Origin of the sequence: Brevibacterium gallinarum (assembly GCF_014836885.1) — a bacterium.
In the GTDB taxonomy this organism is placed as follows: Bacteria; Actinomycetota; Actinomycetes; order Actinomycetales; family Brevibacteriaceae; genus Brevibacterium; species Brevibacterium gallinarum.
In genome coordinates this window covers 172,803-230,473 of sequence record NZ_JACSPY010000003.1, presented here as the reverse complement: position 1 = coordinate 230,473, position 57,671 = coordinate 172,803, and the positions used below count along the sequence as shown (strand labels likewise).

Genomic DNA, 57,671 nt, shown 5'->3' with positions numbered 1-57,671 from the left:
ATGCCGTGCGCAAACGCCCGGGAATGTACATCGGCTCGACTGATTCGCGCGGGCTCATGCACTGCCTGTGGGAGATCATCGACAACTCCGTCGACGAGGCCCTTGGCGGCCACGGCGAGGACATCGACATCACCCTGCACCCGGACGGCTCCGTCACCGTGGCCGACAACGGCCGCGGCATCCCCGTTGACATCGAGCCCAAGACCGGGCTGACCGGCGTTGAGGTCGTCATGACGAAGCTGCATGCCGGCGGCAAGTTCGGCGGCGGATCCTACGCCGCTGTCGGCGGACTGCACGGCGTCGGCGCCTCGGTTGTCAACGCGCTCTCGGCCCGCCTCGACGTCGAGGTGACCCGCGCCTCGAAGGTCTATCGGATGTCCTTCCAGCGCGGCAAGCCCGGCCGCTTCGACGACAGCAGCGGCGAGCCGTCCCCGGACAACCCGTTCACCCCCTTCAAGAAGGCCTCCGAGCTCGACATCGTCGGCAAGGCCAAACGCGGAGTGACCGGCACCCGCGTGCGCTACTGGGCTGATCCGCAGATCTTCCTCAAGGACGCCGATTTCACCTACGGCGCGCTCATCGACCGCGCCCGCCAGACGGCCTTCCTCGTTCCGGGCCTGGCGATCCGGGTGACCGACAACCGGGGGATCGCCCGCGACGAGACCGGCGAGATCATCGAATCCCGGGCCGAGGAGTTCCGCTTCGACGGTGGCATCTCCGAGTTCGTCGATCACCTCGCCCATGACGAAGCTCTGACCGACACGTGGCGGCTGACCGGTTCCGAGACCTTCAAGGAGACGGTGCCCGTCCTCGACGAGCAGGGCCATATGGTCTCGACCGAAGTCGAGCGTGAGGTCGGTGTCGACATCGCGCTGCGCTGGGGCCGGGATTACGAAACCCGGGTCAAGAGCTTCGTCAACATCATCGCCACGCCCAAGGGCGGCACCCACGTCGCCGGTTTCGAAACGGCGCTGCTGCGCACCGTGCGCAAAGCCGTGGAGGCCAACGCTCGCAAGCTCAAGGTCGGCAAGGACAGACTGGAGAAGGACGATGTGCTCGCCGGCCTGACAGCCGTGGTCACGGTGCGGATGGCCGAACCGCAGTTCGAGGGCCAGACGAAGGAGGTGCTCGGCACCTCGGCGGTGCGGCAGATCGTGGCGCGTGCAGTCGACCGGCAGCTCGGGGAGATCCTCTCGTCGACGAAGCGGCCGCACAAGCAGCAGGCCACCCTGCTGCTGGAGAAGGTCGTCTCCGAGATGAAGTCCCGGATCTCGGCGCGGACACACAAGGAGAACCAGCGGCGCAAGACCGCCCTCGAATCCTCGTCCCTGCCGGCCAAACTCTACGACTGCCGCAAGAACGACCTCGACCGCTCCGAGCTGTTCATCGTCGAAGGCGACTCGGCGATGGGCACTGCCAAGCAGGCCCGGGACTCCGAGTTCCAGGCGCTGTTCCCCATCCGCGGCAAGATCCTCAACGTGCAGAAGGCCTCGGTCGGCGACATGCTGGCCAACGCCGAATGCTCGGCCCTCATCCAGGTCATCGGTGCCGGCACCGGCCGCACCTTCGATGTCGATGCCGCCCGCTACGGCAAGATCATCATCATGACCGACGCCGATGTCGACGGCGCCCACATCCGCACGCTGCTGCTGACGCTGTTCTTCCGGTACATGCGCCCGCTCGTCGAGGCGGGCCGTGTCTATGCCGCCGTGCCGCCGCTGCATCGCATCGAGGTGGTCAACCGCGGCAAGGCCAACGACTACATCTACACGTATTCGGAGAAGGAGCTGACCCGCGAGCTGCGCAAGCTCGACCGGTCGAAGAAGGCGTACAAGACACCCCAGCGATACAAGGGCCTGGGCGAGATGGACGCCGACCAGCTGGCCGAGACGACGATGGATCCGCAGCTGCGCTCCCTCAGGCGGGTGACGATGGCCGACGCCGAAGCCGCTGAGACGACGTTCGGCCTGCTGATGGGCTCCGAGGTCGCGCCGCGCAAGCAGTTCATCGTCTCCGGTGCCGCAGTCCTCGACGCCGAGAAGATCGACGCCTGAGCCCGGCGCTCAGACGCTGAGCAGCTCGACCACAGCGACCACCGGCGGACTGACGACGAGCGCTGCCGAGACGATGACGACTGCCGAGCGCAGCGCCCCAGACGGTCGAGGCAGCGGATGCTCCAGCCGGGCGAGCCGCTCAGCACTCAGAGTGCGGCTGTAATGCCCGGCCTGCAGACGGCTCATCTCCCGGACAGCGGCCGCGAGGTCGTCAGCCGGCACCGTGCGGCGGGCCACATCATCGGCCATCACCTCGATGAGCCGGGTCACCTGATCGAGAGCCTGGCGTGCTGCCGGCAGGAAGGGCAGTGCATGCTGCCATGCGGCGAAGGGCAGCACGACGAGTTCGTGCCGGCTGCGCAGGTGGGCGCGCTCATGGGCGACGACGGCATCGCGTTCGGCAGGACTGAGAGCAGCGATCAGTCCCGTTGAGAGCACCGTGGTGCCGTGCTGGCCCTGCGGCAGACAGTAGGCGACGAGCTCATCGACCTTGAGGATCCTCGTATGCGGAAGCTCCTGCGAGGGCTCGGTGAGCACCGCGACAAGCGCGGCGTGCCGGCGTCGCTGACGCTGCACCCTGATCCAGTGGATCACCAGGCTGCTGAGCAGCCGCAGCAGCAGCGCAGCCCCCAGCCCGACGAGCAGCCAGTTCCACCAGCTCAGAGCGCTAAGGCTGCCCCCTTCTGCCGGCCCCGGCGCGCGGGTGAAGGGCATGAACGCGAGGATGAGGACAGCCGAGGTCAGTGAGAGCCCTCCGGCCAAACCGATGGCCTGCCACAGCAGCAGACGCGCCGCCGGATCACGGCTTCCGGGATAACGGGCGAAGAGACGGGGGATCGGCCAGGCAAGGACAACCGCGAGCGCTGTGAGCAGCACTGCGCTGAAGAGCATCAGATGAGGGGACGGTCAGCTGTCGGCGCCGCGGCGCTGGAGGAGCCTGCTGAGGAATGCCGTGTCGGAGTCGGAGACAGTGCCGAGGAAGCGTGCGAGTACGGCCTGGCGGTCCGACGCCTGGTCGAGGACTTCATTCATGAGTTCGGCGACATGCTCCTCGCGCGTGGAGAGCGCAAGATAGCGGTGCGGGCGCTCGGAGCGATCCCGGCGGGCGAAGCCCTTCTTCTCCAAGCGCGTGAGCACCGTATGGACCGTGGTCAGCGCGAGGTCGCGGTCAGCCAGCGCGACCCGAAGATCGGCAGCGGTCATGCCGTCGACTGAGTTCCACAGCGCATTCATGACACTGCGCTCGAGTTCACCCAGAGTTGCCACCTACGTACTCTCCCTGTCGTGGTTTCGCCTGCTTTTAGCAACAGTTTAGTGCTGATAATGATGAGCACCTGGCATGGTCCGAAACGGCGTGTCTGTTTCAGGCCACCTCCCAGTAAAGCCCAGGGGCACAGCAGGGTCAAGGAAAATATGGCCAGCGGGCACTTCGGGCCTGTCTCGTCGCAAGTTCAGCTAATGAGACAGCAGGGCGTGCGATGTGGGCTTTCGAACGCAAGCGCGGTCAAGCCGATACTCTACTTGCAGGTAGATTTCCCAGCCCGCAGGCAGGAATTCCCCAGCCTGCGCGGAGACAGGAGGAGAAGGTGGATCCGGTACTGATCGGCCGATGGCAGTTCGGCATCACCACGGTGTACCACTTCTGGATGGTGCCGCTGACCCTGGGATTGGGTCTGCTCGTCGCCATTCTGCAGACGATGTACCACCGCACCGGCAACGAGATGTGGCTGCGTGCCACCAAGTTCTGGGGCAAGCTGTACCTCATCAACTTCATCATGGGCGTGGCCACCGGCATCGTCCAGGAGTTCCAGTTCGGCATGGCGTGGTCAGAGTACTCGCGCTTCGTCGGCGACGTCTTCGGAGCTCCGCTGGCGATGGAGGCGCTCATCGCCTTCTTCCTCGAATCGACATTCCTCGGCCTGTGGATCTTCGGCTGGGGACGCCTGAATCGCAAGGTCCACCTCGGTGTTCTGTGGGCTGCCGTCATCGGCTCATGGATCTCCGCCTACTTCATCATCGTCGCCAATTCGTGGATGCAGCACCCTGTCGGTGTGGAGATCATCGACGGCCGCCCGCAGATGGTCGACGTCGGGGCGGTGCTGATGAACAACACCGCGTGGGCGGCCTATACCCACACACTGGCCGGTTCGGTCGCCGTCGGCGGCGCCTTCCTCCTCGGCATCGCCTGGTACCACCTGTGGCGCCGCCGGGTCGACGGCATCGACACGATCGACGAGAAGACCGGCAAGGTCATCGTCGGCTCCGCTCCCGAGGTGCCCGGCCGCGACGAGAAGGACCATACCGTGTGGTACAAGTCGCTGCGCATCGGCGCCTGGGCGGCGGTCATCGCCTTCGTCTTCGTCGCCATCACCGGTGACATCCAGGCCAAGCTGATGTACGAGCAGCAGCCGATGAAGATGGCCTCGGCAGAGGGCGCCTGCCACGACGGGCACGAGTTCTCCGTGCTCACGATCGGCAACCTGGCCTCGAACCAGTGTGACGACGTCACTCCGGTCATCGAGATCCCCGGACTGCTGTCCTTCCTGGCCAACGGCGACTTCGACACCGAGGTGCCCGGCGTCAACACCCTCATCCCCGAGTACCAGGAGAAATACGGCACGACGCTGCCGGAAGGTGAGATGTACGGCGCCTACTCCGGGCAGGAAGTCGACTACCAGCCGCTCATGATCGTCACCTACTGGGGCTTCCGCCTCATGATCGGCTTCGGCGTGCTCGGTGCAGCTGCGGCAGTCTACGCGCTCATCGTCACCCGCAAGGGCACCGTGCCGCGCTCGAAGTTCCTCTCACGCCTGGCGCTGTGGGGAATCGCAGCACCGTTCATCGCGAACTCCGCCGGCTGGGTGTTCACCGAGATGGGCCGTCAGCCGTTCGTCGTCGCACCGAACCCCGACCCATCGGGAGTCGACGGGGTGTTCCTCTACACGGCGGCTGCGATCTCACCATCGGTCAGCGCAGCGGAGATGCTCTTCTCCCTTATCGCGCTCACGCTCATCTACGGAGTGCTCATGGTCTTCGAGCTCAAGCTCATCATGGTCTACTCCCGCGGCGGCGTCGTCTCGGCCATGCCGGAGATCGACAGGGCCAACTACAAACCCACAGTCGACAAGAGTGACGACGACGTACTGTCGTTCGCGTACTAAGGGGAGAACATGGATCTTCTGCCGACAATCTGGTTCATTCTCATCGCCGTCCTCTGGCTCGGCTACCTGTTCCTCGAAGGATTCGACCTCGGTGTCGGGATGCTGCTCAAGGGCTTCTCCCGTGACGAGAAGGAGCGCCGCGTGCTGCTCAACACCATCGGCCCCGTCTGGGACGGCAACGAGGTGTGGCTGCTCACCGCCGGCGGTGCGACCTTCGCAGCCTTCCCGATGTGGTACGCCTCGCTGTTCTCAGCGCTGTACCTGCCGCTGACGCTCGCGCTGCTCGCACTCATCCTGCGCGCCGTTGCCATCGAGTACCGCGGCAAGGGCCACACAGAGGCCTGGCGCAACGGCTGGACCTGGTGCCTGGCCGGCGGCTCCGCCCTCGCAGCGTTCTGCGTCGGTGCGATGCTGGCGCTGACCACCACCGGTCTGCCGCTCAACGAGAACGGCGACAACATCGGCGGTGCCTTCGCTTGGGTCAACATCTACGCCATCATCGGCGGACTCGGCGTCGTCGGGTTCTGCCTGCTGCACGGCCTGCTGTTCATCTCACTCAAGACCGATGGCGAGGTCCGGTTCCGGGCCCGCGCGCTGGCCGCCAAGCTGGCGCCGGTGTTCCTGCTGCCGCTCGTCGCCTGGGTCATCATTGTCCAGTTCATGCACGGCGGACTCATCGGCTGGGGACTCATCGTCGTCGCCGCAGTGCTCGCTGTGGTGATGTGGCTGCAGATCCGCAAGGACGCTGAGAAGTCGGCGTTCTTCGCCCAGGCACTGTTCCTCGCCGTCGGCGTGACGGCGGTGTTCCTGGCCATCTACCCGAAGGTGCTGCCCTCGACGGTCGACGACGCATTCTCGCTGACGGTCTCGAACGCCTCGTCCTCGGGATACACGCTCACGGTCATGCTCATCGTCGCCATCGTCTTCGTGCCGATCGTGCTGGCATACCAGATCTGGAGCTACTCGGTATTCGCCAAGCGGCTCAAGACCGAGCACATCCCGCCAGCCCACCAGGTGCCGGTCGCAATCCGCAGCCACCATCAGTGAGCCGGACACAGCGCCGCTCGCCTGTCGCCATAGCGCTCGCGGCCCCACAGGGCCGGCGGGCGCTATGGCTGCTCGGCCTCATCGCCGCAGCCCAGGCCCTCGGCCTCATCCTCGTCGCTGACGGCATCGCCCGCGGCATCGTCGCAGCGATGGAGGGCCGGGCGATCACCACGGCTGCCGCGCTCGGCATCATCGGGGCCCTCATCCGCGGTCTGGCAACCTGGGCGTCGAAGACAGCCGGGGCGCGTGCCGCCGTGGGATTCAAGACGACGCTGCGCTCCCGCCTCGTCGACCGCAGCCTCGCCGGCTCAGGTCGCGACCTGCCGGCCTCAGACGGGGCGCTCGCGCTCACCGCAACCCGCACCCTCGACGATCTCGATGACTACTTCACCGGGGTGCTGCCCGCGCTGCTGGCCAGTGCGCTCATCCCCGGCCTCATCATCGTCCGGGTCCTCTTCACCGACTGGGTCAGCTCGCTGATCCTCATCCTGACCCTGCCGCTCGTGCCGATGTTCATGATCCTCATCGGCCGCTACACCGAGAACCGCGTCGCCGACGCCACGCGCGCGCTCGACCAGCTCTCGACCAACATCGTCGAACTCGCCCGCGGCCTGCCCGTCCTCGTCGGCCTCGGCCGAGTCGCCGCGCAGACCGCCGCACTGCGGCGCATGAGCACCAGCTATCGCGCCACCACCATGCAGACCCTGCGTGTGGCCTTCATCAGCGCTCTGGCATTGGAGCTCATCGCCACCATCTCAGTCGCGGTCGTGGCAGTCTTCATCGGCGTGCGGCTCGTCTACGGTCACATGGGCCTGGAGGCGGGGCTCTTCGCCCTCATCCTCGCCCCGGAGTGCTTCCTCCCGCTGCGCCGTCTGGGGGCGGCATTCCACTCGACCGAGAACGGCGTCGCCGCCTACGACCGTGTCTCGGCCATGACCGAGCACCCTGTCGCCGAGCGCCTCGGACTCACACCGGCACCTGACAGCCCGGAGACGGGCCCTGCCGGCACCCCGGTCACCTTCACCGAGCTCAGCGTCTCCTACGCCTCCCGCCAGCAGCCGGCACTGCCGCCGCTGACCGCCGAGGTGCCGGGCACCGGCCTCACCGCGGTCACCGGCACCTCCGGATCGGGCAAGAGCACGCTGCTCGGCGTGCTCGCAGGCTTGGTCCGCAGCACCGAGACAGCAGAATGCCGCATCACCGGCAGCCTCACCGGCGTCCCCGCCCGCGTCGCCTATGCCGGGCAGGGCCCGCGGATGTTCGCACCGACGGTCATCGAAGAGCTCTCGCTGTACGCCGGCCGTGAGCTCACTACCGAGGAGACCATCGAGATCTCCGCCGCTGCAGCTCTCGACGTCGACCCTGAGATGCCATGCGCTGCGCTGAGCCCGGGGGAGCAGCGCCGGCTGGCCATCGCCCGCGTGTGCGCCCAGCGCGACGCCGAACTTATCCTCGTCGACGAACCGACCGCCCACCTCGACGCCGCTGCCGCAGCCGCGGTGCGGCAGACCCTGCACCGGCTCGCGCGCATTCGCCCGGTCATCGCCGCGACCCACGACGAGACCCTCGTCTCCGAAGCCGACGCACACATCCGTCTGACATCCGCCGCGCGACCGGCGGTCACCGACCGCTCCGTCCCCGCTGCATCCGCAGCCGACACGACGGCGGGCTATCCAGCAGTCCCGGCTGGCAGCCGGGACACAGCTGCAGCCGATGAGCAGACAGCTGCGCCGGCCGTGCCGACGGGCACGCTGCTGCGCCGGCTGGCAACGGCAGTCGACATGCGCTCGGTGAAGTTCTGGCTGGCTGTCTTCTACGGCGTCGCTGCTGTCGCCGCCGGCGCTGCACTCACCGGCGTCTCCGCCTGGCTCATCGTCCGCGCATCTGCCCAGCCGCCGATCATGTACCTGCTCGTCGCGATCGTCGGCGTGCGTTTCTTCGGACTGTCTCGGGCGGTGTTCACCTACCTGCAGCGACTGGCCCTGCACGACGCGGTGCTGCGTGCCCTCATCGACCTGCGGGAGCGGATGTGGATCGGCTTCGCCCGCGCCGGCACCGCCAACCGCACCCTGCTGCGCGGCGACATCGCACTCACGCGCTTCATCGCCGATGTCGACGACATTCGCGACATCGCCCCCCGTGTCGTGCTGCCCCCAGTCGTCGCCCTCGGCGTGACGCTCGCCGCAGTGGGCACGCTGGCCGTCATCGCCTGGGAAGCCGCACTCATCATGCTCGTCGGCGGTCTGCTGTGCCTGGGTGCCGCACCGTGGGCGACGGTGCGGGCAGACCGCGCGGCCAGCAGTGCAGCACTGACGGTTCGGCAGCAGGCACTCGGCGTGCTCTCGCGTCTGCTCTATGCCCGTGAGGACCTCATCGCCGCGAGCCGCACCGCACCGGCCGCGGCACAGTTCACACGCGCTGACGCCTCGGCAGCGGCCTACGAATCAGCAGCGATCCGCGCCACTGGTCTCGGAGAGGGCATCATCACCGCTGTAGGTGTGCTCACCGGCATCATCATGATCCCGGTGCTCGCCGGCCAGGTCTCAGCCGGTGAGCTCAGCGGCGAACTGCTCGCCGTCACCGTGCTGCTGCCGCTGGCGCTCATCGACGCCTTCGCCGACTCGCTGTCCGCTGTCCAGCAGTGGCCGGGACTGGCACGGATCCTCGCCCGCGTCGACGATCTCGATCCGGCAGACGACGCAGGCGGTCTTGCCACCGGGGTGAGCCCCGAACGGATCACCGAGCTGACGCTGTCCGACATCTCGGCGCGCTGGCCGGGCACCCGGACCGACGTCTTCACCGGCCTCAGCGCCGTGCTGCCCCGCGGTGGGGTGGCTGCTGTCACCGGCCCGTCAGGTGCGGGCAAGACGACGCTTGTAAGCGTGCTGCTGCGGTTCCTCGACCCGCGCACCGGCCGCTACCAGCTCAACGACACCGACGCACTCACCTGCCTGCCGATGGACCTGGCCGGCCGGATCTCGTGGTGCCCGCAGGAAGCGCACGTCTTCGACTCGACGCTGCGGGCGAACCTGCTCATCGCCCGTCCGCGCGAGGACAGACCCAGCGACGCTGAGCTGCAGTCGGCGCTCGAACGCGTCGGACTCGGTGCGCTTGCCGCCGACATCGGACTCGACGAGCGGATCGGTGCCGGCGGCGGGCATCTGTCCGGTGGCCAGCGGCAGCGCCTGGCCGTTGCGCGCACCCTGCTGGCCGACGCCGAGGTGGTGGTCCTCGATGAGCCGACCGCCCACCTCGATGAGGAGATGGCAGCCGCGCTCATGGCCGACCTGCGCAGGGGACTGAGCGAGGAACTCGTCGTCCTCGTCACGCACGATCCGACCCTCATCGCCGATTCCGACATCCCCGTCCGGCTGACCGGCCGAATCCCGGCGCATCTGTGAGCCCGGCATGACAAGAGCCGGTTGACCAGGAGGTCTCCTGCTCAACCGGCTCCGCTCAGAAGGTCAGTCGCGTTTGGTGCCGAACATGATCTCGTCCCAGCTGGGAACCGAGGACCGGCCGTTCTTCTTCTTCGGCTCCTCACCGGCCGGCTCTGCGCTCTCACCGGAATCTGCCGCACTGCCCGAGGCGGAACCACCGCTCGTGGGCTCGGCTGCGGCCGGGCTGCCTGCCTGCGGTGCATCCGGCTGCGACGTCATGATCGGCTGTGTCGAGTTGCGGCCATCGCTGACACCGGGCTCATCGAGCAGCGAGGGCTGATCATCGAAGATGTCGAAGGTCGACTGCGCGGCACCACCGGGTGCCGCCGACTGGCTGCTGCCGGGCTGCTCGGCCGGCAGCGGAAGGCGTCCAGCGTCGTCGGCCTCCTCCGGGGCGCTGAGCGCTGTATGCGCACCGTCTGGCCGGGCTGCCGGCGCATCGGCAACAGCGTGCAGGCGTCCGCGGCTCTGCTGCTGCGGAACCGGCTGTACCGGTGCATCTGCAGCGGCTTCGGCCGGATCGACACCAGGAACGGGTCCATCGGTGCGCGGGTTCTGCGAATCGAGCGCGCCGGTCTCAGCGCTGCGGCTGCGCCGGCGGCGGAGGCTTTCGAGGATGCGGCCGGTCTCCGCCTGGTGGTCGCGCAGCGGTGTGGCATCCGATCCCGAGGAATCCTGATGTTCAGCGTTGTAGGCACGTTCGCTGCCGGAGCCGTAGTTCGGGATCGGACCCGAATCCGTCGGGCCGGAATCGGCCAGCCAGCGTGCCTCATCGTCAAGAGGGATCATCGAGCCACGTGAGTACTCCCAGCCCGCGCGGCGCCGGCGATCAGCTGCGATGAAGGACAGCTCGACATACCAGCTTCCGGAATTCTGCTTCCAGGCATCCCAGGACATCGTCTCGATATCGACATCACGCAGCTTCAAACGCTCTTCGCACAGACGGACGAGCGGGGAGGGTGAATCATCGGGAGAACTGTCCGGATAGACGAGGGTCTCCCGCGCCTGCCGGGAGATGTGCCCGCGCTCAGCGAGCACTGGATGCTCGTAGCGGCGGATGTGCTCCAGGGATTCCCCGGTGGCATCGGCGACTTCCTCTGCGGTCATGCCCGAGCGGATCATCGCCTGGATGTCCCGCGGGCGGACCTGCTGGCCGTGACGCTGCTGCTTCTGCGCAGCCGACTCGAGCCGGTGGGCGCGGATGGCAGCGTAGAGGCTTTCGTCGATCAGGAGGAGATAGTCATTGCCGGCGGCGTCGCTCAGCTGCAGGTGCTCGCCGTCGCTGTGCACACCGCGAAACGTCAGCTCCGTCATTGCCTCACCTTCCACATAATCCGGTTGAATCCGATCGTGTCACACCGGCAACGGCAAACCGCGCAGATATGCGGGCGAGTCGTGAGACAGACGCTCCCACCAGCCTGACCGCCGTGGCGAGGGACCGCCGAGGTCCTAGAATGGAGCCCGTGACCACTTCGAATCTCAAACCCTTTGACGCAGTCGTGCTCATGTCCTTCGGCGGGCCGGAACGCCCCGAAGACGTGCTGCCGTTCCTCCAGAACGTCACACGCGGGCGCGGCATCCCAGACGAACGCCTCACCGAAGTCGGCGAGCACTACTACTCCTTCGGCGGCCGCTCACCGATCAACGAACAGAACCGAGCGCTCAAGTCTGCGCTCGAGGATGCCTTCGCCGCACGCGGAATCGACGCCCCAGTGCTGTGGGGCAACCGCAATTGGGACCCATTCCTGGCCGATGTGCTGCGTGAGCGCGCAGCAGCAGGAGCACGCACGTTCCTCGCCATCGACACCTCGGCGTACTCCTCCTACTCCTCGTGCCGCCAGTACCGCGAAGACTTCGCCGGCGTGACGGCTCAGCTTGCTGACGACGGCATCGATGTCGAGATCGACAAGATCCGCCAGTACTACAACCATCCGGGATTCGCCCAAGCCGAACTCGATGCAGTGCGCGCTGCCCTGACTGACTTCCGCGCACAGGTCGGAGAGATCGACCCCGCCAAGCACCGGCTGCTCTACGTCACACACTCGATCCCGAACGCCATGCAGTCGGCATCCGAGGTCCGGACCGCCGGCTACCAGGGCCAGCACCAGCAGCTTATCGACTGGATCGCCGACCAGCTCGGCGGCGAGCTGACGCGCGACGCTGAACTCGTCTACTGCTCCCGCTCCGGCCCGCCGCATGTGCCGTGGCTCGAACCAGACGTCAACGACCGGATGGCAGAGCTGAAGGCCGAGGGCGTCGAAGGCGTCATCCTGGTGCCGATCGGATTTGTCTCCGATCATATGGAGGTCAAGTTCGACCTCGACACCGAGGCCAAGGAGACTGCTGGCGAACTCGGGATGGCCTTCACCCGGGCCGCCACCGTCGGCACGCATGAGGCCTTCGTCTCCGGACTCGTCGATCTCGTCGAAGAGCGGGCCGCCCAGCGCCGCGGTGAGGACGTCGAGGCGCCGGCGGTCACCCCGGAGGGCCCGCTGGTTCCCGGCAGCGGCGCGTGCTCGATCGAATGCTGCCGGGGAATGCGGGACAAGCCCGTTCTCCCGCAGTGGGAATCCGCTGCAGGCTGATGTCTCCTCCCTGCTGCACACTCATGCCCTCACCTGCTGACAGGTGAGGGCATGAGCGTTCAGCGGTGCGAGCGCGGCGCCTGACTCGGCAGAGAACGGGTCTCAGCGCTGGAGCCGAGCTCCGATGCTGGTCGGGGATGAACGGCGGCTCAGGGGAGGGGGACTCAGCTGTCGTTCGGATCCTCGACGATCGGGATCTGCCCGGTCTCGGTGGCCAGGACGCGCTTCATTGCACCGGTGTCGACATCATTGGCATCGGCCAGGTCGACGATTCCTTCGAGCTGGCCGACGAGAGACTCGACGAGATGCTCATTGTCTTCACGGCGTGCCTGCGCGAGCTGCTCCTGCAGTTCGCTGACGCGCTTATCAAGCTCATTCTCGAATTCGCTCATGCAGTTTCCTTCTCGTTCCGACAACGGTGGACAAGGTCTCAGCTTACCCATCGTCATCGCATTTGTGCCGCACGCCGGCATCGTCTGAGCATCGATGTGGTGAATCACAAGTGTCTTTGCCGGCTTCCTGTTGCGAAATGACCCGATGGCGTGCACAATTCCATGAGATACAAAACGGTGTCACGACATAGGCATGAGTGGTACTCTATGGCGACCGTCCACTCCAATTCACATATCAGCGGAGAGTGATCAGGCCAGATGGCGACAGACTACGACGCACCTCGTAAGCAGGAAGACGAACTCAGCAGTGACTCCCTCGAAGAGCTGAAGGCTCAGCGGAATCAGCAGCAGGCCAGCCAAGTCGATGAAGACGAAGCGGTTGCAGCAGAAGGGTTCGAACTCCCAGGTGCCGATCTGTCCAACGAGGAGCTGTCGGTGCGTGTGCTGCCGAAGCAGAACGACGAGTTCACCTGCATGGAGTGCTTCCTTGTGCGGCATCATTCGCAGCTGGCCACCGACGACGGCGGCGTGCCGATCTGCACCGACTGCGCCGGCTGAGCCGCGAGCGAGCTGAGAGAAGACGATAGGAGCACCGGAATCCTGAGGGATTGCCGGTGCTCTTTCGCATCCAGCCTCAGGAGCGGCGCTGCCTCAGCGCTGTGAATTCAGCGCAGCAGCCAGTGCCTGCGGATCCTTCGACGACACCAGCCAGTACGGTGTCGGATCGTCCGGGTCGTCGATGATGACCTTGACCAGCCGCGGCTCCCACGGCCGGAGCATGAGGAAGGCCAGCGCGTCGAGCAGCGGCCCGCGCTCGGCGAAGGACTGCGCCTTGTCACAGGGCTGAGCCTCCGCGATGAAGCTGCGCTCGATATGCGCCGGCCCTGCGATGAACTCGGTGTCGGTGACGATGATGACCGCCGAAGCCGACCGCAGCCACACGGCCACCAGTGCGAAGACGACGATAGGGACCACGATCGCGCCCCAGCTCCAGACGGGGAAGACGATCGCTGCCGTCATCGCGGACAGAAACGCTGCAACGAACCACCAGCCGAAGGTCGGCCAGAGCCGTTCACGGTAGCGCACAGTGTTCGAGGAATCAGTCGTGGCGGGCATGCCTCGAGTATCCCACAGGCCAGCGACCGGCAGCAGCCAGACCAGGTCGGGGAGACCCGGACGTCCTGCGACGGTGGCACTGACTCGGGTACCGGGCTAGAGTGCGTCAATGTGGCATATGAAGAACTGCGGATAGAGATCAGACAGCTCGACCCGGATATCGCCCTGCCCTCCTACGGACACCGCGGCGACGCCGGTGCCGATCTGTGTGCAACCGAAGACGTGGTGCTCGAGCCGAGTCAGCGCCGAACAGTCGGCACCGGCATTGCGATCGCCCTGCCGGAGGGCTACGCGGGGTTCGTGCACCCGCGCTCCGGACTGTCGTCGAAGCACGGGATCACCGTCGTCAACAGCCCCGGCACGATCGACGCCGGGTACCGCGGCGAGATCAGAGTGCCGCTCATCAACGTCGACCTGCACGCCGCCTACACGATCCGCCGCGGCGACCGCATCGCCCAGCTCATCATCCAGCGGGTCATCCACGCCGACTTCTGCCTCGTCGACAGCCTGGAGGACTCCGAGCGCAGCGACCGCGGCTTCGGATCCACCGGAGGGTTCACCGCCGGCGAACACGATCCGCGGCACTGACCCTCGGCCAGAGGACTACACTGACGACCATCCGCTGAGGAAGGAACCATGGGACTGTTCGACATTTTCTCCAAGAAGAAGCGCAGCGACGACATCGACGAGGAACTCGACACAACTACCGACACCGTCGCCGACGACGACGTCGCTGACGACGAGCCCACCGCTGCCGACAGCTCCGATGACAGCGATGAGCCGGCAGGCCCGTTCGCCGCAGCCGAGGCAGCCGACGATGACGACGACGAAGACGAGGAGTTCGCCAAGGCTGCCCCGCTCGACCGCGATGAGAAGGGCCCCTTCGACTCGGAAGAGGAGTTCCCCGACGTCCATCGCATCGACCTCGGTGCCCTCCAGGTGCCGGTGCGCGACGGCATGCAGGTGCGCCTGGACGCCGAAGAGAAGACCAACAAGATCGTCGCGGTGACCATCCAGCACAGCGGCGGTGCACTGCAGCTGCAGGTCTTCGCCGCGCCCACTTCCGAAGGCGTGTGGAACTCCGTGCGCGGCCAGATCGAGCAGAACATCAGCCAGCGCGGCGGGCAGACCGATGAGCTCTACACCGAGCTCGGACGTGAGCTGCTCACCCGCATTCCGGCCACCGCACCCGACGGCCGGAAGGGACTGCGCATCGCCCGGTTCGCCGGCGTTGACGGACCGCGCTGGTTCATCCGCGGCGTGTTCTCCGGCAAGGCGATCGACGATGAGGAGGTGCGTGCACTGTTCGTTGAGCAGTTCCGCAACATCGTCGTCCACCGCGGCACCGAGCCGATGCCGCCGCGCGAGCTGCTGCCGCTGACCGCACCGCAGAAGCAGAAGGCCGACGACTCCGCCGAGGAAGCTGAGAACAAGGACGACATCAATCCCTTCGAGCGCGGCCCCGAGATCACGGAAGTCCGCTGACCCCCACGCCCATGCTGCTCACGCGCTTCCTCGAACGGTTCGGCTCAACGGACTCGACTGACGCCGAGGACGTCCACCGCCGGCTGTCCCACCTGGAGGGCACGACCCCGATCGCTGAGATCACCGCGCGCCGTGAGGTGACCGTCGGCGGGGTCGTCGTCGCCCTCACCCGGTCTGTGCCTCAGTCCAGCCCGCGCCTGGACATCAGCGTCTCCGACGGCACCGGGGTCGTGCACGCCCGCTTCCTGGGCATGCGCGACATCCCCGGCATCACCGCCGGACGCACCCTGCTGCTGACCGGCTGCTTCACTCTCAGCGACTCGACGGTGCTGACAGCGCTCAACCCGCGCTACGAGCTCATCGACGCTCAGTCGGACTGACGCTCAGTCCGACTGATGCCCAGCCGTCTGGTCATCATCGGTGCGCAGCAGGTTCTGCAGGCGGTCGTGCTGATCCGGTGAGGTAATGAAGAACAGCTCATCGCCGTCATCGACGACATCGTCAAACGACGGCGCGAAGGCCTTCTCATTGCGCACGATCGCCACCAGTGCGGTGTCCGGCGGCCAGGAGATCGCGCCGATCCGCCTGCCGACGGCTGCTGACTTCTCGTGCACGGTGAACTCCATGAGCGTGGCCTGCCCGCGCTCGAAGCTCATGAGGTGGACAAGCCCGCCGACCTCGACGGCCTCCTCGACCAGCGCAGTCATGAGCCGCGGGGTCGACACCGCGACATCGACACCCCAGTTCGAGTCGAACAGCCACTCGTTGCGCGGATTGTTCACCCGCCCGATCGTGCGCGGGACCCCGAACTCCATCTTCGCGATGAGACTGAGCACGAGATTCGTCTTGTCATCACCGGTAGCGGCGACGACGACATCGGTCTCCTCCAGCCCGGCCTCGGCCAGGCCGCTGAGCTCGCACGCATCGCTGAGCAGCCAGGACGCACCGGGCACCTTGTCGTGGCGCACGGCATCCTTGTTCTTGTCGACGAGCAGCACATCGTGGCCGTTGTCGAGCAGCTCCCGGGCGACCGAGCGGCCGACGGAGCCGGCTCCGGCGATGAGGATCTTCACTCTTCCTCCTCCTCGGTGATCGGCTCATCGAGTATCTGCGTGACACGGTCGAGGGCGGAGTGCTCGCACATGATGTGGACGAGGTCCCCACCTTGGATGAGGGTCTCCGGGCGGGCCAGCATCCCCTCGCTCAGCCGCGTGATATAGGCGACTCGACCGGGAATCGCCTCCTCCACCTCGGCGACGGGGCGGGCGATCCAGTCCGGGTGCAGGTGCACCTCGGCGAGCACCATCCGGCCCGAGGGGTCGCGGAACTCCGCGGCCGCGCCCTGCGGAATGAGCTTGCGCATCATCCGGTCGGCCGTCCAGCGCACCGTGGCCACCGTCGGGATCCCGAGGCGCTCGAACACCTGGGCGCGCAGCGGATCGTAGATGCGGGCGGCGACATTGCGCACCCCGAAGGTCTCACGCGCCACCCGCGCGGCAAGGATGTTGGAATTGTCGCCGCTGGAGACCGCCGCGAAGGCATAGGCCTCGCCGGTGCGAGCGCGCTCGAGCGTGTCGCGGTCAAAGCCGAGGCCGGTGATCGTCGAGCCGGAGAAGTCGCGGCCGAGCGCGCGGAAGGAATCGGGGTTGCGGTCGACGACGGCGACGGTGTGGCCGCTGGCGTCGAGGGCGCGCGCGAGTGAGGCGCCGACGCGCCCGCATCCCATGACGACGAAGTGCATCCCTGACCTCTTCCTGCGCCTGCGGCCGTGCCCTCCCAGCCCGGCCGTGCTCTACGATTGAGCACGTGGCACGTAATTTTTCGTCTGCCGTCAAAAGACTACTCGTTGGACGGCCCTTCCGCAGTGACCGGCGCAGGCCGGTGCCGCTGCGCAAGCGCCTGGCGATGCCGGTCTTCGCCTCCGACATGCTGTCTTCGGTGGCCTATGCGCCTGACGAGATCCTGCTGGCCCTCTCACTGTCCGGGCTCGTCGCCCTGACCGTCTCACCGTGGATCGGCCTGGCCGTCGGCGTCGTCATCCTCGTCATCGTCTGGTGCTACCGGCTCAATCTGCGCGCCTACCCCGGTGGGGGAGGCGATTACGAGGTCGCAGGCAAGAACCTCGGCGTGCGCGCCGGCCGGGCAGTGGCGGCCTCCCTGCTCATCGACTATGTGCTGACACTTGCGGTGTCGATGACGATGTTCGCCTCCTATGTCGGCTCGATCGTCCCCGAGCTCAAACCGCACCGCGTCATCGTCTCCGTCATCGGCATCGTCGTCGTCTCCGTGCTGGCCCTGCGCGGCACCCGCACCGCCCCGAAGCTGCTGGCCATCCCGACCTACCTGTTCCTCGCTGCAGTCTTCCTCACCCTCATCGTCGGCGCCTACCGGGTCCTGACCGGCGATACGCCGATCGCCGTCACCAGCGACTACTGGGTGCTGCCGCGGGCGGACTTCGACACGCCGCTGTTCGGGCTGGCCGCGGTGTTCATCGTGCTGCGGGCCTTCACCTCCGGTTCGGTCGCCCTGGCCGGTGTGCAGACTGTCGCCACCGCCGTGCCCCGCTTCACCTCCCCGCGCGGGCACAACGCCGGACGCACCCTGCTGCTGACCGGTGCGCTGTCGGCCACGATGCTCATCGGCATCACTTGGCTCAGCTCGGTCATCGGCATCAAATTCGTCGCCGAACCCCACATCTACCTGCTCAACCGCGCCGGCACCCCGATCAGTGCCGACTACGTCCAGGACCCTGTTCTCGGCCAGCTCGCCCACGCCGTGTTCGACAGCGTGCCCGTGCTGCCCTCACTCGTGGCTGCCGTCGCAGCCCTCGTGCTCATGGCCGCAGCCAACACCGCGGTCGAGGGATTCCCCGGGCTGGCCTCGCGGTTGGCCCGCGACAGCTTCCTGCCTCGGCAGCTGGCCACCCGCGGTGACCGGCTGACCTTCTCCAATGGCATCCTGCTGCTCTCCGGGGCCGCCATCGTTCTCGTCGTCGCCTTCCGCGCCCGGGTTCCCGACCTCATCGAGCTCTACCTCGTCGGCGTGTTCTTCGCCTTCAGCCTCGGTCAGCTTGGCATGATCCGGCACTGGACCGACCGGATCCGCACGATGGTCACCTCCCCGACGCGCCGGCGGATGCAGGTCAACCGCGTCATCAGCACCGTCGGCTTCGTGCTCGTCACCGTCGTCCTCGTCGTCGTCATCATCACGAAGTTCGCCGGCGGCGCGTGGATCGCCGTCGCGGCGATCGCCGTTCTCTATGCGCTCATGGGTCTCATCCACCGCCACTACCGCCGGGTCGCCTCCGAACTCGCCCCCGAAGAGGACGCCTCGGACACGACCCTGCCGCCGAACACCCGGGCGGTCGTCATCATCACCCAGATCCACAAGCCGGCCCTGCGCGCGCTCAGCTATGCGCGCGCCAGCCGCCCGACCTCGGTGCAGGCGATCACCGTCGCCGTCGATAAGGACGCCGCCGAGGCGCTGCAGCGCGAATGGGACGAGATGGGCCTGCCGGTGCCGCTGACGATCCTCGACTCGCCCTACCGCGAACTCGTCCGTCCGGTGATGAACCATATCGCCGACATCCGACGGCACCGCCCCGACGACCTCATCGACGTCTACATCCCGCAGTACATCGTCGGCCGCCGCTGGGAGAACATCCTGCACAACCAGACGGTGCTCCGGCTCAAGTCCCGGCTGCTCATCGTGCCCAACGTCGTCGTCTCGATCGTGCCGTGGCGGCTGCGCTCCTTCACCCGCAACCAGGACGTGCTCATCCGCCGGGTCGGCGACATCGACCACGACGTCATCGGCAGGGAGCAGCGATGAGCCGCGCCGCCGAGGCGGTGGCCGGCGATGCCGTCGAGCTCACCGTCGACAAGCAGGTGGGCGAGGGCTACGGACTGGCCCGCCACGAGGGCCGTGTCGTCTTCGTCTCCGGTGCCGTCCCCGGCGAGCGGGTCCGCGCCGAACTCACCCAGGTCAAGAAGCACCTGGCCTACGCCCGCACCACAGACGTGCTCCAGCCCAGCCCGCACCGGGTCGCCGACCGGCGCCTGAGCTGGGGTGCCGCCGGGATCGGCGGCATCGAGTTCGCCCACGTCGACCTGCCCCACTCGCGTGAGCTCAAAGCCGAAGCCGCTGCTGAGCAGCTCTCCCGCCTCGGCGGCATCGAGGGCACCGGGCTGCGCATCGCGGCAGCCCCGAGCGAACACGCTGCCGAAGCAGCCGATCCAGGTGCGGCGGCGACGACGGCCGGCACCGCTTGGCGGACCCGCGTGCAGCTGGCTGTCGATGCCGATGGCACACCGGGCATGCGGGCGGCCGGATCCCACACGGTCATCCCGGTGGACACGGTGCCCCTTGCCGTGCCGGTCCTCGACGACCTCGGACTGCACACCCTGCGCCTGCCGAGACTCGAGCGCATCGAACTCACTGCCTCCCACGCCTCAGGCGCGGTCGTCCTGCACACCCGGCCCGGAACCGAACTCGACCCGCGCGCGGTCGAATCCGTCGCCGCCCGGCTGGGAGAGCAGGACGGGCAGTGGTCGCTGCTGCACCGCAGCGGCCAGCCGGTCCGCCGCGGCGGCCGGGGCGGCGGTCCGGCAATGCGGAATCGCGGCGGGGCGGCGGTGCGGAATCGCGGCGGCAGCAGCCGTTTGGAGGTGCTCGCCGGCACCGGTGAGGTCACCGAGCGTCTGCACCTCGACACGCCCGGCGGACCGCTGGGGCGGGACTTCCGGCTGCGCGCGGACGGGTTCTGGCAGGTCCACGTCGATGCCGCAGCCGTGCTCGCAGGTGCGGTCGTCGAGGCTGCAGCAGGAGCGAGCCGGGTGCTCGACCTGTACTGCGGCGCCGGGCTGCTCGCCTGCGCAGTCGGTGCCGCCCACGAGGTGCCGGTCACCGGACTCGAAGGAGCCCCGGAGGCGATCGCCGCCGCCCGCGCCAACAGCGCCGACCTCGATGCCGACTTCGCCGTCGCCCGCATCGACCGGCTGAGCGAACTGCCCGCGGCCGACGTCATCGTCCTCGACCCGCCCCGCGCCGGGGCCGGACGTGCCGTGACCGACGCGCTGACCGCCTCGGGTGCGGAGCGGATCGTCTACGTCTCCTGCGACGCCGGCACCTTCGCCCGCGACGCCCGGGCACTGACCGACAGCGGGTTCACACTGGCCAGCTGCCGCGGTTTCGACCTGTTCCCGCTGACCGCACACGCCGAATTCGTGTCCGTCTTCACCCGATGAGCAGGTGTCCGGAAAGCGTCCGAGCTGGTGGAAACGCGTGTGCGGATGCGGTAAGATTTATCTTGATATCAAGATAAATTACGGCACAGTTCTGTGACGTAATCACGTGGCGGGCCAGTCCGTGCGGCTCGCCGCGGATCAGCAAGTCGTGTGCCACGGAAGAGGAGAGTCACGATGAGTAACGTTGACAGTTTCGGCTCGAAGGGCACCCTGGAGGTCGGCGGCAAGTCCTATGAGATCTACCGCCTGAACTCGGTCGAGGGCTCGGAGAAGCTGCCGTTCAGCCTCAAGGTGCTGCTGGAGAACCTGCTCCGCACCGAGGACGGCGCCAACATCACCAAGGACCACATCAGCGCACTGGCCAACTGGGACGCCTCGGCTGAGCCGAGCACCGAAATCCAGTTCACCCCGGCACGCGTCGTCATGCAGGACTTCACCGGTGTGCCCTGCATCGTCGACCTCGCCACCATGCGCGAGGCCGTCAAGGACCTCGGCGGCGATCCGTCGAAGATCAACCCGCTCGCCCCGGCCGAGCTCGTCATCGACCACTCCGTGCAGATCGACGCCTTCGGTTTCGAAGACGCCATCGAGCGCAACATGGACATCGAGTACAAGCGCAACGGTGAGCGCTACCAGTTCCTGCGCTGGGGCCAGACCGCCTTCGACGACTTCAAGGTCGTCCCGCCCGGCATGGGCATCGTCCACCAGGTCAACATCGAGTACCTGGCCCGCGTCGTCATGGCCCGCGAGGTCGACGGAGTCACCCGCGCCTACCCCGACACCCTCGTCGGCACCGACTCGCACACGACGATGGTCAACGGCCTCGGCGTGCTCGGCTGGGGCGTGGGCGGCATCGAGGCTGAGGCCGCTATGCTCGGCCAGCCGGTCTCGATGCTCATCCCGCGCGTCGTCGGCTTCAAGCTCACCGGTGAGATCCCCTCCGGTGTGACCGCCACCGACGTCGTGCTCACGATCACCGACATGCTGCGCCAGCACGGCGTGGTCGGCAAGTTCGTCGAGTTCTACGGTGAGGGCGTCGGCGCTGTGCCGCTGGCCAACCGTGCGACGATCGGCAATATGAGCCCCGAGTTCGGCTCGACGGCTGCGATGTTCCCGATCGACGAGGTCACCGTCGACTACCTGCGCCTGACCGGCCGCGACGACGACCAGATCAACCTCGTCGAGACCTACGCCAAGGAGCAGGGCCTCTGGCACGACCCGTCGAACGAGGTGGAGTACTCCGAGTACCTCGAGCTCGACCTCTCGACCGTGGTGCCCTCGATCTCCGGCCCGAAGCGTCCGCAGGACCGCATCGAGCTCTCGGATTCGAAGGAGCAGTACCGCAAGGACATCCACAACTACGCCAAGCCCGGCGAAGAGGACAAGGCCGCCAGCGTCGCCATGGGCGACGGACGCAGCTTCGAACTGGCCAACGGCGCCGTGGCGATCGCCTCGATCACCTCGTGCACCAACACCTCGAACCCGTCGGTCATGATGGCTGCCGGCCTGCTGGCCCGCAATGCCCGCAAGCGCGGCCTCAACACCAAGCCGTGGGTCAAGACCTCGGTCGCCCCGGGCTCGAAGGTCGTCACCGACTACTACGAGAAGTCCGGTGTGATGGAAGACCTCGAGGCGCTGAACTTCTACACCGTCGGCTACGGCTGCACCACCTGCATCGGCAACTCCGGTCCGCTGGAGTCGGAGATCTCCGAGGCGATCCAGGACAACGACCTCTCGGTCACCGCGGTGCTCTCGGGCAACCGCAACTTCGAAGGCCGCATCAGCCCCGACGTGAAGATGAACTACCTGGCCTCGCCGCCGCTTGTCATCGCCTACGCGCTGGCCGGAACGATGGACTTCGACTTCGAGAACCAGCCGCTGGGCAAGGACGAAGACGGCGTCGACGTGTTCCTCAGGGACATCTGGCCGACTCCCGAGGAAATCGAGCGCACGATCGACGAGTCGATCGACACCAGCATGTTCAGCAAGGAATACGGCACCATCTTCGACGGTGACGAGCGCTGGCAGCGGCTCGAAACCCCCTCGGGCGACCTGTTCGAGTGGGACGACGAGTCCACCTACGTGCGCAAGCCGACCTACTTCGACGGCATGACGATGGACCCGGAGCCCATCGAGGACATCTCCGGTGCCCGCGTGCTCGCACTCCTGGGCGACTCGGTCACCACCGACCACATCTCCCCGGCAGGCTCCTTCAAGGCCGACACTCCGGCCGGCAAGTACCTGCAGGAGCACGGCGTCGAGCGCAAGGACTTCAACTCCTACGGCTCGCGCCGCGGCAACCATGAGGTCATGATCCGCGGCACGTTCGCCAACATCCGTCTGCAGAACCTGCTGCTCGACGGCGTGCAGGGCGGTTTCACCCGCGACTTCACCCAGGAGGGCGGACCGCAGACGACGATCTACGACGCCTCGGTCAATTACCAGGAGCAGGGCATCCCGCTCGTCGTCATCGGCGGCGCCGAATACGGCACCGGCTCCTCGCGCGACTGGGCTGCCAAGGGCACCAAGCTGCTCGGCGTCTCGGCCGTCATCGCGCAGAGCTTCGAGCGCATCCACCGCTCGAACCTCATCGGCATGGGTGTGCTGCCGCTGCAGTTCCCGGCCGGTGAGTCCGCCGAGTCCCTCGGACTCGACGGCACCGAGACCTACGACATCTCCGGTGTGTCGGCCATCAACGATGGCGACGTGCCGAAGACCGTCAAGGTCACCGCGAAGAAGGACAGCGGCGAGACCGTCGAGTTCGACGCCGTCGTGCGCATCGACACCCCGGGTGAAGCCGACTACTACCGCAACGGCGGCATCCTGCAGTACGTGCTGCGCTCGCTCGTGCGCCAGTGACGACAACGGCAGGATGACAGTGCAGCAGGCCTGACCTGCAGCGCTTGAACCGGCACAGCAACGGCCGGAGCACCACCAGGTGCTCCGGCCGTTCTGTCTGAACAGGCCCCGTGTCCACCTGGATACGAGAAGCCAAGAGAGTAGACTTGACGTTCTGACCGTATGAAATCGGATATGACGCATGTGTGTCAGCTGCCGATGAGGAGCAGCGAAAAGGAGCCGACAACCGTATGACCTTCCTGGAGAACATCACTTCGCCAGCGGACGTCAGACAGCTCAGCACCGCCGAGTGCCAGGTGCTGACGAAGGAGATCCGTGACTGCCTCATCACCACCGTGGCGCAGACCGGAGGCCATCTCGGCCCCAATCTCGGCGTCGTCGAGCTGACCACCGCCATCCACCGGGTCTTCGAGTCCCCGCGTGACACGATCCTCTTCGACGTCGGCCATCAGAGCTACGTGCACAAACTGCTCACCGGCCGGTACCCGGAGTTCTCCACACTGCGCCAGCGCGGCGGCATCTCCGGCTACCCCTCCAGGGCAGAATCCGAACACGACGTCATCGAGAACTCCCATGCCTCCAGCTCGCTGTCCTGGGCCGACGGCATCGCCAAAGCCCGCCAGCTGACAGGCGAGCGGGACCGGCACGTCGTCGCCGTCATCGGCGATGGTGCACTCACCGGCGGCATGGCCTGGGAGGCGCTGAACACGATCGCAGCCGATAAGTCCCAGCCGCCGCGCAAGCTCGTCATCGTCGTCAACGACAACGGACGCTCCTATGCCCCGACCGTCGGCGGCTTCGCGGAGCATCTCGACTCGCTGCGCACCTCATCGCAGTACGAGAAGCTCCTCTCATGGGGCAAGGAGCGCCTGCAGCAGTCCGGGCCTCCCGGCCGGGCCGCCTATTCGGCGATGCACGGCATGAAGAAGGGCCTCAAAGACATGATGGCCCCGGCTGCGACCGGCATGTTCGACGAACTCGGCATCAAGTACGTCGGCCCGGTCGACGGACACGACCTCGACAGCCTCGAACGCGCCCTGGCCAAGGCCAAGGACTACGACCAGGGCCCGGTCATCGTCCACGCGCTGACCCAGAAGGGCTACGGCTACGCACCCGCGATGGCGGACATGGACGACCAGTTCCATGCTGTGGGCGTCATCGACGCCGAGACCGGCCGCTCGCAGCCGTCGAAGTCGACCTCCTGGACCTCAGTGTTCGGCGACGAGATCACCCGCATCGCACGTAAGCGCCAGGACATCGTCGCGATCACCGCCGCCATGCTCATCCCGGTCGGGCTCAAGAGCTTCGCCGAGGAGTTCCCGGAGCGCGTCTTCGACGTCGGCATCGCCGAACAGCATGCCGTCGCCTCGGCCGCCGGCCTGTCTTACGGCGGACTGCACCCGGTCGTGTGTCTCTACGCCACCTTCCTCAACCGTGCCTTCGACCAGCTGCTCATGGACGTGGCCCTGCACAGGCAGGGAGTGACCTTCGTCCTCGACCGCGCCGGCATCACCGGCCCTGACGGCGCCAGCCATCACGGCATCTGGGACATCGCCATGCTTCAGGTTGTGCCCGGATTGCAGCTGGCGGCCCCGCGCGATGCCACCCGGCTGGTCGAGGAGTTCAACGAAGCCGTTGCTGTCGACGACGCCCCGACTGTGGTGCGGTTCTCCCGCGGCTCGGTCGGCAACGACATCGAGGCGCTGTCCCGGACAACAGACGGCGTCGACATCCTCGCCGAACCCGCCGACGGACTCGACCCCGATGTGCTCATCGTCTCCGTCGGCGCGCTGGCCGACCGTGCTCTCGCACTTGCCGAGGAACTGCGCCAGCGCTCGATCGGCGCAACGGTCATCGACCCGCGCTGGGTGCTGCCGGTGCCGGACTCCGTGCTGACGATGGGCAAAGACCATGCGCTAGTCGCTGTCGTCGAGGACGGTGTGAAGATCGGCGGCATCGGCTCGCAGATCCGCCAGGACCTGCGCGATGAGGATTCGCGCACCGGCGTGGTCGAACTCGGAGTGCCCGATGAGTTCCTGCCGCACGGCACCCGTGAGGAGATCCTCGAATACGCCGGCCTGTCGGTGCCGGACATGCTCGACAACACCCTGCACATGCTGCCCTCGCACCTGGCCGAGCGCGCCCATCGGGCCAGCCGCCGCGCCATGTGAGACCACGTCCGCCAGCGCCATCAGCTGACGGACGGGCACCATGAGCTGGGGCGCCTTCAGCTGTGGGCACCAGCAGCTTACGGACGCCGGTGCGTCAGCTGTCAGGCAGTGGCGTGATCGGCTGCATGCGCAGCCTCGGCGAGCACTTCGGCGGTGCGCTCGATCTGCCAGGGCCGGGCTGAGCTGGCGGCCAGATAGGCTTCGACATCGGCGACGTCGCCGACATGCCGCTCAGCGGCCAGCGACTTCACGATCCGCGGTGTCAGCAGCACGTCATGCGGCATCTCCAGGTCATCGGCGACAGCCCCCACAGCTGCGCGCATCTTCTCCGTCCGCGCCTTGGCGACCTCCCGGTCAGCACGCGGACCGGTCTTAGGCTGTGGCTGACGACGCGGCGGCAGCTGTGAGTCCGGCAGCGCGTCGGCACGCTGCAGGGAATGCAGCACGTCTGCGGCCGCACGCCCGGAGAGCTCTTTGCCGCCGGGCAGCCGGTAGATGTCATCGATCGTGCGGACCTTCGGATCCGACAGCGCCACAAGCAGCCGGTCGCGCAGCAGCCGGGTCGGTGCGATGTCACGGCTGGAAGCCGCCGCATCCCGGTCGAGCCACAGCTGCCGGGCACGGGCCAGAGCACGGCGTGACTTCACCGTTCCCAGACCGCTGATCCGCCGCCACGGCTCGGCATGGACACGCCGCTGGAAGCCGAGCAGATGCTCGAACTCCTGCCTGGCGAACTCGTCCTTGCCGGTCTCTCGCAGCTGGCGGGCCAGCGATTCGCGCAGCTCGATGAGCACCTCGACATCGAGCGCGGCGTAGTTGAGCCAGTCGAGCGGCAGCGGACGCTTCGACCAGTCGACATAGGAGTGCTCCTTGGCCAAGCGCACACCGAGCTCATTGCCGACAAGCGCAGCAAGGCCGAAGCGTTCGGCGCCGAGCAGCCGGGCTGCCAGCTCAGTGTCGAACAGGGCAGAGGGCGTCATCCCGCGATCAGCCAGGCACGGCAGATCCTGGGTTGCGGCATGCAGGATCCACTCGACTCCGCTCAGCGCTGCATCGACCTGCCTGAGGTCCGGCAGCGCCTCGGGGTCGATGAGCACGATGCCGCTGTCGGTGCGCTTGAGCTGGATGAGGAACGCCCGGTCCCCGTAGCGGATGCCGGAGGCGCGTTCGGCATCGACAGCGACCGGCCCGGTGCCGGATGCCAGCAGATCGGCGACCTCGGCAAGGGAGGCTGTGGTGTCGATGACGTCGGGCACACCGCCGGCAGGGCGGGCGAGCAGGGGCAGATTCTCGTCGACGTGGCGTGAGCTCACCGGCGTCGCCCCGGCAGCGGCGTGACGCCTTCGGGGACAGGGGGAAGGCCGGCGACCACGCCGATGAGGTCGATCCAGGCATCCACGTGGTTGCCGATCTCCTCGGGATCCTCCACCACCGGGGTCCAGGAGGCGCGCAGCTCCAGATCGACAGTCCACGGGCGGCCGGCGAGGGTGCCGAAGCTCTCCGACATCACGCGCGTCGTGGTGCCACCGGCCTTGGCGATCTCGCAGTCGTTGGTCTCCAGCGCCTCGGTCAGCCACGACCAGGCGACCGGTCCGAGCATCGCCTCATTGCCCATCTCGGCCTCCAGCTCAGCACGGATATAGCTGACCAGCCGGAACTCCCCATCCCACTCCTCAGGGCGTGCGGGGTCGTAGAGCAGCACGATCCGGCCGGTGGCCAGCTCCTCGATGTCCTCACCGGTGGCGGCTTGGAAGGCCTCATCGGCGCGGACCTCCGCGCCGAGAGCAATGGCATAGGGGGCCAGCTTCGAGGGGGCGGGGATCTCGCTGATATCGATGCGCGCATCCTCGCGCGGGGAACGCAGCACATCTGCTGCGCGGGCGAAGGCCTGCGGGATCCGGTTGAGCGGTGATGGGGCTATCACACTTCACACTGTAGGTCGAGGCACTGACAACAGCGAGCATCCACGCCGGGCAGGTCGCGGCTGAATGGCATCGCCTGCCGGAGCCGGGACTAAAGTGGCGCAGAGGAATGTTACGGCAGACAGGACGAAAGGAGACCGCTGCCGATGAGCGCAGACCCTGAGGATTTCAAGCACGCCTTCCGGCACCACCCGGCCGGAGTCGCCGTCATCACCGCACAGTCACCAGACGGGCCGATCGGCCTGACGGTCTCCAGTCTCGCCAGCGTCACCCTGCAGCCGCCGATGCTGCATTTCTCGGTCTCCACCGCCCGCTACTCAGCCTCCCGGCTGCTCGGCGCTGAGACCTTCGTCGTCAACACTCTTGGGGCTGAGCACGCCGAGATCGCCCGTGCCTTCGCCCGTCCTGAGGGCCCGCGCTTCACCCCCGAACAGGGCTTTGCGACCCTGCCCGACGGCGACCCGTACCTGACCGGCGCCCACGCCGTGCTGCACTGCCGCTTCGCCTCCCAGACCCCGGCAGGCGACTCGACCGTGTGTGTCGGAGAGATCATCGACATCATCACCGAAGAGCCCGGTCGGGCACTCGTCTACGTCGACCGGGAATTCTACGCCCTGGATGCCGCTGACCGGATCTGAGCACCGCCTGTACCCCACACCGAGCTGACATCCGCAACGACGCCAGTCCACACTGCACGCCAGTCGACACTGCACGCCAGCCCACACAGCAAGGAGGGGACCATGTCCCGGAAGTTCCTGCCCCAGCTCGCCTTCACCGGTGCACTCACCGCTGCCGCCGCCGTCGCCGGTTCGATCGCGACCCGCGCCGGCCTCGACGACTACGACGCACTCGACAAACCGGGCTTCACCCCGCCCAGCGAGGTCTTCCCGATCGCCTGGACGACGCTGTACGCCGATATCGCCGCCACCACCGCCCACGCGCTGGCGAAGGCCCGCACCGAACGGGAGCGCCGCCGGATCGTCGGCGAACTGGTCTTCAACCTCGGGCTCAACGCCGGCTGGTCAGTGGCGTTCTTTGCCGGCAGACGCCGCTGGACGGCCACCGGTGTCGCCGTCGCGCTGACGGCATCCTCGCTCTCACTCGTCCGCCAGGTCGGCAGGCAGGAGCCAGCCGCCGGCTGGGCGCTGGCCCCGTATCCGGCTTGGTGCGCCTTCGCCACCGCGCTGTGCGCTTCGGTCGCCGCCCGCAACGACTGAGCCCTCAGCACCACCGACTGAACCCCTCAGCAGCAACGGCTGAACCCTCAGAACCGCAGCACCGGCATCCCGGCGCAGGCCGAAATGCCATCGGGCGCCGGAGCGGCTGCGCGCAGCAGCGTGAAACCGGGCCCGAGGCGGGTCTGACCGAGGGTGAGGAGGAAGGTCCCGTCAAGCACGGGCTCAGGCGGGCATCCTGCGGAGGCGACCACCGCCTCGGCTGCGGTGATCATGAGGTTGACGGCATGGCACGGCCTGGGCAGGCTGATGAGCTCTGTCACCGCCGCGCCGTCGAAGACGCATGCCTGACCGTCGGCCAGCGCGAAGCGTCTGCCGTCGATGTCGAGGACGACATCGCTTCCGATCGGGCGGAAGATCCGCCGCATCCCCGGCAGCGCGGAGAACGCCGCCGGCCGCTCCAAGGACGCAATCGACAGCCGCCAGGCAGGCAGCCCAGGCGTCAGCGCCGCGGACTCGTCGAGGGAGACGAGCTCGACGGTCGAACCCGCCCCATTGGCCCAGGGCGTCGCCGGCTGGTCGGCATAGGAGGCGATCGGTGTCAGCGCACGTGTCATGCCGCCAGCCTAGACGCGTTGTACCGGCGCACATGAGACGGCCTGTTCTGGAGGGCGAACGGTTTTCTCCCCGCCAGCCACAGATGAGACGATAGGAGGCATGACGACCACTCTTGTGCGTGCAGCGCGCTCCCAGCCGGTAGACCGTACCCCTGTCTGGTTCATGCGTCAGGCCGGCCGCTCCCTGCCCGAGTACCGCGAACTGCGCCAGGGCAACCAGATGCTCGAAGCCTGCCGCACCCCCGACCTCGTCACCGAGATCACCCTGCAGCCGGTGCGTCGCCACAACGTCGACGCCGCGATCTTCTTCTCCGACATCGTCGTCCCGCTCCAGGCCGCCGGCATCGACGTTGTCATCGAACCCGGCGTCGGCCCGGTCATCGCCCACCCGGTGCGCACCCAGGCCGACATCGACAGCCTGCCCGAGCTCACCGCTGAGATGATGCCCGACATCACCGAGTCGATCTCGCGCACCGCAGCCGAACTCGCCACCCGCGACGACACCGCCCTCATCGGCTTCGCCGGCGCCCCGTTCACGCTGGCCAGCTACCTCATCGAAGGCGGCCCGAGCCGCAACCACGAGAAGACCAAGGCGATGATGGCAGGCGCCCCGGAGATGTTCTCCCAGCTGCTGGCCAAGCTCGCGGCCATGTCCACGACGTTCATCGACGTGCAGCTGTCGGCCGGTGCGCAGGCCTTCCAGCTCTTCGACTCCTGGGCCGGCTACCTCAGCCCGCGCGACTACCGCACCCATGTGCTGCCGCACTCCCAGCGCGTCTTCTCAGACCTCGCCGGCCACGACGTGCCCAGCATCCACTTCGGTGTGCAGACCGGCGAGCTGCTGCCGGCGATGTCCGAGGCCGGCTCCACTGTCGTCGGCGCGGACTTCCGCGTCGAGTTCACCGACGCCTCGACCCGCGTCCAGCCCGGCCAGGCGCTGCAGGGCAACCTCGACCCGGCCCTGCTCTTCGCACCGTGGGAGGCCCTCCAGCCGCGCATCGAGCAGATCGTGCGCGACGGCCTGTCCCACAGCGGCGGGCACATCTTCAACCTCGGCCACGGCGTGCTGCCGTCCACCGACCCTGAGGTGCCCGGCCGGATCGTCGACGAGGTCCACCGCATCTCCACCGCCCTGCTGAGCGGAGACGACCCGAAGTGAGCGCACCGCGCATCGTCATCGCCGGGGCCGGGATCTCCGGGCTCGCCACCGCCTACCGGCTGACCCGTGCGCTGCCGGATGCCGAGATCACGGTGTGCGAGGCCTCCGACCGGCTCGGCGGGTGCCTCAAGACCTCGACCCTCGGCGGGCAGGCGCCCGGCGGCGCCGACGTCGGAGCTGAGGCCAGCCTGTTCGTCCGCCCCGAGACCACGGAGCTGTGCGCCGAGCTCGGCCTCAACCTGGAGTTCCCCTCCCGGGAGCACTCCTCGCAGCTGTTCGTCCGCGATGCGATGCACCCGATGCCCACGGACACGCTCATGGGCGTGCCGAGCGACCCGGCCAGCCTGGCCGGGATCCTCACCGCGCCCGAGGTGGATCGCGCCCGGGCAGAGACGCTCACCGAGCCTGCCGACGGCGATGTGCCGGTCGGTGAGTTCATCGCCTCCCGGCTGGGTGATGCCGTCGCCGATGTCATCGTCGATCCGCTGCTCGGCGGAGTCTATGCCGGGCGCTGCCGCGAACTGTCGATGGCTGCGACCATCCCGGCGCTGCTGCCGGCCGCGCACACCGGCACGTCTGTGCTCGAGGCGGTGAGCGCGGTGCGCGCCCAGCGCAGTGCCGCCTCCGGGGCCAACATCCCCGGCACCAAGTCACACGACGCCCCGCCGGTGTTCATGACCCTGCCCGGCGGCATCGGCACGCTCATCACCGCTGTGGCCGACGACCTGCGCGCCCGCGGCGTGCGCATCGAAGTCGGCACCCCCGTCACCGCCCTGCAGCCGGGCCAGCCGGGCAGCGCAGAGCCTGCCTGGACGGTGCGCGCAGGGGATGAGCACCTTCCAGCCGAAGCCGTCGTCCTCGCCGTTCCCGCCTACGCAGCAGCCTCGATCCTCGCCGATGTCGATTCCGAGATCGCAGGCATCCTCGGCGACATCGACTACGCCGACTCGGCTGTCGTCACCGCCGTGCTGGACACCGGTGATGCACCGCTGTCCGGCTCCGGCTTCCTCATCCCGCCCACCGAAGGCCGGTTCATCAAAGCCTCGACCTTCGCCTCGAACAAGTGGCCGTGGCTGAAAGACGCGCTTCCTGCAGGCACCGCAGTGGTGCGGATGAGCGTCGGGCGCTACGGGGATGACCCGCACGCCTGGGCTGCCCTCGACGACGATGAACTCGCCGCCCGGGCGCTCGCCGACTGGCGGGACATCACCGGCAGCCAGGCTGAGTGCCGTCACCTGGAAGTCCAGCGCTGGACCCAGTCGCTGCCCCAGTACCGGCCCGGCCACCTGGATCGCAGCACCGCCATCGACACCGCACTGACCCGCCATCCGGGCCTCGGGCTCACCGGTGCGGCCTATGACGGGGTCGGCATCCCGGTCTGCCTCAAACGCGCAGCAGCCGAGGCCCACCGGATCGCCGCCGGCCTCACCGCAGCCATCCGCACCTGAACCGACCGCCCACTGACCCTGAGACCACCCACCCCGAACAGACATGGCCGCGAAGGCCGCAGAGAGGAACGAAGGAATGTCTGACTACGTTCAGCCCACCCCCGAACAGATCGAGAAGTTCAACAGCGAGGTCCGCTACGCCGGCTACAGCGTCTTCGCCGTCGCCGGTGAGCTCGGCGAAGCCGACCGGGCTGAGCTGGCAGCCGAGCTCAACGACGGCCTGGCCGCACTTGCCGACAAGGACCTCATCGTCCGCGGCACCTACGACATCTCCGCCATGCGCGCCGATGCCGACCTCATGTTCTGGTGGCACGCCCCCTCGGTCGAGGTGCTGCAGGAGGCGTACTCCGTGGTGCGCCGCTCGCTGCTGGGCGGACTGCTCGAACCGGTCTGGTCGTGCATCGGCCAGCACCGCCCGGCTGAGTTCAACAAGTCCCACCTGCCGGCATTCCTCACCGACCCGAACCCGGGCGACTACCTGTGCGTCTACCCGTTCGTGCGCTCATACGACTGGTACCTGCTCGACCCGCAGGAGCGGGCCACCATGCTGCGCGATCACGGCAAGGCAGCCGCCGGCTACAAGGACGTCAAGGCGAACACGATCGCTGCGTTCGCGCTCAACGACTACGAGTGGCTGCTCGGCTTCGAAGCCGACGACCTCGACCGCATCATCAGCCTCATGCGCGATCTGCGCGACACCGAGGCCCGCCTGCATGTGCGTGAGGAGATCCCGTTCTTCACCGGCCCGCGCAAGGACCTCGGCGACATCATCGCTCTGTGGCGCTGACGAACCGGGCGGCGCTGACGAACTGGGCGGCGCTGACAGTCTCGACCGGCGCTGCCTGAATCGACATCGACGCATCGACGCCGACGCATCGACGTTGACACCGTGCCGGCTCGCGCATGCACGCGGGCCGGCACCGTCATCTGTTCACAGCCCGGCTTCGCGGCGCAGCGGGGTGTGCTCGATGCCGTCCTCCATGAACCGCGGACCCGAGGGCGTGAAACCGTAGCGGCCGTAGAACCCCTCCAGATGACTCTGCGCATTCATCACCAGCGGTTCATCGCCGAGCTGTGCGACCAGGGATGCCAGCAGGCGCCCGCCTGCACCGGTGCCCCGCACCTCGGGATCGGTCACCACCCGGCCGATCGAATAGGCGTCATCGGCACCTGCCGGACCATCCGGGAATCCCAACGGCAGCACCCGCGCATAAGCGGCCGGCATGACCGACACACCGGTGTCGTTGCCGTGGGAATCGCGCGAGGCGCGGGCTGGCTGCGGGAAGAACGCATGGATCGTCTCCGGCAGCGTGTCGATGCCGTCGAGGTCGAGGAACACGCAGTCCTGCTCGACGACGAAGACCGCCGAGCGCAGCTGCAGGATCCCGTACAGCTCCGTCGTCGTCAGCTCGGCAAAGGGCTTGCAGATCAGCTCGCCGCTCATGCCTCGTCGAAGTCCAGGCAGATCGAGTTGATGCAGAAGCGGGCATCGGTCGGGGTGGAGAAGCCCTCCCCGTAGAAGACGTGCCCGAGGTGGGAGTCGCAGGCCGCGCAGCGCACCTCAGTGCGCACCATGCCCAGCGTGCGGTCTTCGATGTAACGCACGCGGTCCTCGGCCAGGGGTGCGTAGAAGGCCGGCCAGCCGCAGTGGGCGTCGAACTTCGTCTCCGAGCGGAACAGCTCTGCCCCGCACGCCCGGCACGAGTAGACGCCGGTGGCGGTGTGATCGGTGTACTCACCGGTGAACGGCCGTTCAGTGCCGCCCTTGCGCAGCACCGCGTATTCGGCAGGGGAGAGGATCTCCTGCCACTGTTGTTCGCTGCGCTCGGCAGCCTGGCTGGTGCGGGTCGGTTCGGTCATGAGCTCAGCTCCTCCCAGATGCGGATGTGCTCACGCTACCAGGCACGCACACGGTGTGAGCACGGTGAGCATCAGCTGACATCCTCCGTGCTTCCTGGAATCCCAGCCCAGGTGAGGTGAGTAGGATGAGAGTCAGGAGGAACACAGATGACTCACGCGGACTTCAAGAACCGGGCGCTGCGGGCCACCGTCGCCGGCCTCGGAGCGGGCCTGGCCGCCGGGGCGCTCGTCTCGGCCGCCTCATCAGGGCTGGCCGCCTACTTCGCCCGCCGCATCGTCGTCCCCGAACACGCTCCCGAGGACCTGGAGATCCTGCACGTCGACGGCTTCGACGACGATATGCGCGTCCACCTGCCGGCTACCGACGACACCCTTGTCAACGGACGCTACGGCCTGTACTTCGACTCCGCGACCGGTCATGCCCAGCTCGGCGACATCGTCGAATACGACCCGGTCTCCCAGACCGTCTCCCGCGAAGTGCTGGGAGTGACCGCAGGCAACCTGCGCACCGCCCGGTGGGGCCGCTGGACCGGCCAGTTCTACGCGCATCCCGAGCAGCTCAACCTGCCGTATGAGGACATCGCGCTCGTCTCCGATGTCGGCGAGCTGCCGGCCTGGTACCTGCCGACAACGGCCGAGACACCCAGCGATACGTGGGCGATCCTCATCCACGGCCGCGGCGCCACCCGCGCGGAGTGCCTGCGTGCAGGCCCCGTGCTCGACTCGCTGAGCATGCCGGCACTGGCGATGGCCTACCGCAACGACGCCGAGGTGCGGGTCGGCCGGTCAGCCCGCTACGGGCTGGGGGACACCGAATGGCTCGACGTCGATGTCGCCATCGACTACGCGCTGGCCCGCGGGGCGAAGAACGTCGTGCTCTTCGGCTGGTCGATGGGCGGGGCGATCGCCTTCCAGGCCGCCTCGCGCGGCCGCAATCGCGACCATGTCCGCGCTCTCGTCCTCGACGGGCCGGTCGTCGACTGGTACAACGTGCTCGACCACCAGGCCAGACTCAACTTCCTGCCCACCCCGATCGCACGGCTGACGCTGGACATGATCACCCGCCCGTGGGCGAGGCGGATCACCGGGCTGGAGACCCCGCTCGACCTCGACCGGATGGACTGGCTGACCCGGGCTGCCGAGCTGGACACACCGCTGCTGCTCATCCATTCCGAAACCGACGAATTCGTGCCCACCGGTCCCTCGCACGCGCTGGCGAATGTGCGCCGCGACCTCGTGACGATGCCCAGCTACACCAAGGGCCGGCACACCAAGGAGTGGAACACCGACCCGGAGCGCTGGTCGGATGATGTGGCGAACTTCCTCGAATCGAAGGTGCTGCGCAGCCCGCTGCCCAGCCGTCAGCAACCGGCAGAACCGGCCCGGCTGGCAAGCACGTCGCCTACGCGGTCTGCGGGTGCAGCGGCATCGGGTGACACTGCTGCCCAGGAGACGTCACAGCTGCTCGATATGAGCAACCGGCAGCTCGGACGCGGCGACGGCTGCCTGGAACGGCCCGTCGACCGCTGATCGAACAGCCGGCAGGCTCCGGCTCACAGCACGTTCCGGCTCACAGGATGTTTCGGCTCACAGGATGTTTCGGCTCACAGGACGCCGAGGTCCTGGGCGGTGTCCCGCTCGGCCTGCAGTTCAGCGACCGAGGCGTCGATGCGCTGCCGGGAGAACGCGCCGATCTCCAGACCGGTGACGATCTCATAGCTGCCGCCGGTGCACACGACCGGGAACGAGGAGACGAGCCCGGCCGGCACGTCGTACTCACCCTGTGAGTGCACGGCCATCGACACCCAGCGTCCGCTGCTGCCGTGCTCCCAGTCGCGCAGGTGCTCCAGCGTCGCGTGGGCAGCCGAGGCGGCCGAGGAGGCGCCGCGGGCGGCGATGATCGCAGCTCCGCGCTTGGCGACCGTCGGCACGAACTCATCTGCCACCCACGCCTCATCGCCGATGACCTCGGCCAGCGACCGGCCGGCCAGCCGGGCGTGGGAGATGTCGGGGTACTGGGTGGCGGAGTGGTTGCCCCAGATGGCGACCTGCTCGATGTCCTGAACGTACACAGGCTCACCGGTGACCTCGGTGGCCTTCGCCGCCAGCTGCGACAGCGCCCGGTTGTGATCGAGCCGGGTGAGGGCGGTGAACTGCGTCTTCGGGATGTCTGGGGCGTGGTGCGAGGCGATGAGCGCATTCGTATTGGCCGGGTTGCCGGTGACGACGACCTTGACGTGATCGGCGGCATTGACCAGCGCCCGGCCCTGGGTGGAGAAGATCTCGCCGTTCTTCTGCAGCAGATCAGCGCGTTCCATGCCCTTCTTCCGCGGCATCGAGCCGATCAGCAGTGCCGCATCGACACCGTCGAAGGCGGTGGCAGGGTCATCGGTGATCTCGACGGCTTCGAGCCGGGTGAAGGCGCAGTCGTCGAGTTCCATCACGACGCCCTCGAGGGCCTGCAGCGCCTGCGGGACCTCCAGCAGCCGCAGACGGATCGGCTCATCACCGTAGACGAATCCTGCAGCCAGGCGGAAGAGCAGGCTGTAGCCGATCTGCCCGGCGGCTCCGGTGACAGCGATGGTGCGGGTCATGATGTGCTCCTATCGGTGGGGTGGATCAGGGGGACCCCAGCTGCAGCCGGTGGATGGCGGTCGAACCATCGGTCAGCTGGGACAGGGGGCGGGCGCGCAGCGGCGGGTCGAAGGTCGGCCCGGAGAGCAGGCCCGGGCCGGTGCCGGTGATGAGGGGGCTGACGGTCAGGCACAGTTCGTCGATGGCACCGGCCTGGATCCAGGCCCCGAGCAGGGCGGGCCCGCCTTCGCACAGCACCCGGCGCATGCCTCGGGCGCGGAGGTCAGCGAGCACCGCTGCCGGGGTGACATCGTCTGCATGGGTGACGACATTGCCGTCCCCGCAGTAGCCGCGCAGCCTCTCCAGCGTCACCTCATCGGCACACGAGGTGTGGACGATGACATCGGAGGTGCCGGCGGCATCGAGCCGGTTGGTGTCGATGCGCCCGGAGGCGGTGATGAGGACGAGCGCGGGCACGTCGGCCTGGCCGCGGCGGCGGCGCTGGGCGAGGTGAGCGCGTTTGGCGGCCAGCCGGGTGTAGCCTTCGGCCCGGGCGGTGCCGGCTCCGACGACAACGGCATCGGCAAGGGACCGCAGCACCGAGAACACCCGCATATCGGCAGGGGAGGAGATCTCCCGGGAGCTGCCGTGAGCGCCGGTGACGGCCCCGTCGAGGGTGGTGACCATGTTCGCCTGCACGCGCATGCCGTGCCGGCCGCTCAGCGGGCCGGAATCGTAGAGGGCTGTCAGCGTCGGCTCGCCGAGCTCATAGGGCAGCAGCCGGAGTGTCGGGGTGAGCTCGCGCAGTGTCGTGCGGGTGGGGAAGCCGGGGTGTGCCGTCATGCGCTGCCTGGCTCACCGGCCGAGGAGGTCGGCAGGACCCATGACGATGTGCGGATCGAGCTCGGGGTCGATGGTCTGCAGCAGATACTGCATCTCATCAGTCGGCACGGTCACGCAGCCGCGGGTGGGGGAGTCGTGGTCGACGTGGAGCCAGATCTTGCCGCCGGCATCCCAGCCCATCGGGCGGGTGTTGTCCGTCGGGGCGGTGCCGGCCTTGCGGTTGTAGTTGATGGCGATGACATAGTCGAACACGTCGCGCCAGTCCTCACCGTAGACCTGGGCGGCACCATCGCGCAGGCCGCTATTCTGGGTGTAGGGCAGCTTCGAGTTCGGGTCTGCCTTGGCTCCGCCGGCGTCGGTGAGCGCGAAGACGCCGACCGGGGTGGTGCCGTCGCCCTCGCGGCGCTCTTCGGCCCACCCGCTGCGGCCGTTGTGGGCGGAGAAGACCTTGACAGCCTCCCAGTCAGCCTCGACATCAGCACGCTGGTAGAGCACCAGCTGGTTCCGGGTGTCCTTCGCGTCCTCGCCGATGGCCACCAGCACCTGGCGGGCCGTATCGGGCACCTCGCCGCGGGTCTCCGGGCCGACACCGGGCAGGGTGGGGAACGTCTGGCCGGCAGCGATGTCATCGGCAGGTACGACAGCGTCATCGTCGGTGCTGCTGGAAGCCTCGCCGTCCGGTGTGGAGTCGGCTGCGTTCGGCTCGATGGGCTCCTGAACGGCAGGGGCCGGGAAGTCACCGGGCGACTGCAGCTGCGGGGCGCTGAGGCTGGAGCCGACACTCTCTGCAGCGACCGGGGCGCCTTCAGCGGCTGCCTGCGCGTTGGCGCTGCCGACTGCGCCGCATCCGGAGACGAGCAGTGCGGCCGCTGTCAGCACAGCAGCCGGCAGGACTGTCTTCGGCGCGATGGGCATGCGGCCATTATTCCATGCTTGAGCAGGCCGTGCAGATTCCGGCGCGCCTGGTCACCTCCTGAGTATGCGGATACCGGCAGCAGACTAAACTGGGAGCACTATGACCCTGCCACCACCGCCGTCGCACCGGCCGCAGCCGCGCCGCCGCGCCGACTCCGAACCCGAGGAGTCGCTGACGACCCAGCTCTTCGTCGGCCAGCCCAAGCCGGGCGCCGACAGCTCTGCCGACCCCGCCGGTTCGGAAAGCCGCGGACAGTCCGGCAGCCAGGCTCAGGCTGGTGCCACCGCCGCGATGCCGCCGGTGACCGGAACACCTGCCGCGCCTTCCCAGCCGCAGACGGCACCTGCCGGCCAGCCGGCGACGGAACCAGCCGACGCGACGGGAGACAGTGCGGAGTCGACGAAGATGCTCAGCCTCGAAGAGCTGCGCGAACTCGCTGCAGAGACCCGCGACGACAGGCTCGACGGCACCCGGGAACAGGACATTCCGCGTGATCACCTGCCGAAGGCCACCAAAGCCGATGAGGCATTCGCCGAACAGCAGGCAGCACCCTCGGTGTGGCCGGCTCGCCAGCCGTCCGATGCGCCACCACCGCCGCCGCAGCCGCCGGTCGTCAGCCCGGCCGCCTCGCAGACCTACGGTGCCACCGCATCCGGCTACGCCGCCTCCCCGCCCGGTTACTCTGCGGCCCAGGGCCACAGCCCCGTGCAGAGCTACGGAGCGGCACCAGGATATGCACCCGGACACGGCGCTCCGAGTCCCGGGCAGCACGCCGGATTCGGGCAGCCGCCCGGCATGCCGACCGGCTCGTTTCCGCAGCCACCGGCACAGCCGCCGCGCAAGAAGGGCGGTCTGCCGGTCCCGGCCATCATTGCGATCATCCTCGCCGCACTCATCGTCGCCGGCAGCATCGGCTACATCGTCTGGGACCTCAGCACCCGCAGCGACGACGTCCAAGGTGAGACGCCCCCGCCGCCACCGGCTGACACCACCGAACCGACGAGCGAAGCGAGTCAGGAGCCGACCGAGACCTCCGGTGAACAGGTCGCTGAAGCCTTCACCACGCCGTCGGGCAACATCTCGTGCACGATCAGCAACGAACGCGCCCGCTGTTCGATCGCCAGCTTCGACTACGATCCGCCGGCGGACAAGCCGGAGAACTGCAAGGTCGATCCCTGGGGTTCAGTCGTCGTCGCCAATGCCGATGGTGCCGGGTTCTCCTGTGCCGAAGCACCGCCGAGCAGCGGTGAGGCTCAGGAGCTTGCCTACGGCCAGAGCCTCGAAGCCCACGGGATGCGCTGCACCTCGAACGAGGACGGCGTCGAATGCACGCACATGGAGTCGGGCAAGGGCTTCAAGATCGCCCGCGCCGCGGCGAACTTCACGAACTGAGCCAGCACACATGCCGGCATCTCAAACCTCGGACGCGGGTATGGATGCCGGCAGCGGCGCTCTACCATGGACGCATGGCAAGGCACATCCTCCTCCTTCCGTGCCGCGGCGAGGCCTGACTCAGGCCGCATCCTCGCCGCGGAGTCCGTGCTGCCGGTCGCTGACACCCCCGCCGGGTCACTCGCCCACCTGCGAAACTCCCGGGCTCTGAGCACACCACAGAGGATGAAACACCATGGCGAAACTGCAACAGCCGACCCCCATGCCATTTGCGAAGTACAAGTCCTTCTTCGACCGCATCTCCCTCGACATGCGCGATCGCACCTGGCCTGATCAGCGGATCACGAAGGCCCCGCGCTGGCTCTCGACCGATCTGCGCGACGGCAACCAGGCACTCATCGACCCGATGACCCCCGACCGCAAGCGCGCGATGTTCGACCTGCTCGTGCGCCTTGGATTCAAGGAGATCGAGGTCGGGTTCCCGGCTGCCAGTCAGCCGGACTTCGACTTCGTCCGCCAGATCATCGAAGAGGACGCCATCCCCGATGATGTGCGCATCTCGGTGCTGACCCAGGCGCGCGAGGATCTCATCGAGCGCACCGTCGAAAGCCTCGTCGGGGCCAAGAAGCCGACCGTGCATCTGTACAACGCCACCGCCCCAGTCTTCCGCAAGGTCGTCTTCGGCTTCGACGGCGAAGGCTACGACCAGACACGCGACATCGCGATGCGCGGCACCCAGGCTGTGATGAAGCACGCCGAGTCGATGCTCGGCGACGCCGACTTCGGTTACCAGTACTCACCGGAGATCTTCGTCGACACCGAACCGGAGTTCGCTCTCGACATCGTCGGCAACGTCCTCGACATGTGGCAGCCGGCCGACGGCCGCGAAACCGTCGTCAACCTGCCGGCCACCGTCGAACGCGGCACCCCGAACACGTATGCCGACCAGATCGAGTGGTTCTGCCGCCACGTGCCCTACCGGGAGAACATCGCCGTCTCCCTGCACCCGCACAACGACCGCGGCACCGGAGTCGCCGCGGCTGAACTCGGCATCATGGCCGGTGCCGACCGGATCGAAGGCTGCCTGTTCGGCAACGGCGAGCGCACCGGCAACCTCGACCTCGTCACCACCGCACTGAACCTGTACTCCCAGGGAGTCGATCCCGAACTCGACTTCTCCGACATCGACGAGGTCATCCGCACTGTCGAGTACTGCAACCAGATCGGCGTGCACGAACGCCACCCCTACGGCGGCGACCTCGTGTTCACCTCGTTCTCCGGTTCGCACCAGGACGCGATCAACAAGGCCTTCGCCGACCGGGAGAAGAAGGCCAAAGAGGCCGGCGTGCCGACCGACGAGATGGAATGGGATATGCCCTACCTGCCGGTTGATCCGAAGGATCTCGGCCGCACGTATGAGGCGATCATCCGCGTGAACTCCCAGTCCGGCAAGGGCGGGGTCACCTACCTGCTCAAGAGCGAGTACGGCCTGGACATGCCCCGGCGCATGCAGGTGGAGTTCTCCAAGGTCGTCCAGCAGCACAGCGAATCCGGCGGCGAGATCCCGGCGTCGGAGATCTGGCAGATCTTCTCCGACGAGTACCTGCCGGCAGAAGAGGCCAGCAAGAGCTGGGGCCGCTTCCGGGTCACCGCGCTGCGGACCGAATCGGCCCACGTCGATGACGATGCCGCTGGCAAGAACGCCGAGCGCCTCGAAGTCACCCTGGAGACCGATGGCCAGGAGCGCTCCTACGAAGGCCACGGCACCGGCCCGCTGAACGCGCTCGTCAACGTCATGAACGAGAACTTCGGCGTCGATGTGCGAGTCCAGGACTACACCGAGCACGCGATCGGCGCCGGAGCGGACACCACCGCTGCGGCCTACGTCGAGATCGCCATCGGCGACCGCGTGCTGTGGGGTGCCGGCATCCACCCGAACATCACGAAGGCCTCACTCAAGGCCGTCATCTCGGCGATCAACCGCTACATGCGAGACGAAACGAGCTTCGACGGACAGCAGTGACACGCTGAGAGCCTGCAGGGCGCTGGGACGATCGCCCCAGCGCCCTGTTCGGTCTTCAGGAGTGCGCCCAGCCGGACTGTTGATGCAGCAGGCGCGCCCAGCGGCGCAGCGCTGTCGTCAGGGTCGCGCCGATGAGCGTCAGACACAGCAGAGCCGGGGCGAACAGCGGCCCGCCGCCGGGGACAAAGAACGCCGAGACGAGCATGAGCGCCACGATGCCGGTCGTCACCGCTGCGGCCAGGGCTGCGATGCGCACGGCTGCAGCCGCCGAGACCGTGCGATCCCTTGCGCAGCCGCGCAGGGCGCTACCGAGGGTGGCCGCACACGCTACGGCGGCCAGACCACCGACGGCGAAGGCGATCGCGTAGAGATCCAAGGCGCTGCTCAGGCCCGGATACTCCGGGCGGAAGGCCAATGTCTGCGCGACAACGGCAAGCGTGGCCGCTGCAATGGGGACGGTTGCAATCCATGCGGTGGCCGACAGGGCCGAGAAGACTCCGCAGGCGGGATTCGCGGCAACAGGCTGATGGGTTTGAGCGGGGAGAACAGAGGTCATCATCGGAGTGCTCCAGGTGTTCGCACAACTGATCGGGCCCCATCGTAGATCTGGCTACTGAGACGATCCTGGGACGCAGATGAGAGACACCGCTGGGGTGCGTGCCGGCGGCACGCCCAGCCGGCACCTCGCACGGGCACCAGGCTGAGAGTGAGATAATCGGCTGGTGAGGTTCTATCGTGATGTCGGCATCGTCCTCGGCGGGCACAAGCTCGGCGAGGCTGATCGCATCGTCATCATCCTCACCCGCAACCACGGCCTCATCCGCGCTGTCGCCAAGGGCATCCGGCGCACCAAATCCCGGTTCGGCTCCCGGCTGGAGCCGTTCATGTTCGTCGACGTGCAGTGCCACATCGGCCGCAGCCTCGACATCATCACCCAGGTCGAGCTGCTTGAGCCCTTCGCCCGCGGGATCATGTCCGACTACGACACGTATGCGGCAGCCACCGGCATGGCCGAGACCGCGATCCGCCTGACCGAGGACGAACCGCAGGCCCGCGCCCAGTTCCTGCTGCTGCTGGCCGCCATCCGCTCGCTGTGCAACGGTGAGCATGCCCCGGGCCTGAGCCGGGATGCCTACCTGCTGCGAGCGATGTCGCTGGCCGGCTGGGCGCCGAGCCTCGATGACTGCGCCCAGTGCGTAGCACCCGGCCCGCACCGCGCATTCTCACCAGCCCTCGGCGGGGCTGTCTGCCACTCCTGCCGCCCACACGGCACCGCGCTGCCGAGCTCGGAGACGATGGACCACCTCACCGCCCTCATGTCACGTGATTGGCAGCGCGTCGAGGCCAGCAGCGTCTATCAGCAGACAGAGGCCTCCCGCCTCATTGTCACCTACGTCCAATGGCACCTTGAGCGCAAAGTCAAGTCCCTGGCCGTGCTCGCCAGCCAGCCGGCCCCCGTCCAGCCGACGTCTGTCCAGCCGGCCCCCGTCCAGCCTGCACCGCACCCGTCGGCACCGTCAGCTTCCGTGGAGACCACATGACCTATCCCGCTCCGCCAGCCCACCCCTCGGGCGCGGTTCCGCCTGCCATCCCAGCGAAGTTCGTCCCCGACCACGTCGCCATCGTCATGGACGGCAACGGGCGGTGGGCCAATGAGCGCGGGCTGCCGCGCACGGCCGGCCACACCGCAGGCGAGGCCTCCCTGCTCGACGTCATCCACGGGGCGATCGAGATCGGCGTGAAATACCTGTCGGCCTACGCCTTCTCAACCGAGAACTGGAAGCGCTCACCGGAGGAGGTGCGCTTCCTCATGGGCTTCAACCGCGATGTCATCCGCCGCCGCCGTGATGAGCTCAACGCACTCGGTGTGCGGATCGTGTGGTCGGGCAGGCGCGGTCGGCTGTGGAAATCCGTCATCGACGAACTCGAACGCGCCGAGGAGATGACGAAGCACAACACCGGGCTGATGCTGCAGTTCTGCGTCAACTACGGCGGCCGCTCCGAACTCGTCGACGCCGTCAACGCCATCACCCGCGAAGTCGCTGCCGGGAAGACGAAGCCGGGCAAGATCACCGAGAAGACTCTGACCAACCGGCTCTACCACCCCGAGGTCCCCGATGTGGACCTGTTCCTCCGGTCCTCGGGTGAGCAGCGGACCTCGAACTTCCTGCTGTGGCAGTCGGCCTATGCCGAGATGGTCTTCCAGGACGTGCTGTGGCCCGACGTCGACCGTCGCACCCTGTGGGCCGCCATCGAGGAGTACGCTCGCCGCGACCGCCGCTTCGGCGCGGCCGTCGACGCCCCGAAATGACTCACACGTCGATCTCGACCGGCCCGAGCGGCACCGCCGAGCACACGAGCACCTCATCGGCGTCCCGTGGTGCTGAGGGCTCGACCGGGTAGGCGATCTGGCCTGCGCGCAGGGTCAGCGCGCACTTCCCGCACGCGCCTGCCCGGCACAGGCTGTCGACGTCGACGTCGCGGCGTTCGAGCGCGTCGAGCAGCATCCCCTGCTCCGGTGTCCAGTCGAACACCGTGCCCGAGGCGGTGGTCACGGTGGCAGGCACACCGGCCTCCGGTGCGTACCGGCTGAGGTCGATGCGAGTCATGTCGGCAGGCGACGTGAATATCTCGGTATGGATCTGCTCGGCGGCGATCCCGGCTGCCGCGGCCGCGTCGGTCGCCACAGCAGTGAAGGCTGGCGGGCCGCAGATCACGAGACTCGTGCCGGGCCCGAGGTGGGAGGCCAGTTCTGCTGCGCCCAGCCGGGAGCCGCCGTGGCCCGGGCCGGTGCAGCGGCGGATGAGCTCAGGTGCCGGTGACATGCCAGCGGCGAGTTCGGTGAGCTCTTCCCACAGGCGGCTGGGTGCCGGGCTGCGTTCGGAGTGGAGGATGCGCACCTGCCGGCCGGCCAAACCGGGCAGCAGAGACAGTGCCGGGGTGATGCCGATGCCGGCGGTGAGGAACACGACCTCGTCACCGAGCCGATCGGCGGTCACCTGCCCGAACGGCCCGGAGACCAGCAGCCTGTCACCGGCTTTCATGCCCGCCAGCCGGTGGGAGACTCCGGAGCGGATGCGCACCCGCAGGTGCAGTGCGTTCCCGGTGACGGCTGTGACCGTGTAGCAGCGCCAGGTCGGCGTGCCGGCCGGCGAGTCGGGCAGGTGCACCCGCACATGCATACCGGGGGAGTGGAAGTCGGAGATGAACCCGAGATCGTCGCTCAGCCGGATCTCTGCAACGCCCTCACGGCAGTCAACCGTCTCGATGGTCATCTCCCTGGGAGCGGTCTGGCGGTTGAGCGCCGCCACCGGTGCCGGGCCGAGCACCTCGATCCGGTCGCCTGGCCGGATCTCACCGGTTGTGGTGACGGAGAGGTAGATCCCGCAGTGCAGATGCCCGCACCCGGCGGCCAGCAGACGGGGGATCGGCAGGTCGGCCGCTCCCGAGGTGGGATCGACTTCGGTGGCCGGGCAGCGTTCGATCGGAGAGCGCACAACCGCTTCCACTCCGCCGATGCGCAGCCGCTTGCCGACCAGCCCGAACTCCGCGAAGGCAGGAAGCCCGTCGATGAGGATGTTGCCGCGGAAGCGCAGCGGATCGACCGGCCCTCCGGCGAGTCCTTCGAGTGCCTGCGCTGTCGCCGGATTGATGATCGACAGACCGGACACCTGGGAGTCGAACATCCCCTGGCCGGTGGACACGAGCTCGCGTCGGTGCGGCCCGTGAGGCGTGAGCCGGGCAGCAAGGAAATCCTCTGCTGCGTGCAGGCTCTCCGGCGCGCCATGGGAGAAGGTGACCTGGCCGCCGTCGGGTGCCTGCACGCCGATGGCGACCGGCGCCTCGGGAGCGGACGCGTCATGCCGGGTGCGCACCTGCCATTGCTGAAGTGAGGTGTCGTTCTTGAGCACCGTGAACGAACGCGGGCCAGCCCACTGGCCGGGCACAGCCGGTGCGGCACCGGTGGTGAAGGCGAAGGCGCGGTCGCCGTCGAATCCTGAGCCGGCGCGCGCAGAACCGGTCTCGATCGGCTCGGCGGGAAAGCCCTTGAGTGGGAAGCGGAAGAGGGCGGAGACGCGCATGGAGGCCATGCTACTCCGCCCTCTTCACAGCATCACAGACTGTTTCAGACTGCGGCGGGAACCTCGCTGCCCGGAATAGATACATCACAGTTCATACTGGTACCAGTTCTCAGGCGTGGGAAGCTCGCGAATCCGTGTGGACATGAGTGCAACTGTCAGGGCGATGACCATCGGTGTCAAGGCCATGGCGTAGGCCCACCCTGTGCCCCAATGCTGGAGGACGAAACCAGCTGCTGCCGGGGCGAGTGCGCCTAGTCCTAATGTGAATGAGGCGAGTATTGCTTGGACACGCCCTTGCAGCTCTTCGGGGGTGGAAGAGAAGAAGAATCCCGACATGGCACCGTTCAATGAGGGAACGCCGAGGAAGGTCGCCATGAGCACGACGACGAGAGCCACCCCGGTATGGAAGAACGCCAATATTGTCATTCCAGCCCCGAGCCAGGCGAAGAGGGCAGGAATCAGTATCCCGGTTGGAACTCGATCCAAGACGGCTTGTGCTAACACCGCACCCACAATGACCGAGATCCCTGCGGACATTGTGATGATGCCAACGTCTAAGGCCTCACGTGTGCGCAGGAAGATTGCGAATTGGGTGGTGGTCATCACGCCGGCGACGCTGAAGTTCACGGATCCCACGAGCAGGGCAAGCAGACCAGCTCGCCGGGTTCCCTTGAGCCACGTGTAGGCCTCACTCACTTGGCTTCGAACTGTGGTCGCATTCTGGCTCTGTGGACCGGAGATGCCCCTTACCCGGGTGATCAAGACCCCCGCGATTGCGCTGAGCACACCAGAGATCAGCAGCCCTAAGCCTGACGCGATACCCATCAGAGCACTCCCGGCAGGAGCAGCGGCCAGCCGCAGGGCAGCGTCTCGGCCTTCGTTGACGGTGATCGCCTTCGGATAGCTTTCCTGGGTGACGATGCTCCGCAGCAAAGCGTCACTTGCCTCGCCGAACAGCTCTGTGCAGACGCCCAGTATGATGGCGGCGCCGATGAGCACAGGAAGTGTCAGATTGCCGGTCAACGCGAGAGCGCTCAAGACCAGCAGGACAATGGCATTCACTGACGCATTGACAGTGACCAAGCCCCGGCGTCCGAATCGGTCGATGACCAATCCACCGGGTATCAGCAAAGCCTGTGTGAGCAGCAACTGGATGGTGCTCACCATGCCGGCCTGGGCTGCTGAGACAGACACACTCAGGGCCAGCAGCGGCACGAGGAAGTCTCGCATACCTGCTGAGGCTGCGGCAGCTGAGTCAGAACCGAACCACCACCAGTAGTTCGCCGGTGCAGTGTTGGACATGAACACCTCCCCCTGCACCGGCGAAGACTACACGATTCGCACCGTCAACTGGCCTCGTGTCCACAGTGTTCGAGTCGGTGTCTCACTTCCGGGGTGCGCCGGCCTTCTGGTAGCCGCCCTTGCGGTGACCGCCGCCGGAACCCGAGCGCGAGCCGGAAGGACCGCGGCCGTGCTTCTTGCGGAAGCCGGGCTTCGAACCGTGATCGGCGCCGGCCCCGCGGTCGAAGCGCTTCTTGAACGGCCGGCCCGGGCGTCCGGTGTCCGGGCGCAGGTCGATGTGCTTGCCCTGGATGCGGGTGCGTGACAGCCGTTCGAAGACCTCGTCGGGCAGGTCGGCCGGCAGGTCGACGAGCGAGTGGTTCGAGCGGATGTCGATGTGCCCGATCTGGGCTGAGGTCAGGCCGCCTTCGTTGGCGATCGCACCGACGATGCCGCCGGGCTGGACGCGCTCATTGCGGCCGACGGCGATCCGGTAGGTGCGCATCCCGTCCTTGCGGTGCTTGCCGCCCTTGCCGGCCTCGCGCTCCGAGCGCGGCTTGCGGGTGGTCGGTTCGGGCAGCGGGTCAGCAGCCAGGGTCTCACCGTCGAGCAGCAGGGTCGCCAGTGCCGCGGCGACCTCGGTGGCCGGGACGTTGTGGGCCTGCTCGTACTGTTCGATGACCGGGCGCATCTCTGTCAGGTCGAGGGTTTCGAGTGCTGCGGTGATGCGGGCCTTGAACTTGTCGGTCCGCGTGTTCGTCAGCTCTTCGGGTGTGGGCAGCATGAGCTTCTCGACCGCACGGCGGGTGGCCTTCTCGATGGCCTTGAGCAGGTGGTGCTCACGCGGGGTGACGAACAGGATCGCCTCGCCGGAGCGTCCGGCCCGGCCGGTGCGACCGATCCGGTGGACGTAGGCCTCCGGGTCGTGCGGGATGTCGTAGTTGACGACGAGTTCGATGCGTTCGACGTCGAGGCCGCGGGCGGCGACGTCGGTGGCGACGAGGATGTCGATGCGGCCGGCCTTGAGCTGTTCGACGGTGCGCTCGCGAGCCTGCTGCGGGATGTCGCCGTTGATGGCAGCGGCCTTGAAGCCGCGGGCGCGCAGCTTGTCAGCCAGCTCCTCGGTGGCCTGCTTGGTGCGCACGAACATGATGATGCCGTCGTACTGCTCGACTTCGAGGATCCGGGTGAGCGCATCGAGCTTGTGCGAGTGCATCACGGTGAGGAACCGCTGGCGGATGTTCGTCCCAGTCGTCGACGACGGGGTCACGCGGATCTCACGCGGATTGCTGAGGTAGCGTTCGGCGATCCGGTGGATCGACTTCGGCATGGTGGCCGAGAACAGCGCGACCTGGCGCTGGTCGCCAGCAGCTTCGAAGATCGCCTCGATGTCCTCCTGGAAGCCCATCTTGAGCATCTCATCGGCCTCATCGAGGACGAGGTGGCGCAGGTTGTGCAGCTTGAGCGATCCGCGCTTGAGGTGGTCGATGACCCGGCCGGGCGTGCCGACGACGACCTGGGCGCCGCGTTTGAGGCCGGCCAGCTGCGGGCCGTAGGACTGGCCGCCGTAGATCGGCAGGATCGAGAACCCGGCCAGGTGGGCGGCATAGGAGGTGAAGGCCTCGGAGACCTGCAGGGCGAGCTCGCGGGTCGGGGCGAGCACGAGGGCCAGCGGGCCGTCATCGGCGCGGCCGGCATCGGCGAGGCTGTCGAGGACGGGCACGGCGAAAGCAGCGGTCTTGCCGGTGCCGGTCTGGGCTAAGCCCATGACGTCCTCACCGTCGAGCAGCGGCGGGATCGCCTGCTCCTGCACGGCAGACGGGGTCTCATAACCGAGGTCGGTGAGTGCGGAGAGGATCCGCGGGTCGATGTCGAAGTCGCAGAACTGCACGGCCGGCGGCTGGATCTCAGCAGCCTCATCGGTGGTGGGGGCAGCGGGCGCCTGCGGGTCAGCAGACGGATGGACGGATGTCATGAATCTCCAAATAGGGCACACGGATCACGGAATGGACAGACTTCGGCATCGGAACATGCCTCGAAGTGGGAGTGTGATCGAACTCTAGCGGCCGAAGGAGCGTCATCTGTCAGACACGAAGCGGCCGGAACCACAGTCAATCCTACCTGCCGCAGCTGCCATTGCCCGCATCGGGCTCATGTGTGACCGGACACGTCACCCTGAGCGCGGGCGGTGAGGATGAGCTCGCACAGCTCATGCGGGGCGATCTCATCCGGCCAGTCCGGCAGCCGCGCCGGCCCGCCCGGTGACCAGGTGATGACGAAGGACGCGCACTCCTCCGGCGTGTCCCCGCCGTGCCCGCCGGCATCGACATGCCCGTGGTCGGTGACGATGATGACAATCCAGTCCTCGCCGCGCTCGGCCGCCCGCTGCTCGATCGCAGCGGCGATCCGGCCGAGGTGCGCATCGACCCGGCCGATCGCCTGCCGGTACTCGCTGCCCATGAGCCCGTAGAGGTGCCCGGTCTCATCGACATCGCAGAAGTACACGAACGACACATCGGCAGCCTGCTGCCCTGCCAGCATCGCGGCGGCATAGTCGGCGATCTCGGCATCGACGCGCACATAGCCGTGCGTCTCACCATCGCGGGCGATGATGCGGTGCTGGCCGGCCCACTGCTGCTCGAGCCGCTGGTGGATGACCGGGCCGAGCCCGTGCGGGTCGATGAGCGGCGGCCATCCGGCAGCAGCGAACGTCGTCGTCGACTGATCAGCGTAGAAGGCGCGGGCGAGAAGATCCGGGCGGGAGTGCAGCCGGTGGCCGATGAAGTCATTGCCGGCCACCCCGTGCTGCTCATGCGTCGATCCGGTCAGGATGCTCGCCCAGCCCGGCCCGGACATCGTCGGCGGCACCATCGTCATCCCATGCAGCCGCCCGGCAGACCGCATCCGGTGCAGGTGCGGGGCGATGCCGTCTTCGCCGGTGATCGACAGGCGGCAGCCGTCGATGCCCAGCAGCAGGACCTTCGGCCCGCTCATGCCCGCACTCCAGCTGCCTGCGCCGTGCCCGAGGCGGTGGACGCCTGGGCATCATCTTCGTGGGCATCACCTGCGTGCGCGGCATCCGCGTGTGCGGCAGTTGCCGGGCTGGCGGGTTCGAGGACGGCTTCGCTGCGCAGCAGCTGCAGGCTGACATCGGCGCCGGGAGCGAAGGCGCTCGCCTGCGCGGTCGAGAGGTCGACGCGCACCGGCTGGGGGAGCTCGGCGACATCGACGTAGACGCTGCTGAGCGAACCGCGCAGCACACTCGAGTGCACCACACCGGTGAGCCCCGGGCAGGTGCCGGAGGCGTGAGCGTGGCTGATGGCGATGTCCTCAGGCCGGATGAGCGCGGTCGCAGCCGTGGTACCTGCCGGCAGCTCGCCGATCGGGGTGACGGGCCGGCCGGCGACGGCATAGGTGCCGTTGTCGGTCCGCTGGGCCGGCATCCGGTTGACGTTGCCGACGAAGGTCGCGACGAACGGGCTGACCGGCCGGCGGTAGAGCTCGGCGGGGGTGTCGAGCTGTTCGATGCGCCCGGCGTTCATGACGCCGACCCGGTCGGCCATCGTCAAGGCTTCTTCCTGGTCGTGGGTGACCATGAGGGTGGTGATGTTCTTCTCCATCTGGATGCGGCGGATGTGCTCGCGCAGCTGCACGCGCACCGCGGCATCGAGGGCGGAGAGCGGTTCGTCGAGCAGCAGCACGTTCGGCTCCAGCGCCAGTGCCCGGGCCAGGGCGACGCGCTGCTGCTGGCCGCCGGAGAGCTGGGCGGGGTACTTCGCGGCGTGCTCGGCCAGTCCGACGGTCTCCAGCAGTTCGGCCACCGTCGCAGCACGGCCGGCCTGCCGGCGGATCCGCAGTCCGTAGCCGACGTTCTCCGCTGCAGTCATGTGGGGGAACAGGCTGTAGGACTGGAACACGATGCCGATGCCGCGGCGGCGCACATCGACGGCAGTGACGTCGCGCTTGCCGATGTGAACGCTACCGGCATCCGGGGTCTCGAGGCCGGCGAGGATCCGCAGCGTCGTCGTCTTCCCGCAGCCCGACGGGCCGAGCAGGGCCAGCAGCTCCCCGCGGTGCAGGTCGAGGCTGAGGTCGGACAGGACGGTCTTGGACCCGTAGGTCTTCATGACGTGAGACAGGGACACGAACTCCTCGCGCAGGGGCGTGGTGATGGTGGTCATGGCTGTTCCTTGGCGGTGGACGTGACAGAGGGTGCCGCTGCCGGGGTGCGCCTGCGGCGGTTGCCGGCAGCGGAGATGAGCGAGATGAGGGCCAGCAGGCCCCAGGTGGCGAGCATCGTGACGAACGACAGGGCTGCCGCCCCGCGCGGGGCCGCGGCGCCGGTCTCGACGAGGAAGACGGGGAAGGTGTACTGCAGCAGCAGACTGGCGAGGGCGAACTCTCCGAGCACCATCGCCATGCACAGCAGCCCGGCCGAGAGCAGGGCGGCGCGCAGGTTCGGCAGGACGATCCCGATGAGCGTGCGCCACGGGGAGGCCCCAAGGCTGGCGGCTGCGGCGAAGAGCGTGCGCAGGTGCAGGGCTGACAGGCCGGCATCGAGGGCCCGGTAGACCAGCGGCATCGTGATGATGACGTAGAAGGGCACGAGCGCATACGGGCTGACGAGGAACCCGGGAGCGACAGCGCGGAAGAACACCCCGGCACCGGCCACAAGCGCCACGGCCGGGACGACGATCGGGATGACCGAGAGCGCCTCGGCCAGCTTCGCCGCCCGCGGGGCCCTGAGATGCAGGTAGACGATCGTGGGCACCAGCAGCGCCAGCGATGCCGCGGTCGTCAGCAGCCCGAGCAGCACCGTCATGATGACAGCCTGCACAGCCATCGGGTTGGAAAACGCCTGGCTGAGGCTTGCGAAGGTCAGACCAACACCGGGCAGGGTGAACCCGAAGATCGCCGAGGCGATGAGCGGGGTGAAGAACAGCACCATCGCCATGACGAGCACGACGATGCCGAGCACATGGAGCCGGCCGGCAGCCCGGGTGCGCTTCCCGTGCCCGAGGCGGCCGGCACCTCGGGCACGGGAAGCACCGGTTCCGGCTGGGGTGCCGGTGGGGGTGGTCAGGAATTCGACGGAAGCTGCCAACGCCGTGACCTCCTTTCGATGAGCAGGCGGATGCCCATGGCGATGATGATGACGAGCATCATGCCGGTGGCCAGGGCGGCGGCCATCGACTCGTCGAGCATGACGTTGCCGCGCAGGAAGAAGCCGATGACGATCGGCACGAGGTTGAGTCCGCCGCCGGCGAGCGCATAGGCGGTGGCGTAGGCGGAGAAGGAGTTGGCGAACAGCAGCAGCAGTGCCCCGACGATCGAGGGGCTCAGGATCGGCAGCGCGATGTCGGTGAGGTAGCGCAGCCTGGAGGCGCCCATCGTCTGGGCGGCCTCGGACATCTGCTGGGTCAGCGCACCGAGAGCCGGCAGGATGAGCACGGTCATGAGCGGTGCCTGGAAGTACAGGTACACCAGTGCCACACCCCAGAAGGAGTCGAGGCGGAAGTCGTCGAGGGCGCCGGGGAAGACGTCGGTGACGAGCACGGTGACCAGCCCCTGGGAGCCGAGCGCGGCGATGAACGCGAACGCCAGCGGTACGCCGCCGGACTGGCTGGCCAGGGCTGAATAGCTCATCACGAGCCTGGCCAGCCAGGCCGGGCGGTTCACCACGGTCAGCGCCCACGCGAGGATGAGCCCGAGGATGCCTCCGAGCAGTGCGGTGACGAGCGAGAGGTTCGTCGTCATGAGGAAGGCATCGGCGTACTGCGGCTCGGCCAGCTGGGTGAGGCTGGCGGTGGAGAGCTGCCCTGCCGGGGTGAGGGCAGCCCACACGTTGGCGATGACCGGGATGATGAGGAAGACGGTGACGAACGCGAAGAACGGCACCGCTCCCCAGGGGATGGTCCGGGCAGACGTCATGAGCGGACCTTGCCGGCCCATTCGCGGGTGATGAGCTCTGCACCGGCCTCACCCTGGGCGACGGTCGGGAAGTTCACCGCTTCGAGGATCGCCGGCTCGGGCAGCTTGGCCATCGCCTCATCGGAGAGCTTGCCGGCTTCGGAGAGTTCGGTGAACCGCGCCGGGATCGCCCCGCCGAGGGCGTACTGTTCGCTGCCCTCGTCGCTGGTGAGCCAGTCGACCCACAGGCGGGCGGTGTTGGGCTGCGGGGAGTCGATGGTGCACGGCTGGGCGTAGAAGTTGCCGAACACCGCCTCCTCCGGCACGCAGTGCTCAAGCGCGACGCCGGAGGTGGCCATCTCCTCTTCGATGCCGAGGAAGTTGTAGTTCCAGTCGAAGACGACCGCAGCCTGCCCGGTCGAGAGCGCATTGGGGACTGAGGAGATGTTGACGAGGTTGCCGGAGGCGGCGAGCTCGGCGAAGAAATCGATGCCCGGGCCGACGTCGTCGAGGCTGCCGCCGTTGGCCAGGGCAGCGGTGAAGACGGTCGCGATCGACGAGGCGCCTTCGCGCGGGTCGCCGGGCAGGGCGACCTTGCCCTTGTAGGCGGGATCGAGGAGATCGGAGAGCTTCTCGGGCCTGTCGGCGAGCTTCGTGTTCACGCCCAGGGACAGCACGCCGTAGTAGGCGCCGACCCACAGACCCTCAGGGTGCTTGAGATCGTCGGGGATCGCGTCGAAGTTCGAGGGCTTGTATGCAGACAGGAGGTCCTGGTCGATCGCGGTCTGGGTGAAGGAGTAGCCGATGTCGAGGACATCGGGCTGGGTCTTCTGGCCCTTGAGCTGCTTGACCGACTGCAGCTCCTCGGCCGAGGAGGCATCCGGGCTGGCGACAGGGGTGTCGACGCCGTACGCGGCTGTGAATTGCTCGAAGTGGCCTTTGTAGTTCGCCCAGGTCTCCGGATAGGCGATGAGCTGGACTTTGCCCTCCTTCTTCGCGAGTTCGATGATCTCCTCGAGCGTGGTGCCGATCTCCGTCGACGCGCTGGCGGAGTCGGTGGAGCAGCCGGCGAGGCCGAGGCCCGCGGTGGTGAGGGTCAGGGCGCTGAGGCCGAGGAAGGAACGGCGGGTGGTGGTCATGATTCTCCTTTGGCGAGGTCCGGTGCTGGTGACCAGCGGCCGCGGCCACTCTCGCAAGCGCCGGTGACAGTGGAGAGAACGTCAGGTGATCAGCCGGTAAATAATGGTATAGACCATTTGCGCGGCTGGGCTGAGCCGGGGCAGGATGAGCGGAGCACCCGCCCTGCAACCAGGAGAGACAGACCCGATGACCACCACCTCACCCGCCCCGGCGAGCACCGCCGCCCCGGCGAGCACCGCCTTGCAGCAGCTCGAAACCGCCGCCGCGGTTCTGTTCGACTTCAACGGCACCCTGTCAGCCGATGAGGACCTGCTCGCCGCGATCTACTGCGACATCGCCGCCGAGAGCGGCATCGAGCTCACGGCCAGGTCCTACGAAAGCGACTTCCTCGGCCTGTCCGATCCCCAGATCGCCGCCGCGCTCGCCGCCCGCGCACGCGCGGTCACGCCCGAGCAGATCGCCGACCGGATGTCCGAGGCCTATCTCGCCGCCGTCGCCCAGAGTCCGCGGATCGCTGCCGAGACCTGCCGCCTCGTGCGCACGTTGGCCGGTGCAGGTGTGCCCGTGGCGGTCGTGACCGGCACCTACCGCCGGCTGGTGACCGGTGCACTGCAGGCGGCTGGGATCGCCGAGCACGTCGCCGCCGTCATCGCGTGTGAGGACGTCAGCGCCGGCAAGCCCTCACCCGAGGGGTTCCTCACCGCCGCCCGGCAGCTCGGGGTCGCTGCAGATGAACGGGTGGTCGTCGTCGAAGACTCCGCACCTGGTCGGCAGGCTGGCGAGGCGGCGGGCATGTCGGTGCTCATGGTCGGTGGCAGCGGCCTGACCCTCGCCGAGATCGGCGCAGCACTGGCCGTCTGAGCACCTCCGGCTGCCTGAGCACTACCGGCTCACCTGCCGTGCGACGGGGTGCTGACGGTGATCCGCAACCGGTCGGTGCGCAGCGTGTCAGCTGAGTACTCGATCGGGGTGCCGGCTTGGGTGAAGGAGGTGCGCGTCAGACGCAGCACCGTCTGCGCGGCGCCGATCCGCAGCAGCTTCCCATCGGCTGCGCCGACCACCGCGGTCGTCAGCGCCTCGGTCTTCGACAACGCAGCCTGACCGAACACCTCGGCGAGGATCGCATAGAGCGAACCGGTCAGGTCATATTCGAGCATGCCTGGCACGAGTGCTGCCGGGAAGCAGGAGTCCTCCACCAGAACCGGAGTGCCATCGACCAATCGCAGCCGGTGCACGCGCACCACCTCGGCGCCGGGGTCCAAGCCCAGGGCCGTGGCCGCCTCCGCCGAGGCCGGCTGCAGGCACGCCGCGACGACCTCGGAGGTGACATCGTGGCCGGCCTCGCTCAGCTGGCCCATGAACCCGCGCATCGACGACAGCTCCACCTCCGGCAGCTCCTCGGCGACGAAGGTGCCGCCGCTGCGCCCGGTGCGCCGGGAGATCCGGCCCTCCAGCTGCAGGGCCGCCAGCGCCTGGCGGACCGTCATCCGGGAGACGCCGAGCTGCGCGGCGAGCATCCGCTCAGCCGGCAGCCGGGCGCCCGGTGCCCACGCACCGGAGGCGATGCGGTCACGCAGCTGCTCGGCGATGCGCATATGGGCAGGAGGGGACGTCATGCTGTTAGTCATATCACTCTCAGGTGGCCGGTGGGATCCGCAGACGCGGCAGGTCGGCGGATTCGCTACCCTGGGAGCGGTACGAACAGCAGCCAGCCGTTCGCAGTCGACTCAAGGAGATATTTCACGTGGCTTCGACATTGGATTCCGTCATCACCCTGGCCAAGCGGCGCGGGTTCGTCTTCCAGGCAGGAGACATCTACGGCGGATCCCGTTCCGCCTGGGACTACGGTCCGCTCGGCGTTGAGCTCAAGGAGAACATCAAGGCCCTGTGGTGGCAGGAGTTCGTCCGCGGGCGTGAGGACATGGTCGGCCTCGACTCCTCCATCATCCTGCCCAAGCGCGTCTGGGAGGCCTCCGGCCACGTCGAGACCTTCGTCGACCCGCTCGTCGAGTCGCTGCACACCCACAAGCGCTACCGCGCCGATCACCTCATCGAGGCCTACATCGCCAAGCACGGCCGCGAGCCGGAGAACGGACTGGCCGACATCCGCGACCCGGAGACCGGCCAGGAGGGCAACTGGACCGAGCCCAAGCAGTTCTCCGGGCTCATGAAGACCTACCTCGGCGCCGTCGATGACGAAGAGGGACTGCACTACCTGCGCCCGGAGACCGCGCAGGGCATCTTCGTCAACTTCAACAACGTCGTCACCGCCAACCGCAAGAAGCCGCCGTTCGGCATCGGCCAGATCGGCAAGGCCTTCCGCAACGAGATCACCCCGGGCAACTTCATCTTCCGCACGCGTGAGTTCGAGCAGATGGAGATCGAGTACTTCGTCCACCCCGACGACGCCCCGCGGTTCTTCGACGAATGGGTCGAGGCCTGCTGGAACTGGTTCGTCGACCTCGGCGTCAAGGCAGAGAACATGCGCCGCTTCGACGTGCCCGACGGCGAACGCGCCCACTACTCGGCTGCCACCATCGACATCGAGTACAAGTTCGGCTTCCAGGGCGGAGCCTGGGGCGAGCTCATGGGCATCGCCAACCGCACCGACTTCGACCTGTCGAACCACACCGAGCACTCCGGCCACAAGATGCAGTACTTCGACCAGGCCGCCGGCACCCGCTACACCCCGTACGTCATCGAGCCGTCCTTCGGCCTGACCCGGTCGATGATGGCCTTCCTCGTCGACGCCTACACCGAAGACGAAGCCCCCAACACCAAGGGCGGCGTCGACAAGCGCATCGTGCTCAAGCTCGACCCGCGCCTGGCCCCGGTCAAGGTCGCCGTGCTGCCGCTGAGCCGCAACGAGAAGCTCTCGCCGAAGGCCCGCGAGCTGGCAGCGAACCTGCGCAAGCGCTGGAACGTCGACTTCGACGACGCCGGAGCGATCGGGCGCCGCTACCGCCGCCAGGACGAGATCGGCACCCCGCTGTGCATCACCGTCGACTTCGACACCCTCGATGACAACGCGGTGACCGTCCGCCGCCGTGACGACATGAGCCAGGAGCGCATCGCCATCGACGAAGTCGTCTCCTACGTCGCCGGCGAACTGGGCATCTGAGCCTCGTTCTCAGGCCCGCGGCGTCAGGACACTGATACCGCACCGCTATGCACTACATCGCAGAAACACTGCCACGCGCCTCACGACAGGCCTGGTCGGTCATGCTCGGGATGCTCATCCCGCTGGCCGTCCTGTCTGTCGTGGGGCTCGTGTGGCTCTGGCCGTCGTCTGAGGCCACCGATCGGTGGGATCCGGCAGCCCTGGCCGAGGGCGCCGAATTCACCTCCGGCACAGTCGAATCGATCGACCTGCGCGCCTGCCCGGACTACGAATCCACCGGCTGCGGGGCCATCACCCTCGACACCGGGGAGCGCAGCGGCACGATGTACGCCCCACCCGAGGCGATCAAGACCGGCATCGCAGCAGGCGACCGGATCAAGGTCATCGTCATGGACGCTGCCCAGACCGACCCGGTGGCCGATGCGATCACCGGCGGGGGTCAGGGACCCGGGGAGCAGGCCCCCGGCGGGGAGCAGGCCCCCGGCAGCGACCCGACAAACGAGCCGACCGCTGCCGACTTCGTCTTCGTCGACTTCGACCGCAACATCTCCCTCGGCGTCCTCGCCTTCGTCTACGCCGCCCTCGTCATACTCGTCGCCGGGCTCAAAGGGCTGCGCGCGCTCATCGGCCTGGCACTGGCCTACGCCGTCAT

General features: G+C 67.7%; 51 protein-coding genes (2 of these 51 cut by a window edge). 26 read left to right on the top strand and 25 right to left on the bottom strand.

What is annotated here, in order from left to right; translation table 11 throughout:
- Positions 1-2,054, top strand: the 3' portion of a protein-coding gene (locus tag H9634_RS05185) for a DNA gyrase/topoisomerase IV subunit B (RefSeq protein ID WP_191725678.1). 67 nt of this gene lie to the left of the window's left edge; only the last 2,054 of its 2,121 coding nucleotides appear in the window; the start codon falls outside the window, past its left edge; its stop codon occupies positions 2,052-2,054.
- 9 nt (positions 2,055-2,063) lie between these two features.
- Here H9634_RS05185 and H9634_RS05180 read toward each other — a convergent pair whose 3' ends face one another.
- Together H9634_RS05180 and H9634_RS05175 are read right to left on the bottom strand one after the other, a co-directional pair.
- Complete coding sequence (locus H9634_RS05180; RefSeq protein ID WP_191725677.1) at positions 2,064-2,945, bottom strand: M56 family metallopeptidase; 882 nt, start codon at positions 2,943-2,945, stop codon at positions 2,064-2,066.
- Positions 2,946-2,960: 15 nt separating this feature from the next.
- Positions 2,961-3,320 carry a BlaI/MecI/CopY family transcriptional regulator gene (locus tag H9634_RS05175; RefSeq protein ID WP_175294931.1) on the bottom strand — a complete coding sequence of 120 codons (360 nt, stop codon included), beginning with the start codon at positions 3,318-3,320 and terminating at the stop codon, positions 2,961-2,963.
- Positions 3,321-3,640: 320 nt separating this feature from the next.
- Between H9634_RS05175 and H9634_RS05170 the strand changes: the two genes are divergently transcribed.
- Genes H9634_RS05170 through cydC form a run of 3 tightly spaced genes read left to right on the top strand, consistent with a single transcriptional unit; the run spans position 3,641 to position 9,663 of the window.
- Positions 3,641-5,215, top strand: a complete 1,575-nt coding sequence (locus tag H9634_RS05170) for a cytochrome ubiquinol oxidase subunit I (protein ID WP_191725676.1) — start codon at positions 3,641-3,643, stop codon at positions 5,213-5,215.
- Between the two features lie 9 nt (positions 5,216-5,224).
- Positions 5,225-6,262: a cytochrome d ubiquinol oxidase subunit II gene (gene cydB, locus H9634_RS05165; RefSeq protein WP_191725675.1), complete on the top strand. Its 1,038-nt coding sequence runs from the start codon at positions 5,225-5,227 to the stop codon at positions 6,260-6,262.
- The gene (gene cydC, locus H9634_RS05160; protein ID WP_318245005.1) at positions 6,259-9,663 is read left to right on the top strand and encodes a thiol reductant ABC exporter subunit CydC; all 3,405 of its coding nucleotides are present in this window, start codon (positions 6,259-6,261) and stop codon (positions 9,661-9,663) included. Before cydB ends, cydC begins: the two co-directional genes overlap by 4 nt.
- Positions 9,664-9,726: 63 nt before the next feature.
- Here cydC and sepH read toward each other — a convergent pair whose 3' ends face one another.
- Complete coding sequence (gene sepH / locus H9634_RS05155; protein WP_191725674.1) at positions 9,727-11,016, bottom strand: septation protein SepH; 1,290 nt, start codon at positions 11,014-11,016, stop codon at positions 9,727-9,729.
- A gap of 140 nt (positions 11,017-11,156) precedes the next feature.
- Between sepH and H9634_RS05150 the strand changes: the two genes are divergently transcribed.
- The gene (locus tag H9634_RS05150) at positions 11,157-12,287 is read left to right on the top strand and encodes a ferrochelatase (RefSeq protein WP_404801667.1); all 1,131 of its coding nucleotides are present in this window, start codon (positions 11,157-11,159) and stop codon (positions 12,285-12,287) included.
- A gap of 164 nt (positions 12,288-12,451) precedes the next feature.
- Here the strand turns inward: H9634_RS05150 and H9634_RS05145 are convergent, their stop codons facing one another.
- Complete coding sequence (locus H9634_RS05145; protein WP_170274278.1) at positions 12,452-12,679, bottom strand: hypothetical protein; 228 nt, start codon at positions 12,677-12,679, stop codon at positions 12,452-12,454.
- Positions 12,680-12,937: 258 nt separating this feature from the next.
- Between H9634_RS05145 and H9634_RS05140 the strand changes: the two genes are divergently transcribed.
- The gene (locus tag H9634_RS05140) at positions 12,938-13,237 is read left to right on the top strand and encodes a DUF4193 domain-containing protein (RefSeq protein ID WP_191725672.1); all 300 of its coding nucleotides are present in this window, start codon (positions 12,938-12,940) and stop codon (positions 13,235-13,237) included.
- 93 nt (positions 13,238-13,330) lie between these two features.
- Here the strand turns inward: H9634_RS05140 and H9634_RS05135 are convergent, their stop codons facing one another.
- Positions 13,331-13,795 (bottom strand): DUF3093 domain-containing protein, encoded by a 465-nt coding sequence (locus tag H9634_RS05135; RefSeq protein WP_175294925.1) that lies wholly within the window; start codon positions 13,793-13,795, stop codon positions 13,331-13,333.
- A gap of 111 nt (positions 13,796-13,906) precedes the next feature.
- Between H9634_RS05135 and dut the strand changes: the two genes are divergently transcribed.
- Genes dut through H9634_RS05120 form a run of 3 tightly spaced genes read left to right on the top strand, consistent with a single transcriptional unit; the run spans position 13,907 to position 15,660 of the window.
- Positions 13,907-14,383 carry a dUTP diphosphatase gene (gene dut, locus H9634_RS05130; RefSeq protein ID WP_191725671.1) on the top strand — a complete coding sequence of 159 codons (477 nt, stop codon included), beginning with the start codon at positions 13,907-13,909 and terminating at the stop codon, positions 14,381-14,383.
- Between the two features lie 48 nt (positions 14,384-14,431).
- Positions 14,432-15,280 (top strand): DUF3710 domain-containing protein, encoded by an 849-nt coding sequence (locus tag H9634_RS05125; RefSeq protein ID WP_191725670.1) that lies wholly within the window; start codon positions 14,432-14,434, stop codon positions 15,278-15,280.
- Between the two features lie 11 nt (positions 15,281-15,291).
- Positions 15,292-15,660, top strand: coding sequence for an OB-fold nucleic acid binding domain-containing protein (locus tag H9634_RS05120; protein WP_191725669.1), 369 nt, complete (start codon positions 15,292-15,294; stop codon positions 15,658-15,660).
- A gap of 3 nt (positions 15,661-15,663) precedes the next feature.
- On the opposite strand, the gene H9634_RS05115 is transcribed toward H9634_RS05120, so the two are convergent.
- A complete protein-coding gene (locus H9634_RS05115; protein ID WP_191725668.1) occupies positions 15,664-16,353 on the bottom strand; it encodes a potassium channel family protein in 690 nt (229 codons plus the stop codon).
- Entirely contained in the window at positions 16,350-17,021 is a 672-nt protein-coding gene (locus H9634_RS05110) for a potassium channel family protein (protein WP_191725667.1), read from the bottom strand. The genes H9634_RS05115 and H9634_RS05110 overlap by 4 nt, the downstream gene beginning before the upstream one ends.
- Positions 17,022-17,086: 65 nt before the next feature.
- Between H9634_RS05110 and H9634_RS05105 the strand changes: the two genes are divergently transcribed.
- The 4 genes from H9634_RS05105 (at position 17,087) to dxs (ending at position 25,556) form a co-directional block, all read left to right on the top strand.
- Entirely contained in the window at positions 17,087-19,111 is a 2,025-nt protein-coding gene (locus tag H9634_RS05105; RefSeq protein WP_318245004.1) for an APC family permease, read from the top strand.
- The gene (locus H9634_RS05100; RefSeq protein WP_191725666.1) at positions 19,108-20,526 is read left to right on the top strand and encodes a class I SAM-dependent RNA methyltransferase; all 1,419 of its coding nucleotides are present in this window, start codon (positions 19,108-19,110) and stop codon (positions 20,524-20,526) included. Before H9634_RS05105 ends, H9634_RS05100 begins: the two co-directional genes overlap by 4 nt.
- A 174-nt stretch (positions 20,527-20,700) precedes the next feature.
- Positions 20,701-23,385: an aconitate hydratase AcnA gene (gene acnA, locus H9634_RS05095; protein ID WP_191725665.1), complete on the top strand. Its 2,685-nt coding sequence runs from the start codon at positions 20,701-20,703 to the stop codon at positions 23,383-23,385.
- 230 nt (positions 23,386-23,615) lie between these two features.
- Complete coding sequence (gene dxs / locus H9634_RS05090; protein ID WP_191725664.1) at positions 23,616-25,556, top strand: 1-deoxy-D-xylulose-5-phosphate synthase; 1,941 nt, start codon at positions 23,616-23,618, stop codon at positions 25,554-25,556.
- Positions 25,557-25,657: 101 nt separating this feature from the next.
- Here the strand turns inward: dxs and H9634_RS05085 are convergent, their stop codons facing one another.
- Positions 25,658-26,869, bottom strand: a complete 1,212-nt coding sequence (locus H9634_RS05085) for a ribonuclease D (protein ID WP_318245003.1) — start codon at positions 26,867-26,869, stop codon at positions 25,658-25,660.
- Positions 26,866-27,480 (bottom strand): DUF3000 domain-containing protein, encoded by a 615-nt coding sequence (locus H9634_RS05080; protein ID WP_191725663.1) that lies wholly within the window; start codon positions 27,478-27,480, stop codon positions 26,866-26,868. The genes H9634_RS05085 and H9634_RS05080 overlap by 4 nt, the downstream gene beginning before the upstream one ends.
- A 144-nt stretch (positions 27,481-27,624) precedes the next feature.
- On the opposite strand from H9634_RS05080, the gene H9634_RS05075 reads away from it, so the two are divergent.
- Both H9634_RS05075 and H9634_RS05070 read left to right on the top strand, forming a co-directional pair.
- A complete protein-coding gene (locus H9634_RS05075; protein WP_191725662.1) occupies positions 27,625-28,116 on the top strand; it encodes a flavin reductase family protein in 492 nt (163 codons plus the stop codon).
- Positions 28,117-28,218: 102 nt separating this feature from the next.
- Positions 28,219-28,695 (top strand): TspO/MBR family protein, encoded by a 477-nt coding sequence (locus H9634_RS05070; RefSeq protein WP_175294914.1) that lies wholly within the window; start codon positions 28,219-28,221, stop codon positions 28,693-28,695.
- A 47-nt stretch (positions 28,696-28,742) separates the two neighbouring features.
- On the opposite strand, the gene H9634_RS05065 is transcribed toward H9634_RS05070, so the two are convergent.
- Positions 28,743-29,270 (bottom strand): HutD family protein, encoded by a 528-nt coding sequence (locus tag H9634_RS05065; protein ID WP_191725661.1) that lies wholly within the window; start codon positions 29,268-29,270, stop codon positions 28,743-28,745.
- 100 nt (positions 29,271-29,370) lie between these two features.
- Between H9634_RS05065 and hemE the strand changes: the two genes are divergently transcribed.
- From hemE to hemQ, 3 genes are all read left to right on the top strand, one after another.
- On the top strand, positions 29,371-30,429 hold the full coding sequence (gene hemE, locus H9634_RS05060; RefSeq protein WP_191725660.1) for a uroporphyrinogen decarboxylase: 1,059 nt from the start codon (positions 29,371-29,373) through the stop codon (positions 30,427-30,429).
- Positions 30,426-31,877, top strand: coding sequence for a protoporphyrinogen oxidase (gene hemG / locus H9634_RS05055; RefSeq protein WP_191725659.1), 1,452 nt, complete (start codon positions 30,426-30,428; stop codon positions 31,875-31,877). Before hemE ends, hemG begins: the two co-directional genes overlap by 4 nt.
- Before the next feature lie 76 nt (positions 31,878-31,953).
- A complete protein-coding gene (gene hemQ, locus H9634_RS05050; protein ID WP_191725658.1) occupies positions 31,954-32,664 on the top strand; it encodes a hydrogen peroxide-dependent heme synthase in 711 nt (236 codons plus the stop codon).
- A 144-nt stretch (positions 32,665-32,808) separates the two neighbouring features.
- On the opposite strand, the gene H9634_RS05045 is transcribed toward hemQ, so the two are convergent.
- Positions 32,809-33,321 carry a GNAT family N-acetyltransferase gene (locus H9634_RS05045; RefSeq protein ID WP_175294909.1) on the bottom strand — a complete coding sequence of 171 codons (513 nt, stop codon included), beginning with the start codon at positions 33,319-33,321 and terminating at the stop codon, positions 32,809-32,811.
- A complete protein-coding gene (msrB, locus tag H9634_RS05040; protein ID WP_191725657.1) occupies positions 33,318-33,737 on the bottom strand; it encodes a peptide-methionine (R)-S-oxide reductase MsrB in 420 nt (139 codons plus the stop codon). Before msrB ends, H9634_RS05045 begins: the two co-directional genes overlap by 4 nt.
- A 147-nt stretch (positions 33,738-33,884) precedes the next feature.
- On the opposite strand from msrB, the gene H9634_RS05035 reads away from it, so the two are divergent.
- Complete coding sequence (locus H9634_RS05035) at positions 33,885-35,267, top strand: alpha/beta hydrolase family protein (protein ID WP_191725656.1); 1,383 nt, start codon at positions 33,885-33,887, stop codon at positions 35,265-35,267.
- A gap of 74 nt (positions 35,268-35,341) precedes the next feature.
- Here the strand turns inward: H9634_RS05035 and H9634_RS05030 are convergent, their stop codons facing one another.
- The 3 genes from H9634_RS05030 to H9634_RS05020 are packed head-to-tail and all read right to left on the bottom strand — an operon-like array spanning position 35,342 to position 38,069.
- Positions 35,342-36,331: a malate dehydrogenase gene (locus H9634_RS05030; RefSeq protein WP_191725655.1), complete on the bottom strand. Its 990-nt coding sequence runs from the start codon at positions 36,329-36,331 to the stop codon at positions 35,342-35,344.
- Positions 36,332-36,356: 25 nt separating this feature from the next.
- Entirely contained in the window at positions 36,357-37,154 is a 798-nt protein-coding gene (locus H9634_RS05025) for a dihydrofolate reductase family protein (protein ID WP_191725654.1), read from the bottom strand.
- Between the two features lie 12 nt (positions 37,155-37,166).
- Entirely contained in the window at positions 37,167-38,069 is a 903-nt protein-coding gene (locus H9634_RS05020; RefSeq protein WP_191725653.1) for a L,D-transpeptidase family protein, read from the bottom strand.
- A 100-nt stretch (positions 38,070-38,169) separates the two neighbouring features.
- Here H9634_RS05020 and H9634_RS05015 point away from each other — a divergent pair, with 100 nt between their 5' ends.
- Both H9634_RS05015 and leuA read left to right on the top strand, forming a co-directional pair.
- A complete protein-coding gene (locus H9634_RS05015; RefSeq protein WP_191725652.1) occupies positions 38,170-39,462 on the top strand; it encodes a DUF6636 domain-containing protein in 1,293 nt (430 codons plus the stop codon).
- Positions 39,463-39,697: 235 nt separating this feature from the next.
- Entirely contained in the window at positions 39,698-41,485 is a 1,788-nt protein-coding gene (gene leuA / locus H9634_RS05010; RefSeq protein WP_175294902.1) for a 2-isopropylmalate synthase, read from the top strand.
- A 55-nt stretch (positions 41,486-41,540) separates the two neighbouring features.
- On the opposite strand, the gene H9634_RS05005 is transcribed toward leuA, so the two are convergent.
- A complete protein-coding gene (locus H9634_RS05005; protein WP_191725651.1) occupies positions 41,541-42,044 on the bottom strand; it encodes a hypothetical protein in 504 nt (167 codons plus the stop codon).
- 163 nt (positions 42,045-42,207) lie between these two features.
- Between H9634_RS05005 and recO the strand changes: the two genes are divergently transcribed.
- Both recO and H9634_RS04995 read left to right on the top strand, forming a co-directional pair.
- Entirely contained in the window at positions 42,208-43,026 is an 819-nt protein-coding gene (gene recO, locus H9634_RS05000) for a DNA repair protein RecO (protein ID WP_191725650.1), read from the top strand.
- Positions 43,023-43,796: an isoprenyl transferase gene (locus H9634_RS04995; RefSeq protein ID WP_191725649.1), complete on the top strand. Its 774-nt coding sequence runs from the start codon at positions 43,023-43,025 to the stop codon at positions 43,794-43,796. Before recO ends, H9634_RS04995 begins: the two co-directional genes overlap by 4 nt.
- A 1-nt stretch (position 43,797) precedes the next feature.
- On the opposite strand, the gene H9634_RS04990 is transcribed toward H9634_RS04995, so the two are convergent.
- From H9634_RS04990 to H9634_RS04955, 8 genes are all read right to left on the bottom strand, one after another.
- Complete coding sequence (locus H9634_RS04990; protein WP_191725648.1) at positions 43,798-45,567, bottom strand: MOSC domain-containing protein; 1,770 nt, start codon at positions 45,565-45,567, stop codon at positions 43,798-43,800.
- 84 nt (positions 45,568-45,651) lie between these two features.
- On the bottom strand, positions 45,652-46,869 hold the full coding sequence (locus H9634_RS04985; protein WP_191725647.1) for an MFS transporter: 1,218 nt from the start codon (positions 46,867-46,869) through the stop codon (positions 45,652-45,654).
- An 82-nt stretch (positions 46,870-46,951) separates the two neighbouring features.
- Positions 46,952-48,823 (bottom strand): DEAD/DEAH box helicase, encoded by a 1,872-nt coding sequence (locus tag H9634_RS04980; RefSeq protein WP_191725646.1) that lies wholly within the window; start codon positions 48,821-48,823, stop codon positions 46,952-46,954.
- Positions 48,824-48,999: 176 nt separating this feature from the next.
- Positions 49,000-49,842, bottom strand: coding sequence for an alkaline phosphatase family protein (locus tag H9634_RS04975; RefSeq protein ID WP_191725645.1), 843 nt, complete (start codon positions 49,840-49,842; stop codon positions 49,000-49,002).
- Positions 49,839-51,029, bottom strand: coding sequence for an ABC transporter ATP-binding protein (locus tag H9634_RS04970; protein WP_191725644.1), 1,191 nt, complete (start codon positions 51,027-51,029; stop codon positions 49,839-49,841). The genes H9634_RS04975 and H9634_RS04970 overlap by 4 nt, the downstream gene beginning before the upstream one ends.
- On the bottom strand, positions 51,026-51,952 hold the full coding sequence (locus H9634_RS04965) for an ABC transporter permease (protein ID WP_191725643.1): 927 nt from the start codon (positions 51,950-51,952) through the stop codon (positions 51,026-51,028). The genes H9634_RS04970 and H9634_RS04965 overlap by 4 nt, the downstream gene beginning before the upstream one ends.
- Positions 51,928-52,779: an ABC transporter permease gene (locus tag H9634_RS04960; RefSeq protein ID WP_191725642.1), complete on the bottom strand. Its 852-nt coding sequence runs from the start codon at positions 52,777-52,779 to the stop codon at positions 51,928-51,930. The genes H9634_RS04965 and H9634_RS04960 overlap by 25 nt, the downstream gene beginning before the upstream one ends.
- Positions 52,776-53,897: an ABC transporter substrate-binding protein gene (locus H9634_RS04955; protein WP_191725641.1), complete on the bottom strand. Its 1,122-nt coding sequence runs from the start codon at positions 53,895-53,897 to the stop codon at positions 52,776-52,778. Before H9634_RS04955 ends, H9634_RS04960 begins: the two co-directional genes overlap by 4 nt.
- Before the next feature lie 187 nt (positions 53,898-54,084).
- Between H9634_RS04955 and H9634_RS04950 the strand changes: the two genes are divergently transcribed.
- Positions 54,085-54,759, top strand: coding sequence for an HAD family hydrolase (locus H9634_RS04950; protein ID WP_191725640.1), 675 nt, complete (start codon positions 54,085-54,087; stop codon positions 54,757-54,759).
- 29 nt (positions 54,760-54,788) lie between these two features.
- Here the strand turns inward: H9634_RS04950 and H9634_RS04945 are convergent, their stop codons facing one another.
- Positions 54,789-55,514: a GntR family transcriptional regulator gene (locus tag H9634_RS04945; RefSeq protein WP_191725639.1), complete on the bottom strand. Its 726-nt coding sequence runs from the start codon at positions 55,512-55,514 to the stop codon at positions 54,789-54,791.
- Between the two features lie 128 nt (positions 55,515-55,642).
- Here H9634_RS04945 and H9634_RS04940 point away from each other — a divergent pair, with 128 nt between their 5' ends.
- Positions 55,643-57,019 carry a glycine--tRNA ligase gene (locus tag H9634_RS04940; protein WP_191725638.1) on the top strand — a complete coding sequence of 459 codons (1,377 nt, stop codon included), beginning with the start codon at positions 55,643-55,645 and terminating at the stop codon, positions 57,017-57,019.
- Positions 57,020-57,066: 47 nt separating this feature from the next.
- Positions 57,067-57,671 carry the 5' end (the start) of a YibE/F family protein gene (locus tag H9634_RS04935; RefSeq protein WP_191725637.1) on the top strand. Its footprint extends 667 nt past the window's final position, so the window shows 605 of its 1,272 coding nt (coding positions 1-605); its start codon is at positions 57,067-57,069; the stop codon falls past the right edge of the window.

Coding starts and splice junctions, on each gene's coding strand:
- H9634_RS05180 (WP_191725677.1), bottom strand. CDS start 2,945: ATGCTCTTCAGCGCAGTGCTGCTCACAGCGCTCGCGGTTGTCCTTGCC.
- cydB (WP_191725675.1), top strand. CDS start 5,225: ATGGATCTTCTGCCGACAATCTGGTTCATTCTCATCGCCGTCCTCTGG.
- sepH (WP_191725674.1), bottom strand. CDS start 11,016: ATGACGGAGCTGACGTTTCGCGGTGTGCACAGCGACGGCGAGCACCTG.
- H9634_RS05150 (WP_404801667.1), top strand. CDS start 11,157: ATGGAGCCCGTGACCACTTCGAATCTCAAACCCTTTGACGCAGTCGTG.
- H9634_RS05145 (WP_170274278.1), bottom strand. CDS start 12,679: ATGAGCGAATTCGAGAATGAGCTTGATAAGCGCGTCAGCGAACTGCAG.
- H9634_RS05140 (WP_191725672.1), top strand. CDS start 12,938: ATGGCGACAGACTACGACGCACCTCGTAAGCAGGAAGACGAACTCAGC.
- H9634_RS05135 (WP_175294925.1), bottom strand. CDS start 13,795: ATGCCCGCCACGACTGATTCCTCGAACACTGTGCGCTACCGTGAACGG.
- H9634_RS05125 (WP_191725670.1), top strand. CDS start 14,432: ATGGGACTGTTCGACATTTTCTCCAAGAAGAAGCGCAGCGACGACATC.
- H9634_RS05120 (WP_191725669.1), top strand. CDS start 15,292: ATGCTGCTCACGCGCTTCCTCGAACGGTTCGGCTCAACGGACTCGACT.
- H9634_RS05110 (WP_191725667.1), bottom strand. CDS start 17,021: ATGCACTTCGTCGTCATGGGATGCGGGCGCGTCGGCGCCTCACTCGCG.
- H9634_RS05100 (WP_191725666.1), top strand. CDS start 19,108: ATGAGCCGCGCCGCCGAGGCGGTGGCCGGCGATGCCGTCGAGCTCACC.
- acnA (WP_191725665.1), top strand. CDS start 20,701: ATGAGTAACGTTGACAGTTTCGGCTCGAAGGGCACCCTGGAGGTCGGC.
- dxs (WP_191725664.1), top strand. CDS start 23,616: ATGACCTTCCTGGAGAACATCACTTCGCCAGCGGACGTCAGACAGCTC.
- H9634_RS05075 (WP_191725662.1), top strand. CDS start 27,625: ATGAGCGCAGACCCTGAGGATTTCAAGCACGCCTTCCGGCACCACCCG.
- H9634_RS05070 (WP_175294914.1), top strand. CDS start 28,219: ATGTCCCGGAAGTTCCTGCCCCAGCTCGCCTTCACCGGTGCACTCACC.
- H9634_RS05065 (WP_191725661.1), bottom strand. CDS start 29,270: ATGACACGTGCGCTGACACCGATCGCCTCCTATGCCGACCAGCCGGCG.
- hemE (WP_191725660.1), top strand. CDS start 29,371: ATGACGACCACTCTTGTGCGTGCAGCGCGCTCCCAGCCGGTAGACCGT.
- hemQ (WP_191725658.1), top strand. CDS start 31,954: ATGTCTGACTACGTTCAGCCCACCCCCGAACAGATCGAGAAGTTCAAC.
- H9634_RS05045 (WP_175294909.1), bottom strand. CDS start 33,321: ATGAGCGGCGAGCTGATCTGCAAGCCCTTTGCCGAGCTGACGACGACG.
- msrB (WP_191725657.1), bottom strand. CDS start 33,737: ATGACCGAACCGACCCGCACCAGCCAGGCTGCCGAGCGCAGCGAACAA.
- H9634_RS05035 (WP_191725656.1), top strand. CDS start 33,885: ATGACTCACGCGGACTTCAAGAACCGGGCGCTGCGGGCCACCGTCGCC.
- H9634_RS05030 (WP_191725655.1), bottom strand. CDS start 36,331: ATGACCCGCACCATCGCTGTCACCGGAGCCGCCGGGCAGATCGGCTAC.
- H9634_RS05025 (WP_191725654.1), bottom strand. CDS start 37,154: ATGACGGCACACCCCGGCTTCCCCACCCGCACGACACTGCGCGAGCTC.
- H9634_RS05020 (WP_191725653.1), bottom strand. CDS start 38,069: ATGCCCATCGCGCCGAAGACAGTCCTGCCGGCTGCTGTGCTGACAGCG.
- H9634_RS05015 (WP_191725652.1), top strand. CDS start 38,170: ATGACCCTGCCACCACCGCCGTCGCACCGGCCGCAGCCGCGCCGCCGC.
- leuA (WP_175294902.1), top strand. CDS start 39,698: ATGGCGAAACTGCAACAGCCGACCCCCATGCCATTTGCGAAGTACAAG.
- H9634_RS05005 (WP_191725651.1), bottom strand. CDS start 42,044: ATGATGACCTCTGTTCTCCCCGCTCAAACCCATCAGCCTGTTGCCGCG.
- H9634_RS04995 (WP_191725649.1), top strand. CDS start 43,023: ATGACCTATCCCGCTCCGCCAGCCCACCCCTCGGGCGCGGTTCCGCCT.
- H9634_RS04990 (WP_191725648.1), bottom strand. CDS start 45,567: ATGCGCGTCTCCGCCCTCTTCCGCTTCCCACTCAAGGGCTTTCCCGCC.
- H9634_RS04985 (WP_191725647.1), bottom strand. CDS start 46,869: ATGTCCAACACTGCACCGGCGAACTACTGGTGGTGGTTCGGTTCTGAC.
- H9634_RS04980 (WP_191725646.1), bottom strand. CDS start 48,823: ATGACATCCGTCCATCCGTCTGCTGACCCGCAGGCGCCCGCTGCCCCC.
- H9634_RS04975 (WP_191725645.1), bottom strand. CDS start 49,842: ATGAGCGGGCCGAAGGTCCTGCTGCTGGGCATCGACGGCTGCCGCCTG.
- H9634_RS04970 (WP_191725644.1), bottom strand. CDS start 51,029: ATGACCACCATCACCACGCCCCTGCGCGAGGAGTTCGTGTCCCTGTCT.
- H9634_RS04960 (WP_191725642.1), bottom strand. CDS start 52,779: ATGACGTCTGCCCGGACCATCCCCTGGGGAGCGGTGCCGTTCTTCGCG.
- H9634_RS04955 (WP_191725641.1), bottom strand. CDS start 53,897: ATGACCACCACCCGCCGTTCCTTCCTCGGCCTCAGCGCCCTGACCCTC.
- H9634_RS04950 (WP_191725640.1), top strand. CDS start 54,085: ATGACCACCACCTCACCCGCCCCGGCGAGCACCGCCGCCCCGGCGAGC.
- H9634_RS04945 (WP_191725639.1), bottom strand. CDS start 55,514: ATGACGTCCCCTCCTGCCCATATGCGCATCGCCGAGCAGCTGCGTGAC.